Genomic DNA, 56,186 nt, shown 5'->3' with positions numbered 1-56,186 from the left:
ACGCATGAAGCCACGGCCCCGGCGGGCCTTTCTATCCGCACTGTAACAAAGATGTCCATTTGCGTAACCCTGTGCTGCGTGTCGGCCTACATTTCTATTCCCCTGCCTTTTACGACGGCCATGATTACGGCTCTCACAGTAGTATTAAATCTGACAGCCTTTTTGCTCAGGCCACGCCAGACGTTCATCGTCATCTGCGTCTGGATTCTCCTGGGCATTGCCGGTCTGCCCGTCTTTGTCGGCGGTACGGCCGGATTTGGCAAACTATTTGGGCCAACAGGCGGCTTTATCATTGCCTTCGCCCTGGCCTATCCCTTAGTCAGCCTCTTTAAGGGTAGCACGCCGTCCTTCTGGCGCTACAGTCTCGTCTCCATCATCCTGGGCATTCCTGTTACCTACATTGGCGGCATCATTTCCATGGTTCTCGTCTTACACGTGACACTCTGGCAGGCCTGTGTCATGGCTGTTTTCCCCTTTATTCCCGGCGATATTGCCAAGTGCCTCCTGGCTGCCTTCTTGGGCGTAAAGATCAACCATCTGCAACGCTAAGAGGAGGTTTCTATGAAAACGTTTTTTTCGTCTGCGCCGCAGGAGGTATACATCCTCGGTGGTCTGCGCACCCCCTTAGGTGCCAAGAACGGCCAGTTCAAAGACATCCGTCCGGAGCATCTCGGCGCTGCCGTACTACGGGAGCTCTGCCAGCGCTATGAACTGACCAAGCTAGACGGTATTTTCGGCGGCAATGCCACTGGTACGGGTGGCAATCTGACACGTCTCATGGCCCTCTATGCAGGCCTTTCTGCCCCTATGGCATGCACTGTCGATATGCAGTGTGCCTCTGGTGCCGCTGCGATAGATTTCGCCTGGTCCCGCATCCGTGCAGGCCTGGGCGATGTGTATCTCGCCGGCGGCATGGAAAGCGCCTCTCTGCAGCCTGTGCGGCAATATGACCCAAAGGACGACCGCTACAACCGGCTGCCAAATGGCCGGTATGAAACGGCTCAATTTTCACCGGACACATTGTCCCAAAAGGCCATGCTTGAAGGGGCCGAACGAACAGCGCACCTGGCCGGCATCAGCCGGGACGAGCTAGATGCCTGGGCCCTCAGGAGTCATCAAAAGGCAACGGCCGCCCGGAAAGCCGGCAGTCTCAGGGACTGTATTGTCCCCATTGACGGCCAAAGGAACGACGAAAGTATTCACCCTCGTTTAAGCAGCCGCCTTCTGGCCCGCATGCCACGCCTCCTGGGGCCCGGCACAGTGACTACAGCCGGTAATGTCTGTCCCTTGAATGACGGCGCGGCCTTCGTCGTTCTCTGTTCCGGCCGCTTTTTGCAACAATCCGGCTATACACCGGCTGCCAAGCTGCTCTACGTCACAGGTGGCACAGGCGATCCTGGCGAAAGCCCGCGGGCAGCCCAAAAGACGGCAGATATACTGCTACAGGAAACAGGTCTTGCCTACGACGACCTGGATGCTATCGAATTTAACGAAGCCTTTGCTGTCATCGACGTCCTCTTCGCCCGTTCCCAGCCTCAGGTGCTGGACCGCTACAACCGGTTTGGCGGGGCCCTGGCCTACGGCCACCCGTACGGTGCATCCGGTGCGGTTCTCGTGCTGCACGCCTTGCACTCCCTGGCAGCAGTACACGGACGCTACGGCCTCGCAGCCATTGCCGGCGCCGGCGGTACTGGGGAAGCATTACTGCTGGAGGCCTGCCCATGAATTACTACGATCTCCTAGTACAACAGGCTGCCCGGCTGGGCGGCAAGTTGTTTTTACAAATCGATAACCATGCCTATACCTATGCAGGCACACTGGCCGCAACAGATACCTTAGCAGCTGCTCTGCCGGAGCTATCTGGAACGGTTCTCATATCCGGCGCCGGCCTGTGGCAGCAGGCCGTACTCTTTTTTGCCCTGCAAAAGAAAGGCTGCCGTCCCGTTCTTCTCCATCACGAGCTCAGTCACGACGACTGCCTGCACTTAGCCGCGCAGTATCAGCTGCAAGGCCTGGTCACGTGGCACGACAAACTGAGTTGCCAGACTTTTCCGTACACTGAGGCGCATCCTTCTACGGACGATTGCCTTGGCGTACTCAGTTCCGGCTCGACGGGACTGCCTAAGGTCTTGTACCGGACCTGGGCCAGCTGGGCGGATTTCTTCCCTGTACAAAACGAAATTTTTCATATTGGCCGGGAGACCCGCCTTTTTTTACAGGGTAATCTGAGTTTTACAGGCAATTTGAACGTCTGGCTCAGCATCCTTTACGCCGGTGCCACACTCATCGCCTGTGATACCCTGTATAGCAGGACGTGGGTCCGCCTCATGCAGGAGTATGACGTAACGGCCATGTACCTTGTACCGACAAAGTTGCAATTGTTGAGCCGCGTACTCACGGCACCCTTACCGCTTGTGCGCTGTATTTTTACGGGCTCCCAGCTCCTTTCGCAGTCTCTTTACCGCACGCTGCATCACTATTTCCCGCAGGCAGAAATCATTGCCTACTACGGCGCGACGGAGCTTAATTACATTACGTACCGTATTTACGACGGTTCCGCCACAGATCCGCAAAATATGGGCAAGCCCTTTCCCGGCGTCAGTCTCTTTGTCAAAGACGGCTGTATCTACGTGAATTCGCCGTACCATGTGAGCGGCATCAGCGTTCCCTATACGCTGGAAGATACAGGCTGCCTGACAGAAAAGGGGGACTTATTCTTTACGGGACGCAAACAAAGCTGGATCAATAAGGGCGGCTATAAGCTGAGCTGCCTCTATTTGGAACGCAAGTTAAAAACCTTGCCAACAATCCGTGAAGCCGTTGCCCTGCCGCTATCGGATAGACTGCGCGGCCAGAACTGGGCGGCCTGCATCGTAACCACCGCAGCTGCCTCGCAAGCGGCCGTGCGCCAAGCCATACACCACCTATTATCGGTAAAAGAACAGCCGGCAGCCATCCTCTTTCTGGATGCGTTACCCCTTAACGACCGTGGTAAAATAGACCATAATGCCTTAACCGGCTTCGTACAAAAAAGCCTTACATAAGCGAAAAGCCCCTGGGAGCCAGTTATAGTACGCTGCTCCCGGGGGCTTTTTTTCAAGGGTCTACTTATTTTCAATTTTGGCGATATTCTTTAACTCAATGGAAATGGTGCCGTCATCATTGTTAATGAACTGGATATAATCGGTATTATCAAAATATTCCGACGGAAAGGTGATTTCAATGCCCGTGTCCGTCTTAATTTTATGTTTTCTCCCTGTCCGCTGGGCAAATTCCCGCTGTACCGGCACGTCGTCCGGCAGCTTTGCCGCTTCCACTTCCTGAATAAATTCCTGCTGCATAGCCTGATTATCAGCAAAAACGGCGTGCCCCAATTCTTTAGGCGAAAAGGATTCTGACGTTTCTGCATTATCTGCCAGGAATGATTTGGCCCGTGACAGGGCTTCTACACTGCTGCCGCCGTGTTCTTCGGCTACCTTTTCAGTAATCTTGTTGACCATTTTGACAGCCTGGCGACCGGAAATCCGTGCTGTACACTGCAGCAGCCGGTCCGGCAGGATATACAGCTCTTCGCCATTACAGGTCCGCTTCTTGTCTACAAAGCGGATGGACATGTCCGTCAGACGGATCAGGGCATAGGCCTCTGTCTTCTGGCTGGAGCCCGGCAATATAGCGTAATGCTTGATGAGCTTGTTATAGATTTCGCCATCTTCATCCAAAACCTGGTGTGTGTAGGCCGTTTTATGATCGAGAAGGATCAGGGCCAGCGTCCGGGCATCGTCGTCATCCTGAAAGTCGACGACCAAAAAATCGACAGATTCATTTTTGTCACAAGGCGCCAACACATCGTACAGCTTCTTCGCTGCCGTAGCGGCAAAATCTGTAAAGGAAAGATTCCCTTCAATCAGTTGTTGCAGCCACTGCTGCAAGGCGCTGGTCGCATAAAAGATGCCTGTCTGCTGACCGGGATCCTTCATCAGTCCGTTTACGCGTTTATCTACGTATTCATAGACGACATCACTGGAAAAATCCAGTTCTTTCTTCGAAAGAATACACATATTCGTATCAAAATCCAAAATATGGAGTATCGCATTATGAATCATCATGGTCTGAATGTACTTCCTTTCCTCCTCATGGAATTAACGTCTTAGACACGCTGGCTACCAGTGTCTGCAGCCGCTGTATATGGGATTCTTTATTTTTTTTCATGCGTGTCGTCGGTCCGGAAATGCTGACGGCCCCATACGACCGGCCTGTTACGTCCAATAACGGAACAGCATAGCACGTCAGGCCATCTTCGGCCTCTTCATCATCACAAGCATATCCCGCCTGCCGGATCGCATCGAGCACCTGCAGCAAAGCCGCCGCATGCGGCAGTGAATGCTGCGTCAGCTGAGGAAACCCAGCCTGTTTCAGGTACTGGTTTACAGTCTGTTCGGATTGATAGGCAAGAATCGCTTTGCCCGTTGCCGTAAGGTGTGCATACTGCCGGTAGCCCAGAGCCGTTTCCATTTTCAGCTGATTTGTGCCAAGTGCCCGGTCGATAAACATGACATGTACGGCATCATCGAGCATGGCCAGGTGACAGGTTTCGCCACTTTCTTCTGCTAAGTTCTGTAAATGGGGATGGATAACAGACACGAGCTCCATGCGGTTATAGGCGAGCATACCCAGGGAAAACAAGTTTAAACCCAGCCGGTATGACGCGTGATCTGTTTTTGCCAAAAAGCCTTTATTTTCCAAGGTTACGGCAAAACGAAACGCCGTACTGCGGCTAATGGAAAGAAGCCGGGCCATATCGTTAACAGTCAGCTCCTCATAATCAAAAAACAGGTTTAACAGGTTCAATACATTGTCGACGGAGCTTAATATATATTTCTTCTTCTCTATATCATTGATCATCGTCTCACTCCTCACGCACACTATTTTACCATATTTCCCGGATGCCGGCACAGGTGCGTACGTTTCATAGGATTGACTTTTCCCTTGTCAGTTACTATAATGAAGTAAATAGTTCATATACAGATACAATTGTATCTGTATATGAACAAAATCGATTCGTGAAAAGGAGTGAGTATAGCTATGTATGAAATACGCTTACATGGCCGTGGTGGCCAAGGGGTTGTAAAGGCGTCGCAGCTCGTGGTTAAAGCAGCGGTTGCCGGCGGTTTGTATGGGCAATCTATCCCTGCCTTTGGCGTAGAACGCAAGGGCTCGCCTGTGTTCGGTTATTTACGCCTCTCCCATACGCCGATTCGCCGCAAAATGCAGGTCTATGAACCGGATATCTTAGTAATTCTCGATGACACGCTGATTACCAGCACTGGCACGTATGCAGGCTTAAAAGAGGGCGGCATGATCATTATCAATACAAAGAAAAGAGCAGATCAGTTGCACGTCCCCAAAGCTGCCAAAACAATTGTGACTGTCGATGCGACAGGTATTTCTGAAAAATTCCTGGGCAGCAATCGTCCCAATACGGCGATGCTCGGTGCGTTTGTCGCTGCTACGCAGCTCGTAGACGCAGGCAGCCTCTTTTCAGAAATTGAAGCGGCCTTTGGGGCTGCCAACCGCCAGGCAGCAGAAACAGCTGCTGCCTCCCTTGTTATTACGTCAGGTTCGTTTTGAGGAAGGACGATTATCATGAGTGAACGCACCTATGTTACACCAGTCGGCGATACAGGCATGTATATTCTCGATACGGCAGCGTGGCGGGTATACCGTCCTGTAATGGATAAGAGCCGCTGCATACATTGTGGACTTTGTTTTTCCTACTGCCCCGTCAATGCGATTCAGGCTGACGGAAAAGACTACACGATTACCTACGACTACTGCAAGGGTTGTGGTATTTGTGCCCACGAATGTCCCAAAGAAGCCATTTCTATGCAGCTTGAAGGGAGTGTGAAAGCAAATGGCTAAACAAGTTGTCCTAACGGGGAATTATGCAGCCGCCGAAGCAGCTGCCCTGTGCCGTCCGGAAGTCATTGCTGCTTATCCGATTACACCGCAGTCTTCGATTGTCGAACGGTTATCCGAAAAGGTATATAACGGGGAATTAGACGCGGAAATGATTCAGGTAGAATGTGAGCATTCTGCCATGAGTGCCGTTCAGGGCGCCGCTGCCGGCGGTGGCCGCGTATTTACGGCAACGGCAGCACAAGGCCTGGCGTTAATGTATGAACCGTACTTCCGCATGTCTACCCTGCGGCTGCCCATGGTCATGGCCTTGGCTACACGGAAAATGACCTCCCCGGAAACCGTATGGAGCGGCCAGCAGGATGCCATGAGTGTCCGCGAAGCCGGATGGATTCAAATTTTCTGTGAAAGTAATCAGGAAATCGTCGATATGATCATTGAGGCCTATCGTCTGGCTGAAGATCCCCGTATCCGGATTCCGGTCAATGTCTGTTTTGACGGGTTTTACAGTTCCCACCTGACCGAAGGCGTCTGGCTGCCGGATCAGGCAGAAGTAGATGCCTTTTTGCCAGACCCCCGTATGTCCTTACCGGCTCTGCTCAATCCGGACCACCCCCTTTCCCTCGATCCCCTGACAGCCGGCCCGATACTTATGAAATATCGTAAGGATCATCTCGAAGCTATGACCCGCGTACTCCCTGTTTTAGAAGAAATTGATGCAGCCTTTGGCAAGCAGTTTGGCCGCTCATATGGCGGTGGGATTGAGGCGTACCGCACTGACGATGCAGACCTCGTATTAATCACCATTGCCGGTATGTCCGGAACGGCCAAAGACGCAGTCGACCTGGCCCGGGAACACGGTATTCATGCCGGCCTGATCCGCCTGCGCGTAACCCGTCCCTTCCCGGCCCGGCAGATTGCCGCTGCGTTACGCGGCAAAAAAGCGTTTTCTGTCGTCGACCGTTCTGTCTGCTTTGGCTGGAACCAAGGCCCCATGCACATGGAAGTAAAAGCTGCCTTGGCTGACCAATCTGCCCGCTTCAGCCACTTCTCCACGATTGGCGGACTGGGTGGTGCTGACATTTCGCTGGCTGAACTAGGGCAGGTCATCGATAAGCTGGAAGAAGTCAAAGATGAACCTCGCGAATATCCTGTACACTGGCTTTTGAAAGACTAAGGAGTCGTATATTATGAGCTATCTAGATACCCTGAAAAAATCACCTGACCTCGTTTCCCCCGGCATTTCTGCCTGTCAGGGCTGTGGTGCCGAACTCATTTTGCGCCGTGTCCTGCAGGTAGCAGGACCTAATTCTATTTTTGCCATTCCGCCTGGCTGCATGGCCGGAGCCGGCGTCGTTGGCTGGAACTATGCCAACGGCCAAAAAACCCCGGTTCACATTACGCTCTTAGATAATACAGCCGCCTTTTTAAGCGGTTTATCCCGCATATATGGAAAAAAAGGCCGCCCCGACGTCAACCTGGTTGCCCTGGCCGGTGACGGTGCCACAGCCGATTGTGGTTTCCAGAGTTTGTCAGCGGCTGCTGAAAGAGGGGAAAAATGCTCTACCTTTGTTACGACAATGAAGGCTACATGAATACAGGCTACCAGCGCAGCTCTACGACGACACGGGGTTCTAAGACTTCTACGACTCCTGCCGGCACAGTTTTGCAAGGAAAACAGCAGCAGCAAAAATACGTCCCCCTCATCATGGCCATGCACGGTATAGAATATTGTGCCACCGCTTCTCCGAGCCATATGAAGGACTTTATAGAAAAGGTAGAAAAGGGGCTGGCAGCCAGTAAAAAAGGATTTGCCTATATCCATGTATTTTCTCCTTGTCCTACAGGCTGGTCCTTCAACAGCAGTCAAAGCATTGAAATTGCCCGCAAAGCCGTACAAAGCAACCTCTTTCCCCTTTGGGAAATGAGTTCCGGAAAGCTGACCCTCACAGCGAATCCAAAGCCCTTACCCATAGCAGAGTTTGTACAGGGAATCGGCAAATTTAAAGGACTTTCGCCACAGGTCCTGGAAGAAATACAAGTCATGGTCCAACACCGCTATGCGATCTTGCAGAAGCTGGCGGACTAAGACCGGAAAGGACGTGTGTTATGACAACATTCATCTCTGCAGACGAAGCGGTATCCTTGATTCACGATCATGCTACCTTTGCCCATAGCGGCTTTGTCGGCGCCGGTTTGCCTGATTTTCTGCTCAAAGCCCTGCGCGATCATTTTGACCGTACAGGCTCCCCCCAGGGTCTCACCTATATCAAAAGTATCGGTGATAGCGATAAAAAAGGGCGTGGTGCAGACAGGCTGGCTGCAGACGGCCTCATCAGCACGATTATCACGTCGCATACAGGCTTGGAACCGGCCTTATCCCGCTATATTCACGAAGAAAAATGCCTGGCCTATATGATTCCATTAGGCACCTTGCTCAAGCTGTTCCGGGCTCAGGCGGCCCACCAGCCCGGCGTCTGGACGCGTACGGGACTTATGACCTTTATTGATCCCCGCCTGGAAGGTGGTAAGGTCAATTTGCGGACGCAGACAGAGGGTAACGAATTGGTCCGGCTCGTCGAAGTAGACGGCAAGGAATACCTCTACTATCCGTCCCTGCCTATTCAGGTCTGTTTTATCCGTGGTACCTATGCCGATGAAGACGGAAATATCCTCATGGATAAAGAATCCCTCATCGCCGACCAGTTCGAACTGGCTGCAGCGGCCCACGCCTCAAAAGGCATCGTTATCGCCCAGGTAGAGGGCATCGTAGAGCGCCGCTCTTTTGATGCCCGCCGCATTGTCGTACCGCGTATGCTCGTCGATTATGTCGTACAGGCACCACCGGCCTATCACTGTCAGAGCCTGGCGCGGCCGGACTTTTTGCCTGAACTGACCGGTGCCATACGCACGCCCTTAACGGCCCTGCAGCCGCTGCCCCTCGATGCCCGCAAGGTATGTGCCAGCCGGGCCGTACAGGAGCTACAGCCACAAGCCTTGATCAATCTGGGAATCGGTATGCCTCAGGGCGTAGCCGCCGCGGCTGCGGAAAAGGGGTTAGCTGACGGCCTTACCTTTTCTGTAGAATCAGGTGTCCTCGGCGGGGTTCCCCTGACCGGAACCGATATGGGTGCCGCCCTTAACCCAGAAGCCATTTGCAAGACTGCCGATATGCTCGATCTGTATGACGGCGGCTGTCTCGATCTGGCCGTACTGGGTCTGGCTGAAATCGACAGGCTGGGAAATATTAACGTTTCCAAATTTAACGGTCACGTAACCGGTCCGGGAGGCTTTATCGATATTGCCCAAAACACGAAGCGCCTCATTTTTATGGGCACTTTTACAGCCGGTGGCCTGAAAGAAGAAATCAGTCAGGGAAAACTCCACATAGTGCATGAGGGTGCCTATAAGAAATTCAAGCAGACTGTTGAGCAAATCACCTTTTCTGCTGCCTATGCCGTAGAAACCGGTCAGGACGTGTTAATCGTCACCGAGCGGGCGGTCTTCCGGCTTACGGCGGATGGCCTCGTCCTTACGGAAATCGCTCCGGGTATCCGTCTGGAAGAGGATGTACTGGCCCAAATGGATTTCCGTCCGCGCCTAGCAGAACCGCTGCTTACGATGGATACAGCACTCTTTACCTAACAAAAAAGCTGTTCCCTTCTGATTATATTTCGATCAGAAGGGAACAGCTTTTTTTACTTCTTATTCTTTTTCTTCCAATAACGATTCAATACGTTCTACCGCTTCATATACCATGCCGTCACAGTGGCATTTTTTCTCACACCCCTGTTTCTGGTTGATTCGCAATAAATCGGCACATTCCAGGCAGCCCTGGTGGTTGTCGCGGAATGCCTTGTGATAGGCAGCTACAGTGGGACCATCGTCCTTCCCAAGTAAGCCTAAGACCATTAAACCGCCCGTAATGGCACCGCAAGTGCCACCACGTTTCATACCACTGCCAAAATTAGCAGCTACCTTTTGAGACCATTCGCGGCTAAGGCCTGTGGCCTCTGAAAACGCACAGGTCACAGCCTGGGCACAGTTGTAATGAACCGTTTCGTCATTACGCAGTGCTTTGGCCTGCTCAAGGTATTTTCCCATAAAATATATTCACCTTCCTTATATTTCTCACTAATGTTGCACAAATTTAATATATAACATATACAGTGTAAACGTAACCAATGCTGCAATGATAGTTCCAAAAAGCTGTGTCATATGATCACTCCCTTTATGTCATACCATTCCACTGTAACAGCAGGGTCTTTGTTTTTAGGCCTATACGAAACGACGTATCTTAATCGTTATAAATGAGGGCCATGAAAACCAGGTCTTCGTCGCTGTGATTGGCAATGCTGTGTGACTGGCCCGGTTCAATGAGACAGCAGTCCCCGGCAGTTACCTGCGTAACGGAGCCGTCGTTGTCCGTGAATTCGCCTGTACCGGAAAGGATATAGTACGGTTCCGTTTCATGGATGTGCTGGTGGAAGCCCAAATAGGAGCCGGGCGGAAGAATTACCTTGGCATACATGCGGCCATGGCCCATGAGTTCTTCTTTCGATAAAATGTGACAAACCGTGGCAGGACCTTTCCCGCCTGCTAAGCCTTCTACGGCTACTCTGTTTTCTTTGCGAATCATTGGAATCACTCCTTTTTTCTTTTCTTTCAGTTTTATTGTAACACGGAAAAGGTATACTTTCTACCTCTTGCGTGATGCCTATATGTATAGGGGTATAGGTATATAGTTCCTTTTAGACATAGGTCTTTTAGAAATAATGCAGGGTATCATCGATGAGGCTGTTTTCCAAAAGATTTTGGAAATCGGCATAGGTAATGCCTTCGGCCTGGACAGAAAAGAGGTACGTATCGTTCTGCCAGTACGCTGCGTATTCGTTCGTATTCAGACGTGCCGTATAAACGGTCTGGCCGTGGATCGTTTCCTTTTTCCATTCAGCACCATAGACGCCGCTAATATTGCCGTGAGTTCCCTGGTCTTTAGCACGCAGGAGTGTCCGCACGCGTACATTAGCTGTACTGCCCAGCTTCTGGAAGCCCAGATCGGCCAGGTTTTTGGAAATAACAGAAATATAGTTGCAGCTATAGCCCGAATCGCGGGTCAGGTATAACGGCGCAAAGCCTACGACCTGACGGGCCTGGTCATACGTATCATAGGTTATGATGGGGTTGGGCATGCCCGCCCAGGACGTACCCGCATCAGGAGCCGGTGCAGCGGCAAAGGCTGCGCCGGCAAAGATACAAGCAGCAACGGTGGTAAGCAAAGACTGTTTTACCAATTGTTTTTTCATTTTTTTCTCCTTTCTATGCTAAGAGACTGCCTACGAGGCGTACACAGTCGGCGGCATCACTTGAATAGCCGTCGGCGCCGATTTCCGTCGCAAAGCTCGGCGTCACGGCAGCGCCGCCAATGATAATCTTGCCCGTGTAGTGACGTTTGGCCGCTTCGGCAATGACATCCTTCATGTGCATCATGGTCGTCGTCATGAGCGCCGACAAACCGACGATAGCCGCACCGGTGTCGATAGCCTTGTCGATGATCACCTGAGCCGGTACGTCCTTGCCCAGGTCGATGACGTCATAGCCGTAATTGCGCAACATGAGGGCTACGAGGTTCTTGCCTATATCGTGGACGTCGCCTTCGACAGTTGCAACGACGATAGCGGGCAGCTGCTTTTCGTCACCGCTCTTCTTGATTTGTGGTTCCAAATAATGAATGGCTGTTTCCATAGCGTTGGCACTGGCAATGAGCTGGGGCAGGAAATAGACCTGGTCGTTATAGAGCTGGCCTACCTGGGTGATGGCCGGGATGAGGAGGTCGTTGATAACCGCTTCCGGCGCCCTGCCCTTTTCTACTTCCGCCTTAGCGTAGGCCGTAATGAGTTCCTTTTCCCCTTCAAGGACGGCCTGATAGACAGGATTCTGTGGCGTAGTACCGGTCGTGACGGTCGTTGTTTTCTGCGTTTTTTCCGGTTTTTCTGTAGCCGTGCGGGTTTCTTCCTTTTGGGCAAAATACTGCATGCGGTTAATGTATTGCATGTCACTGCCGGGCCGGTTCATGAGCAGGTTAGCCGCAGCGGCAGCGTTCATGAGCAGGTCCTGGCCGGGGTTGGCAATAGCCATGGTCAGGCCGCTAGAAACGGCCATGGCCAGGAAAGTCATGTTGGCATAGATCCGTTCGGGCAGGCCGAAGGAAATATTGGAAAGACCGCACACGGTGGCTACACCCAGCTCGTCGTGGCAATAGTGGAAGGTACTCAGGCAATCGAGGCCCGCCGTAGGCAAGGCACCGACAGCGCCGACAAGGCCGTCGACGAGGATATCTTCTTTGGTAAGTCCTGCTGCCTGTGCTTTGGCCAGGATCTGCCGAAGTACAGCGTGCTTTTCCTCTACGGACTTGGGCAGTCCTGCATCCGACAAGGGCAGGAGAATAAACATGGCGCCATATTTCTTGGCTGCCTGAAGGAGGCGGTCGACTTTAGACGATTCGAGGGAAATGGAATTGATCAGAGCCCGGCCGGGATAGATACGCAGGGCCGCTTCGATAACTTCGGGATAGCTCGAATCGATGCAAAGCGGCAACGAAGAAACGCTGCCAACTTCGTAGATTGCCTTGATCATCATTTCCTTTTCGTCAATGCCGTTAGTCCCCATGTTGATGTCGAGAACGGCAGCACCGTCCTTTTCCTGCTGCCGTGCAAAGGCGCGCACCATAGCCAGGCTGCCACTGCGCAATTCTGCCTGGAGGGCCTTCTTCCCCGTCGGGTTGATGCGTTCGCCAATGACCTGGAAGGGACCGTCTAAAGGAATCGTGACGAGCTTTTGTTCTGACGTGAGAACCCGCTTTTTCGTTGTTCCAATAGGCTGTGGTGTGAGCCTACGGACCGTGTCGCTAAGGGCCCGGATATGTTCCACAGTCGTACCACAACAGCCACCGACAATGCGGGCACCGGCAGCGATGAGGAGTTCTGCGTCCCGGGCAAATTCTTCTGGCGTCGTGCGATAGACGGTCTGGCCGTTTTCTACTTCCGGCAGCCCTGCGTTTGGCTTAGCAATGATCGGCACGGTGGCATATTCATACATGGCTTTAACTGCCTCCACCATGTCGGCCGGACCGGTCGAGCAGTTCATGCCAATCGCGTCGGCACCCATTTCCTGCAGGACCACGACGGCCACTTCCGGCGGCGTGCCGTAAAGGGTGTGCCCGTCGGCTTCAAAGGTCAGCGTTACCATAATAGGCAGATCGCACGTTTCGCGAATCGCCAGGAGAGCCGCCCGCGTTTCCTGCAAGCTCATCATCGTTTCTACGACAAAGACATCGACACCGGCTTCCCATAAGACGCGGGCCTGTTCCTTGTAGACGCCGACTAATTCTTCAAAGGTCAGGTCGCCCATAGGATAAAGCTGCTGGCCCGTCATGGTCATATCACCGGCCACGTAGGCATGATCGCCGGCGGCTTCTTTTGCGAGCTGTACGAGACGCGTGTTGATTTCTGTCAGTCTGTCCGCCAGGCCATATTCGGCCAGCTTAATGCGGTTCCCAGTAAAAGTCGGTGCGTAGACAATCTGTGAGCCGGCTGCTACAAACTGGCGCTGTAACGTGAGAATCGCGTCAGGATGTTCCATAATCCATAATTCCGGGCACACACCTACAGGCATGCCTGCCTTTTGTAAATTCGTACCGGTTGCACCGTCTAAGACGACGATACCGCTCTTGATAAGCTGTTTAAATTCCTCTCTCGTCATATTGCTCCCCCTGCCGGGCCGGCAGCCAGTGTGCCAGCCATTGTTATATTGGTAGTTCTTATTATATCTGCTCTATGTCTAAAATTCCATATAGCGGATATACCGTTCTTGAAATTTCTCATCGTTACCCAAGATGATTTCTTCCGCCTCATGGGCCAGGCTTTTCATGCGCACCAGGGCCTCGTCTTCAACGAGGCTCCGTATGGCTCCGGCCAGGGCTGTATTGCCGGCCGCACAGGCTTTTTCTGCCCAAACCTGCGGAATGAGACCGATAGCCGCTGCTTTGGCTGCGTTCAGATAACAGCCGAAACCGCCGGCCAGGTATACCGTTTCTACAGCCTCTGCCGGCGTACCGGACGACGCGAGCAGCGTTTCTATGCCGGCCCGGATGGCTCCTTTTGCCATTTGTATTTCCCGTATATCCGCCTGTGTGAGGGCGATCGTCTCTCCTGCTGGAGTCACAGCCAAGGGAAAACCTGTAGCAAAATACGCTTCCTGTAACGTGCCATGCCGGTCGACAAGCCCTGCTTCGACCAGGGCTGCCATGGCTTCAATAATCCCTGTGCCACACAGTCCTTGGGCAGGCGCACCGTCAATTGTTTCTACGACTGGCTGCTTACCGGCCAGCTGCACATGGCTGATGGCACCGGCAACGCTGCTCATGCCCCAGCGCAGATGACCGCCTTCAAGGGCCGGCCCGGCAGCAGTAGAAGCCGTAAGCAGCCGGCCGGCCCGGCCTAAGGCCATTTCACCATTGGTGCCCAAGTCGAGGAAGAATGTCAACGCGTTTGTGCGATCCAGGTCCTGAGCGACGAGGCCGGCGGCGATGTCGGCGCCGACGTAAGTGCTAAGGCCCGGCAAGAGCGAGAGCGTACAGGTCGCCGTACAGGCCGGCTGCGCCCCCAGAAGGTCTGCTGCGGCGTAAGTCTCTCCGCCTAAGGAAACAGGCCGGAAGGGCCAGCTGCCGAGGCCCGCACAGGACCAGCCCATGAAGAGGTGCTCCATCGTCGTATTGCCGGCCAGAGTGATTTTTTCTACGGCGCCACAGGCGGCCGGGTATTTCTCCAAAAGCTCCCTCAGGAGGGCCTGCACACCATCGCGGCTGAGCCGTTGCAATGCGGCACCGTGGCCTTCATTGGCGGCCTGGATGCGGCTCACCACATCGGCACCAAAGCGACGCTGGCCGTTGCTGCAGGCCGCCGTGGCGACGATGATTCCTGTCTCTAAGGAGACGAGGGCCGCAGCCAAGGTGGTCGAGCCCATATCGATAGCTACGCCATAGGGGCCTCGGACTGCTGCCGTCACGGCAACAGCCTCTGCCCCTGCGGTCTGCATGACTTCCTTAGCAACAGACGGTACAAAGACCGTGACCGGCGCCTCGGCCCAAGCTGTACAGGCCAGACGCCAACCGGAAGCGAGTTCTGCCGCCGTAAATAGTTGCCCATCGGCGTCCGTCACGGCCAGCTGCCCCTGGCAGAGCCGCACGCGGCAGCGGCCGCACAGACCTTTGCCGCCGCACAGGGCATTCACAGCCAGTCCCTGTGCCATGAGGCTGTCCAGGAGCGGTCCGGGCGGACAGATGACGCGTTGTCCGTCCTCTGCTGCAACGTCCGAATGACGCTGGGGGCACCCCGTCTTAGGACACTGCCGGCAATCATGGTCTGCATGCCATTGTGACGGGTCAGAGCTGACGGCAAAGATCAGGCAGAGCGTTTTTTCCGGAATCAGCATGGCCTCCGGCGTAATAGAAAGGCCCAGGGTCCGCTTGGCATCGAGCAGTTCCCAGGCTGTGCGCTGTACAGCCAGAGGTACGTCGACACCGGCTTCGTGGCGTGCCGCTATACCGCACTGCTGTTCCTGACAAAAGGCGCGCAAAACAGGCTGCAGCTCTTTTTCAAAGGCAAAGAGACACTGATCAGCCAAGGCGCCCAGTAAGAGGGCCGCCGCCGTGTCACCGCTTTCACTAAGCTGCGTCTGCCTGCGGCACACAGCAGCCCCTAGTGTAAGCAGTACAAAAATGCAGGGTCTGCCGTCTTGCTCTGCCAGGGTAAAGGCTGCCTTAGGCCGTACGAGGCGCCGCAAAGGAGGCACAAGTTCCCGGCAGGCAGCCGCTGTCTTTTCCCAGCCCGGCGTACCTCGATGACAGCCCAACGCGCGCAGCACGGCTTCTATATCTGGTGCAACAGGCTTGCCGTTAATAATTCGTATGTCCATGGAATGGCCCCCTTTGCCTCTTTTTGGCGTCTATAATATATCTATCATATACTGAAACAAGCACCGAGACAAGACTATATCTATCGCCTGCAGCGATGGCAAAAGGGCCCCGCGTTATCCGTAAGGAATAACACGGGGCCCTTGCTGCAGGGTTTTATGTATAAACGGTTAGTTTTCTTTTTTATCTGCTCCTGCCGTAACGGTTTCCGGTGCCTTAGCAGCCGGTGTTTCTTCCGTCTTTGCCGCAGCCTGAACGGTTGTATCGGCAGGCTGTTCATCCTTATTTACTTCTTCCTTGAATTCGCGCATGCTCGTTCCCAAGGCCTTGCCCAAGCCGGCTACTTTCTTACCGCCGAAGAGAACCAGTACGATGACTAAAATCAGGATTAATTCCTGTGCTCCCAAATGCATGATCTATTCCTCCTTTTGCCGTTTCCTCTAGTATACTCCTTAGAGCAAAGCGGCTGTCAAGCAGAAAGACTATTCTTTACACGCTTTATACAGGCAGGAGACCTAAGAGCCCCAGAGCCAGACCGGCCACACCGGAACCGACGAGGACCGTAATGACGCCGACCTTGCGGCGCAGGCAGAAGACAGAACCTGCCAGGATAAAGACGGCTGCCAGGCTGTACGTGCTCCAGTCCGTCGGGATATCGTCGACATTCCAGATAGCGAGCCAAATGAAGCTCAGGCTGGCCGCACAGATTAGGGAAACGACGGCCGGACGCAGGCCATTGAGGGCACCGCGGATGGGGCCGATGTTGCCGTATTTAAGGAATACATAGGCCAAGATAATGCCCAAGAAGAACGACGGCGTCACAAAGCCCACTGTCGCAGCAATAGCCCCGCCAACACCGGCAATTTTCGTTCCCACAAAGGTTGCCGCGTTGATGCCGATTGGGCCCGGTGTCATCTGAGAAATAGTAAAGATATTAACGAATTCACTCATGCTCAGCCAATGATACGTATCGACGACACTGGCCTGAATGAGCGGCATGGAGGCATAACCGCCACCGACGCAGAAGGCGCCGACCTTGCAAAATTCCCAAAAGAGAAGTAAGTAAATCATCGTAGTCCGCCTCCTTAGTTATACTTGGCTGCTCTCATGAAGAAGAGGCCAATAATTCCATCGATGAGGATAAGATACATGATGTTCAGGTCAAAGACGACGCTGCCGATGAAGGTAGCGATAATGATGAGGGCCGGCAAAAGCTGTTTCCGCTTGCACTGCTTGACCAGCATGTCGATGCCCACGTTGACGATAAGGGCCGTAGCGCCGCATTGCATGCCCCGCAGGATCATCTTGATGATGGTGCTCTGGATGAAGAAATCGTAGCAGTAGGCAATGATGCTCAGCGTAATGAGCGGCGGCAGAACTGTCGCCAAGAGGGCGGTCAGGGTTCCTAAGATACCGGCCATGCGGTAGCCCAGGATAATGGCGCTGTTACAGGCGACGACACCAGGCATGGCCTGGGCGATGGCTACCATATCGAGCGTATCCTTATCGGTAATCCAATGGTATTCATCTACATACTTAGCTTTCAAAAGCGGAATAATGACGTAGCCCCCGCCGACAGTAAATGCGCTGATAATAAATGTCGATTTAAATAAGATCCAGAAAAAGTGCGCATCCCGCTGTGGATGTTCGAGGACAAATTCTTCTTCACTCATCGTGAAAGACCTCCTTTAATATACTTACCCTTATCATACCACACATAACACATTATTTTGTAATACTCTTTTGCACATGACGACAAGCCAGATAGGCACAGCGGCCGACGAGAATGCCAAGGATGGCGCCGGCCAGGACATCGCTGGGAAAATGCATGAACAGATACAGGCGGGAAAAGGCCACCAAAAGGGCTACGCCATAGGCCACCTGGCCGAGGCGGTGATTCCAGCCGTAAATAGCAGTGGCACCGCTAAAGAAGAAAAAGGAATGTCCCGACGGGAAGGAATAGCTGTGCAGCGACGGCAGCGGCATGAGGAGCGGCGCATCGGACAAGAGGAAGCACGGCCGCGTACGCATAACCACATGCTTCAAAGCACCATCGCCGATAAGGACAGCCGCGCCTACGGCGACGATCACGGTCACGACGAGCCAGCGGCTCCGCTTTTGCCAAAGGCCGGTAATGCCAACAGCCAGCCATAACCACAGGCAATTGATGAGTGTCGTCAGGGAGACGATAAAGCGGTTCATCACCGTGCTGCCTACACTTTGATGCAGCCAATACAACGTACTAATATCCAAATGTGTCAACCAATCCATACAAGCCTTCCTCTCACTTTCTTTTCTGTTTCTATAGGCATTATAGCAGGAAATATGATATATTAAAAATATCTGTTAAATCTAGTTACCATATATTTTGAATATATTTTGAGAGGTGTTTTAACATGGATTTACGACAACTCAGATATATCATTGCTATTGCCGAAGAGGGCCAGATCACAGCGGCGGCCAAATGGCTCCATATGGCCCAGCCGCCCTTAAGCCAGCAGGTAAAAGCGTTAGAAGAGGAACTGGGTACGGCCCTTTTTAAACGGGGGCACCGCCACATCGAATTGACTGAAGCAGGCCAGCTCCTTTATACGCGGGCCCGGCAAATACTGGATCTGTCCGACGCGACAGAGCGGGAAATTGCGGACTTGCAGCATGGCCTGCGGGGTACCCTGAAGGTCGGCACCGTATCGAGTTCCGGCAGTATCATCCTCAGCTCGGCTATGCAGGATTTCCATAAAAGCCATGGAGAAATCCATTTTGAAATACATGATGGCAATACCTTTACCATTATCGATATGCTCCAAAAAGGGGTAATCGAACTGGGTCTCGTGCGCACGCCCTTTAAACACGAATTATTTCATTGTAAGATGCTCGCACAGGAGCCCATGATCGCTGCCCTGACCGGCGACCTGGATTGGTGCCCTGACCGAGATACCATTTCCTTTTCCGAACTGGCCGGCAGACCCCTTATCATTTATCGCCGCTTTGCCCAGCTCCTGAGTGATACCTGTGCCGTCTATAATTTTACGCCTACTTTATTTTGTCAAAACGACGATGCCCGCACGACCATTCTTTGGGCCAACGCCGGTCTGGGTATTGCCATTACACCGGCGTCAGCGTTCCAGCTGGCGGCGCACGACCGGCTGCATTACAAAATCATCGATGAGCCCCGCTTATATACGAGTATTGCCGTCATTTGGATGAAAAACCGCTATCTTTCCAGCCTGGCCGAAACATTTATTAAAGAACTCAAATTATGAGTATTCAGGTATTGATTTATGTGCAGGAATCATCTATAATAAGCGTATAAATAACAAATAATTGTAATCCATTAATATTTCATTTCAGTTGATATGCAAGGGGTGGTATATATGGAATCGTTAATCAAGGCCTATGCGGCACGCCGCACGAACTATACCTTAGGCAAAAACGTATCCCTTTCCCAGGAAGAAATTATTGAAAAGGTCCAGGCTGTCGTCAAGGAAATTCCTTCAGCCTTTAATATGCAGTCCGGGCGGATTATCCTCGCCTTTGGCGCCAAACACGATGCTATCTGGCAGATTACCAAAGAAACGCTGCGCAAGGTAGTACCGGCTGAAGCCTTTGCCAAGACTGAAGCCAAAATTGATTCCTTCGCTGCTGCTTATGGTACGGTCCTCTATTACGATGATACGGCTGTGGTCAAAGCCATGCAGGAACAAAATCCCTTGTATGCAGCCAATTTCCCCATTTGGGCCCAGCAGGGCAACGGCATGATCCAGTTTGCCTTATGGACGCTCTTTGCCGATTTAGGCTTAGGCGCTAACCTGCAGCACTATAATCCTCTCATTGATGAAGCCTTGCAAAAAGAATTTTCCGTTCCCGATACGTGGCAATTGATCGGACAGATGCCCTTTGGACAACCACAGGCCTATCCGGATCCCGTCAAAAAATTGCCCATCGAAGAACGTGTAAAAATATATCAGTAAGTAAGGAAGACCCTATTATATTGTTCTTTTTATTACGGAGGTGTTTTTACAATGAATACGCAGATTCAGGAATCCTATAATTTATATATTAACGGCCAGTGGGTACCCGCCAGTGACGGCAAGACCTTCAAAGCCTATAACCCGGCTAACGGCGACGTCCTTTCTACCTGTGCCGAAGCGACGAAAGAAGACGTCGATACAGCAGTTGCAGCAGCCCACGAAGCATTGCGCACGTGGCGTCTCGTCGAACCCATAGAACGGCAGAAAATTCTGCTCAAAATCGCCGACATTATCGATGAAAACAAAGAACATCTGGCCATGATTGAAACGCTGGATAATGGCAAACCGATCCGCGAAACGCTGAACGTCGATATTCCGGCTGCTGCCGATCATTTCCGGTACTTCGCTGGTGCCATCCGTACACAGGAAGGCCGGGCAGTCATGCTCGACAACAACACCATGAGCATCGTGCTCCACGAACCGATCGGCGTTGTCGGCCAGATTGTTCCCTGGAACTTCCCGTTCCTCATGGCCGCCTGGAAATTAGCTCCGGTCCTGGCTGCCGGTTGCACGACCGTCATCAAACCGTCGAGCAGCACGTCCCTGAGTGTCCTTGAATTGATGCGCCTCATTGGCGACGTCGTTCCGGCTGGTGTAATCAACGTCATTACCGGCAAAGGCTCCAAATCGGGCCAGTATCTCCTCGATCATCCGGATCTGCAAAAGCTCGCCTTTACGGGTTCAACAGAAGTCGGCCGTGGCGTATACAAGGCTGCAATGGATAAATTGATCCCGGCCACACTGGAATTAGGCGGCAAATCGGCGAACATCTTCTTTGAAGATGCCAAATGGGATATGGCTATGGACGGTGCCCAGCTGGGTATCCTCTTCAACCAGGGCCAGGTATGCTGCGCCGGTTCCCGTATTTTTGTACAGGAAAGCATTTACGATAAATTCGTCAATGAACTGGCTGCCCGCTTCCAGCGCGTCAAGGTAGGCCTGCCTTGGGATCCGGAAACACAGATGGGCTCCCAGATCAACGAAGCTCAGGTCAAAAAGATTCTGGACTACGTAGAAATTGGCAAGCAGGAAGGCGCCCGCCTCGTTTGCGGTGGTGAACGGGCTACGGAAAACGGTCTGGACAAAGGCTGCTTCATTAAACCGACCATCTTTGCTGACGTGAAGAACGACATGCGCATTGCCCAGGAAGAAATTTTCGGGCCTGTTGTCTGCATCATCCCCTTCAAAGACGAAGCAGATGTCATCGCTATGGCGAACGACAGCGAATACGGTCTTGGCGGCGGCGTCTGGACCCGTGATATCAACCGTGCGATCCGCGTATGCCGGGCTATTGAAACAGGCCGTATGTGGGTCAATACGTACAACAGCATTCCTGCCGGTGCACCGTTCGGCGGCTACAAGCTCTCCGGTATCGGCCGTGAAACGGATAAGATCATCCTCGAACACTACACACAGACCAAGAATATTATGATCAATCTTTCCGAAAAGCCATCGGGCTTATATGAAAGCTAACACCACTCTCTCTTCCTTATAAAAATCCCGTCCCGAACAGTTCACCTCACTGTCTGGGACGGGATTTTGATTTTCCGTTTAAAACGATACCGGTTTAGGTTCCCGGTTGTGATAGGTGCGATACAGCATGACGCTGGCACTTAGTAAAAACGCAGCCGCTACAAAGAATACGGAACGCATGCCCCACCACGTCGCTACTATACCGCCTAAGAGCGGACCGGCAATGGAGCCGAGCTGTTGGGCCGTAAAAAGGAGCCCATAAATCCGTCCTTTAAAGTTAGACGGCGTATGCTGGGCCATAATGGCGTTGAGGGACGGATTGATACCGGAAAAGAAAAGGCCGCTTATAAACTGCGTCGCTGCAAACAGCGTCAGCGTACACGGCAGGCCTTGTACCATCATCCAGCAGCCCGTCAAAACTAAAGACCACATAAGGGTACGGATAAATCCTCTCCGCTGGCCAATGCGTCCCCAAACGGGAGCTGCAAAGGCGCCGGAAATACCGGCCAGAGAAAAGATCAGGCCCGTAACGAAGGTCAGATTTGGCAAATCCCCTGCTAATGATGTAATATACGTAGAAAGGATAGGCTGCAAAATAAATATGACCATCTGAATTAAAGCGCCGCATAAGAGCATATTGCGAATGAGCGGTACCCGTAAAACCGTGAATTGGGAAAGAATCCCGCCGCTGTCTGTCTGATGTACCGTGCCTCTATCCGGATCCGGCGGTTCTTTGATAAAGAAAATGAACATGAGTCCATTTAAAAACAGAAGTCCTGCTGCAATAAAAAAGGAATAGCGCATGCCGAAGAGCTCAGCCAGTGTACCCCCGATGAGAGGGCCTACTACGCTGCCGGCAGTCATGACGCCCTGCATGGTGCCCAGACAAAAGCCAAGCTTTTCCTTCGGTGCGTACAAGGTCATAATGGCCAAATCCATAGGCCATAACCCATAGGCAAAGCCCTGGAGAAGACGCATGAGTACGAGCTGTTCCGGTGACGTGACGAGACCGCCACAAAAATAACTGAGGGACAAAAAGAGACACGAGCGGATGGCCATGGGCCGCTTGCCCCGCGAGTCGGCCAGTTTTCCCCAAACCGGTGCCATAATCGTACTGACGACGAAGGTCGCCGAAAAGACCAGGCCGGACCAGACGTGCACATCAGCAGCACTGACACCTAATTCATCGGTCAAATAAAGCGGTAAAAATGGAATAAGCATGGTGTAACTAAAAGACATAAAGACGATATTACAAACCAGTATACCAAGCACCAGTTTCCAGTTCACAAAATCCCCCCTCTTACTTCTCAAATCATACGCTATTAGTATACCTGTTTTTCATGATAAAAGAAAATAAAAAAGGAGATTCCCCATGAAAGAAATAACTATTTTAGGCAGTACCGGTTCCATCGGTACGCAAGCCTTAGAAGTCATCGCAACCAATCCGGATACCCTGCACGTACGCGTTCTTGCCGCACGGCACAATGCAGAGCTCATGGCCCAACAAATACGTCGTTTTCAGCCGGATTTTGCCGTCCTGACGGATAAAGAGGCAGCCCATAAGCTGCAGCAGCAACTGGGAACAGCCTGTGACATATTGAGTGGCGAAGAAGGCCTCATAGCAGCCGCTACGTATGGCCCTGTCGATACCGTCCTCGGCGCCATCGTCGGCTATGCAGGCCTGCAGCCCGTTCTGGCCGCGATCCAGGCCGGTAAAGACATCGCCCTGGCCAATAAAGAAACACTCGTTGCTGCCGGCCACCTGATCATGGAAGCCGCTACAGACAAGGGCGTACACATTCTCCCTGTAGACAGCGAGCACAGTGCCATTTTCCAGTCCTTGCGCGGCGGCAGCCACAGTGAAGTGAGCAAACTGATTCTCACTGCATCAGGCGGACCCTTTCGCGGCTACACGAAGGAACAACTACGTCACGTAACACGCGAGCAGTGTCTGAAACACCCGAACTGGAACATGGGGCCTAAGGTAACCATCGACAGCGCTACGCTGGCCAATAAAGGCCTGGAAGTCATGGAGGCCCACTGGCTCTTCGACATGCCCTATGAACAGATCGAAGTCGTCATTCATCCCCAGAGCATCGTCCATTCTCTGGTAGCCTTCTGTGACGGTGCCGTCATAGCCCAATTAGGCCTGCCTGACATGCGCCTGCCCATTCAATACGCTTTGTCCTGGCCACAACGTTACCACTGCTCGTTTGGCCAGCTCGATTTGGTACAGGCCCGTGCGCTGACCTTTGAGGCTCCCGATACAGAAGCCTTTCCGGCCCTGAAACTCGCCATTGACTGCGGTAAAGCAGGCGGTACCTACCCGTGCGCCTTTAACGCCGGCAATGAAGCCTGCGTCCAGGCCTTTTTGCAAGGAATCATCGGCTATAGCGATATTCCCGTTCTCCTAGCCCGCATCATAGAAGAACACCAAAGCATCAGTTCTCCCAGTCTGGACGAAATTATGACTACGGACCGGGACGTACGAAAAAGAGCCTCCCAATTATGGAAGGCCCTTTAACCGATTCCGAATCGCCGTATGATCAGCCAATATTAGCTTTACACATGTCTTCTTCGGCCATCATTTCCTGTTCATTTGCAATACGAGTTGTTTCTTTGCACATCTTAGAAATGCTTTTCAAAATGACTTTGCTATGATTGTAGAAATATTTACCTGCTGGCGTTAATACAAAGGTCCGGTTTTTACGGACGATCAAGGCAACTCCCAGGCAACGTTCAAGTGCCTGTATTTGCTGGGAAATTGCAGATTGAGAAATATTACACTCATAAGATGCTTTGGTAAAACTGTGTTGATCCACAACTGTCACATAGTATTTCATCTGTCTGTAAAGCATAGTTACCCCTCCTGTAGGTATAGAATTTTCCCTTATCATATACCGCTCTCGTATGGTTCAATCCGTTATCTTTCCTTCCCCAAAAAATAGCGGTCTCATCCATAGGTCCCACAATGATGCGTGTATATGCGGCATGTCAGAGAGCACTGACAGTGCCGGGTAATAAAAACAGAAACGCATGCCATGAACAGGTTTGGCAATTCATCTGTTTAATTTATTATATCATATAAGGTTTGATTTATAAATATTTTTTCTGATTAATATAATATAAATTATTGATACTTTTAGCTAATAAGAATATACTATATTTTATATTTTTTATTCAGCACTAAAAGCAGGAAATATGCTATATTAATCCATATTTTCTCTTTGTTTTTTTGATACAATGAATAATCATTACAGTATATCTGCGGAACCTTACAGAAATTTTACAATTATAGACGGAATTAGTCTGATATTTATTTTTTATGTTATAATTTATTTATTTTTACAATGTGACCGTGAACGTGATAATTCCATTTTTATAGGCCACGCTGATCGATCCTTTTAGGAGCTGGACCAGTTCTTCTGCCATAGAAAGGCCGATACCATAGCCGGCCTGATCACTATTGTGGGACTCATCACCACGATAAAAGCGTTCAAAGAAACGGGTGTAGTCTACATCCTTGCCGGCAGCATATTGGTTGGAAACAGTAAGGACGGCACCTTTACCCAGTTTTTTCCCGCTCAGCGTCACCTGTACGGTACCCTGGTCATCACAGTACTTGACGGCATTATCCAAAAGGATACTGACAATTTCATAGAGACATTTCTGATCGGCAGTCACGTGAATTCCCGGGCGTATTTTGGCAGTCAGTGTTTTTTCCTGATCCTTGGCCAGGGCGTCAAAGGCCTGGACGGCCGTCTGCACCTGCTGGGACACGTCTAAATCGACCAGGGTGATATCGGCCAGAGAGCGTTCCCCCATTTTAGAGAGCATGATCAGGTCATTAATAAGCTGTGACTGCCGCCGCACTTGCTTTAAAATATTATCCGTCCACTGGCTCTTGCCGTTCAGCATTTCAATAGCTTCCGTATTAGCCGATATGATTGCAATAGGTGTTTTTAATTCATGACCGGCATTGGTAATAAACCGTTTCTGGTTTTCCATATTGCGCACAAAGGGCCGCATAGCGACACTCGACAAGGCTGCTACGATGAGCACATATAAGATGATGACAATCAGGCCAAACCAAAAGGAATAGCGCAGCATATGATTAATGGATAGAATATTTTTTGTACAGTCCAGTACAATCAGAAGACGCGAGCCGTCGGGCAGGTCCTTGCGCAAATAGGCATAAATGGCCTTGTCCTTATTTAAAAAGCCCGATGCAGAACTGAGCGCTGCTGTCTTATCGGCATAGGCTACGGCTTCGGCTATGGTAAAAGCGGCGGTATGGCTGATATCTACTTTTTCTACGTCGCGCTGGGGTCCCCAGAGAACAGAAAAATAGCGTACCTGATATAAAAAATCAGGTGTACTGGTAATCCAGTCATCGCCGTTGAGTATTTTATTGACAGCGGACCAATCGTCAGCATCCCGCTGAATTTTACGGCTGTCCGGCAAGGTACCGCCATTATCGGCAATCGCCGTAATAATACCTTCGATTTCTGACGTTTCGTGTATATAAACAGTGGCATTGAGGAGTGCCAGGGCACCGACGACGATCAAAATGACCGCCAGCGTACCGGCCAGGATAAATTTGCGATGCAGCTTGCTAATCATATTCATGGCCTTACCTCCTTACCAGACGGAACGTACCACCTTCCTCGCCATCAATCGAAATATCGGCATCAATGGCCAGCAGCTTTTCCCGCAAATAGGATACGTAAATCCAGACGATTTTACCGTCTTCTTCCTCTTCCTGCCAAATGCGGCTGAGAATTTCTTCGGTCGTAAATTCTTTTTCTTCATTGAGCATAAAGAGCTGCATGAGTTTCGTTTCCTTAGCAGACAGGCGCACGGAATTCGTACAGCGCAATTCCTGTTCTTCTATGTTGAGAGCGACAGAACCACTCTGTAGCTTTTGTGGTGTAAATGACGTAGAGCGGCGGGTCATAGCACGGATGCGGGCCAGGAGTTCGGCCATAGCAAAAGGTTTGGTAAGATAATCATCGGCACCGGCATCGAGGCCCGTGATGCGGTCAGACACTTCTGCCTTGGCCGTCAGCATGATTACCGGCGTTACGTCACCGCTTTCCCTGATTTGCTGCAACGCCTGGACGCCGTCCAATTTGGGCATCATAATATCGAAAATCATACAGTCATACGTATTATGCGCCGCCATTTCGACAGCTGCTTCGCCGTCGTAGACGGGATCTACGTCATAGCCGGAATGAGTTAAAATGGCAACCAGAGCCGCCGACATGTCCCGTTCATCTTCAGCAAGTAACAGTCTCATCTTATTCTTCCTCCTTGATCAAATTGCGAATGGTCTGCATGGACAAATCACACGATGCCAGTTCGTCGGCACAGCGCTTCAATTCACGGCTGATCATTTCCGGATTTTTAATGTTTTTCTTGTATTTCATTTCATGTTCGAGACTGGCCCAGGAATCCATGGCCAGCGTGCGCAGCTGGATTTCTACGAAATACGTTCCCGGCAGCTGCCCCAGCACATCTTCATAGGGCACCGTGACTGCCAGGATCATATGATAACTGCGATAGCCATTAGGCTTGGCATGGCGGACGTAATCCTTCTCTTCTACGACGCGGCAAGCCGGCAACTTCCGTATATACTCGATGTTCGTATAAATATCATCGATAAAACGGCAGACAATGCGAAAGCCAATGGCATCATGAAGATCATACAGGGCCGAACGTGGCGTCTGGGGCAAATTTCGTTTGTCGCACTTACTGCGCATACTCTGGTCGGCCTTGATACGAAAGAGCAGATGCTCATAAATCATAGAGCCGCTTCTTGCTTTTTCTTTTTCACTATAGGCACGGATTTCAGCCGCCATGTGATTCATGATTTGTGGTAAATAGGCGCTGTATTTACCGTATATATCATTACTCATATCAGTACACCTTCTTCTTACCGGCACATACTATTCCTGTTTGCATAGTATAATGTCATATTGTAACAAAATTTCCGGATCATTACCATGACGATACGGTTACAGTTTTACAACAATTTTTCTGCACCCGGAACCTGTACCTTCTCCTTCTATTATACACAAAAATGCACAAAAAAAAGCAGGGGCTGATAGTATCAGATCCCCCGCTTATACCCTCTGTTACGCTCTGCTTTTCTTTCCTCCCGGTGCTTTTTCTGCCTCCTGGCCCTGATTGATTTGGCGTTTTGCATAGACGGCAATAGCCGTGACAATCAAGCCTGCAACAACATATAAAGCCGACGTGGATATATCATGATACTGAACCCAGAAATAGCCGGCGCCAAAAAACCAAAACGCTGCAATAACACAAACGGCGTAAAAGCGAATCATATGAATTCCTCCAGCATAGACGCATTCTGCCTCGAGCAGAAAAGTATTTAACAGTACTATGATACCATAAATTGACTGACAACGGAAGATGCGGAGGAAAAACAAGTCTCCCTGCTTGAAGCCGCTTCTTAAACGACAGAAAACCTCTCACCCGAAGGCAAGAGGTTTTCTGTCGTTATGATTAAAGCAGGTTGACGATAAAGCTAAAAGACATTAATGCGCCAACAGCAACTACTAATTTTGCATTCGTCCCCATGAGTATTTCCCCCTTACTTAAAAAAATAATGTATTTTATAAAAGCAAACAAATAAACGATGTAAATGATGCAGATAAGAACGAAGCCGCCTGAGGCCCTGCCGTACGCTTCCGGCCTGTCCTCCAAGTGCTTTTATTTCTTTATCTGAACCTATAGTAACGCTGTTAAACAGCAATTTCAAGTGGTATTTCTCTTCTGCTATGGCACCATCACGCCATACGTTTTTGCTTGTCCCGTCCAGGACCACAGACCTGTTACCGTTTCTTTTCTACACTTTATAATTTTAATTTTAAACTTAAAAAAAAGTTCTTAAAATTAAAATTGTAAAATAATTATAAATTACTAAAAATCATTTTTCTACTAATAGACCGTAAGATTTTAGTTGCTTTCTAGTTGTAAAAGAGTCGCAAAAAAAGTAAAATAGGAACTATAGAAAAACGTTTATCGTAAAGGAGGTGTTTCCGGTCATGTATGACACACACGTACATACCATACCGCCTGCTGGGAAAACGGTTGACGACTATATGCGCATGATAAAAATTAATCCCTACGCGCTGCAACATATTCCTAACCCAACAGAAGAGATGAAGCTGGCAGCCTTACGCGAGAATGGTCTGGTGCTAGAATTTATTAAGGACCCTACACGGGAAATGCAGCTCACAGCTTTGCAGAATACAGCTAAAGCCATCCGCTTCATCCTCCACCCATCAGACGAATTCCTGAGACGGGCTGTACGCAAAAGCTGGACCAATTTGGCATACATTGATACACCGCCGGAATGGCTGATCCGCGACGCCCTGGCGCAGTCAGGCTGGGCCATTCAGTATGCCGAAAACCCCAGTGAAGAACTGCAGCTCCTGGCAGTCCGTAACACGTACGACGCCATTAAATATATAAAGAAGCCAACACCGCGTGTCCAGGCAGAAGCGGCGGCTATTAACTATATGTCCCTGCGTTACGTGGCAGAGCCTACGTTTGAAGCGCAATGCATTGCCATCCAAAAGGACGAACAAGCAATCCGCCTCTTTATGAATGCCGATAAAAAGACGCTCTTACACTTCTTAAAGCTCAATATTCTCGTGATCCGGTACTTGCCGCGTAATAAGCTCGTCAGTCCGGAAGAACTGACTGACGTCTTGAAGGATACCCTATCTAAAGACGATGTATCCGAAAAATACGTGCGTGATTTCATTACGTGCAACCGCATTGAAACAGAATATGGCTGGACACAAATAGACAAACTTTATTTCGTCTATCACTATGGCAGCCGTAAAGCCAAACGCATTACAGTCGACGAAAAGTTGAAAATTCAGTAGGTATACAGCCTGCTATAATACATTAATAATATATGGGCCTATAAATGGCCACTTATGTTCAATTGCTTTTTATTTTACTAAGCCTGCATGACAGGCCTTGAGACAGGATGGAAAATAGATGAACTACAATGATACGTTACAAAGTGTAAAACTGGTATTAGAAGCCCAGGCAGTTCCCTTATTGATTGGTGAAACCGGTATCGGCAAAACAGCCCTGGCTGCCGAGCTTGCCGATGAAAACGACTGGTGTCTTATCAATATTGACGGGAATATTTTGAAAGAAGGGGAAATCGGCGGCCTGCCGACAGTCGAAAACCGCACGACGGTCTATGCCATTCATCACAAGCTGCGGGAAATTGACGAAGCGCTCAGCCAGGGCCGGACGGTTCTGCTCTTTATCGATGAAATCAACCGCTGTGAACATGCTGTACAGCAGGAATTGATGAACCTCATTTTGAACCACGAAATCAACGGCTACCACCTGCATGACAGCGTGCGCATTATTGCCGCTATGAATCCGACAGATACGTATGATTATCAGACCGTAGAAATGGACAATGCCCAAAAGAACCGCTTCGTCTGGCTCTACATGGAACCGGACTATATGCAGTGGCTCGACTGGGCCGCTGCTGCCGGTGTCGATCAAAAAGTTATGGAATTCATTTCTACCTTCCCTGATTATTTATCTCAGAAAAACGAAGACGATATCGATGCGACGCCGCGCAGCTATGAACGTATTTCTGATATTTACCGCGTTTACGCCAAGCACCCTGAACGATATCCGAAGAACGTCTTTTACAATGTCATTGCCGGTAACGTAGGCAAAGTCATTGCCGAAGAATTTGTCAATTTTGTTCATTCCGATGCGGCTCCCTTAGTGACCTACAACGAAGTCTACAGTGGCTCTGAACTGAGCCAGGACGTCATCAAGAAGATCGAAGCCGAATCCCACACGCGTCTCTATTTGGCCGCCAAAAATATTCTGCGCCAGCTCGACGCCAAGCTGGAAGCGCACGAATGCGATCCCCAGCCGGCGATCGACCGTCTCGTCTTGTTCCTCAAATACTATCCGGCCGATTTAATGATTGGCGTCATGAAGGATGTCCGCAACAATACGAAAGTAGTAAAAAAATATGCCCTAGAAAATGACAACTTTATTGACGCGTATTTTAAAACGTATGAAGCAATCAGGTGATAGCCTTGAAAAATGCATTGCAGGCCGAGTCCATTCTTCTCGGCCAAAAATTAAATATCTGGGCAGACAATCACATGCGCCTGGAAGAAAAAGAACAGCGTGCTGCCACCTTGCCTGATGATTTTGTAAAAGAGTTTTTTGCCTTTGTCAGTAAGGTAAGCCTGCAGCTCGTCGATGCGAAGGATAATTTTTACGGCTACTTCTTTTTCCAGATGGGAAAAGAAATCCGCCTCAACATCGGCTCTGCTACAGCCGTGACCTTTAAGGATGCTAAGTACGTCATGTACTTCAATCCGTTTATCTTTCTGCCGCTTACGATAGAGCAGATGGAAAACTGCATTCGTCATGAAATCCTGCACATCGTCTTCCAGCATCTGCAGCGGGCCCGGGATCTGCGCGATCATTACAGCAAACTCGCCCTCAATCTGGCCATGGATATCGTCGTCAACACGTACCTGCACCCCTTGCCCGATGACGCGGCAACATTAGACTGGGTGAATCTGCAATATCACCTCTATCTGACACCCTTCGGCACGCTGGAAAATTATGTCGATGAAATTGAAACGGCTTTGAAAAACAGGGAAAAGACGACTACCGTTACGGATGACGATAATACGGCCCAGACAGACATCCTGACCAAATTTGATCCCTTGCGGACCCACGACGTCTGGAATGAAGCGGACACCATTGATGCCCAGCTCTTAGGACGGTTCACAGAAAAGTATGTGGACAGTGCCAATCACGGTCAGGTTTCCGATCATCTGGCCAACGCCATTGCTGCTATCAAAGACAGCAATCGTACCCTGCCATGGCACTTCTATTTAAAGAAATTAGCCGGCACCGTGGCCAGCGGCAATAAGAAGACAACGGCCCGGCGCAACCGCCGTCAGCCGGACCGCCTGGATCTGCGTGGTGAACTGCGCAATTACAAGGCTAAGATTTACATTGCTCTCGATATTAGCGGCAGCATCAGCGATGACGAGTTCAAGCAGGCCATGGAAGAAGTCTTTCAAATCGTACGGGAATACAAGACCGAGATTACAGTCATCCAGTGTGATGACCAAATCCGTAAAGTCTATAAAGTCCGTACGATTAAAGACCTCATGGCCCGGCCAGCCGGACGTGGCGGCACGAGCTATTCACCGGTTATCGAGTATGCCAACGAACACAAGATCGATTTACTGCTCTATTTTACAGACGGCAAAGGCGAAGAGGTACTGCGCACTAAACCATCGGGCTATAAGATTCTTTGGCTCATCGGCGGTAATGGTGATTCCTTATCGTTAAAAGAACCGTGCGGCCTTGTGAAGTACCTGAAACCCATGCTGGAAGAAACGCCGGCATCAGAATTCTTCTTCGTAGAAAAAGGCGGTTATTCTATGAATAACCAAGAGGACATTAGTTTGATATTTTAAATTCACTTCATCTATACTATTCGTGAAAATTATCTCATGTCATTCCATTTTGATTTATGAAGGATTATGTGAGTGTATTTGCAAACTCGTTCGCAAATACACTCAAAATGACCTAAAATTCTACTATTTATGCATGGGAAGAAATCAGGAGCTACTAATATGCGTATTCGATATAGGAAATATACATTTTTGACTTGCAAATAGTTCTGAAAAAATATACTATATACACATAGAGATTGTGAAATTTAGAACTCAGATATTTTCAGATCTACCAGCTGACCTGGTATGGGTTCCAAATTTTTTCTCCCTACGCAGACAAATAGTGATTTACTTAGCAGATATCTACATCTACTAGAAATATACTATTTAAATTATTTTATGTTATTCAGAAAGGGTGGTTTTACAAATGGAAAAAGTAGTTATCGTAAGTGCAGCTCGTACTCCTATCGGCAGCTTCAACGGCCAGTTCAAGGACTTAACGGCTGTAGAACTCGGCTGTGTAGCTGTTAAAGCAGCAATTGAACGTGCTAAAGTTCCTGTTGACCAGATCGACGAAGTTATCATGGGTCATGTACTGACAGCAGGCTGCGGTGAAAATACAACTCGCCAGGTAGCTCTCCACTCCGGCATTCCTCAGGAAGTACCTGCTTTTACGATCAACAAGCTTTGTGGTTCCGGCCTCCGTGCTGTATCCCTGGCAGCTCAGCAGATCGAACTCGGTGATGCTGACATCGTTGTAACAGGCGGTATGGAATCCATGTCCAACGCTCCGTATGTAATCGCTAAAGCTCGTCGCGGCTATCGTATGGGCAACGGCGTTCTCGAAGATACCATGCTTCGTGACGGCCTCGTTTGCACAGAAAACGGCTACCACATGGGCGTAACGGCTGAAAACATTGCTTCCCGTTTCGGCGTATCCCGTGAAGATCAGGACCTTTGCGCTTACAACAGCCAGATGCGCGCTGCTAAAGCTCAGAAGGAAGGCAAATTCGACGCTCAGATCGTTCCTGTAACGATTCATAACCGCAAAAAAGGCGATATCGTTATCTCCACTGACGAACATATCCGTCCGGACACGACGCTTGAAGGTCTCGCTAAATTAAAACCGGCCTTCACAAAAGACGGCACAGTTACAGCTGGTAATGCTTCCGGCCTGAACGATGCTGCTTGCGCACTCGTTCTCATGAGCGAATCCAAAGCTAAAGAATTGGGCATCAAACCGATTGCTAAGATCCTCAACTGGGCTTCCGCTGGTGTTGAACCTGCTATCATGGGTACTGGTCCTATCCCGGCTTGCCACAAACTGTTCGACAAGACTGGCCTCAAGATGGAAGACTTCCAGCTCGTCGAATTGAACGAAGCATTCGCAGCTCAGGCTGTATATTGCTGCCGTGAACTCCATGCTGACATGGAAAAAACGAATATCTACGGTTCCGGTATCTCCCTCGGTCATCCCGTTGGCTGCTCCGGCGCTCGTATCCTGACAACACTGCTTTATGCTCTTGCTGAACCGGAACGCAAAAACGGTTCCCGTCTCGGCCTTGCTGCCCTTTGCATCGGCGGTGGCCAGGGCACAGCAGTTGCTATTAAAATGTGTGACTAATTCCTAACTAGATGGTCTTAAAAAAGACAGCCATGTATTTGGCTGTCTTTTTTATTACAGAAACATAATAAAAGACTACACTTTTTCCGTTTTTCAATAAATAAACTTTATTCATCTATTTTATTTTTTTATCAAAAAAATATTTCATTTTAACCCTAAAAGTGCTAAAATGAATTAGCTTAAATTAAGGCTGATTCTATTATTTTAAAAGACACGTCCATTTTTACATTGTGTCTGGCCTAAGAAAGAAGGACTGATAATGAAAACTTCCCGTCGTAAAATGTCTATGGTTCAGCTGACGTTTGTCACTGCAGCCAATATGCTCGGTGCCGGCATTATAATGTTGCCGACCAAGCTGGCCGAGGTTGGTACGATTTCTATTATTTCTTGGATTATTACTTCTCTTGGCTCGCTGGCACTGGCTCTCACCTTTGCCAGGTGTGGCATGTTCTCTACCAAGCCGGGTGGCATGGGAGGATATGCTGAGTATCGGTTTGGACGCTTTGGACATTTTATGACGAGCTACTCCTACTCCGTATCGATCGTTATTGCAAATGTGGCTATTGCCATTTCCGCCGTAGGCTACGGTGCCGGATTCTTCGGTGTCGACCTCACGCCGGTGCAAACGTGTCTATATACTATCGCTCTCCTTTGGCTCGCTGCAGTACTCAACTTCAGCGGCTCTCGCTACTCCGGCAAGCTCAGTACGATTACGATCTGGGGTGCCATCATTCCCGTTTTGGGCATTTCCCTTATCGGCTGGTTTTGGTTTGATCCCCAGCTCTGGATTTCCTCGTGGAATCCCAACAGCTTTGGCTTCAGCGATGCCGTAGGCAATTCTATTGCCCTGACGCTCTGGTCTTTCCTAGGGCTCGAATCGGCAGCTGTCAACATGGATGCCGTAGAAAACCCGCAGCGTTCCGTTCCCATTGCAACCTTTGTCAGCACCCTGGCGGTGGCCTTTATCTACGTGGCTTCAACCAATGCCATTGCCGGCATTGTGCCTAATGCAGATATTCTCAGCTCCAGCGCCCCGTTCGGTCTGGCCTTTGCTACGATGATGGGTTCTACAGCCGGTAAGGTCGTCATGGGTCTCATGGTCTTCTCCTGCGCAGGCTCGCTCCTTTCGTGGCAGTTCACCTTAGCCCGTGTTTTTAAAACCAGCGCCCAGCGTGGTCTCTTCCCGAAGGTTTTTGCCAAGGTTACCGAATCGGATGTACCCTTGAAGGGCATCATCGTCATTCTCATCATCCAGACTCTGTTATCCTTTATGACCATCAGCCCGACCTTGTCGGAACAGTTCGAAAACCTGGCCAATCTGGCCGTCGTTACCAACGTCATCCCCTACATTCTCTGCTCGGCAGCCTTGAAATCCATTTTGGATCAGGAAGGTATCGATGGCAGTGTCTGTAACCGGAATACGTCGTATTTCCTCGCCGGCGTATCGATTATCTATTGTTTTTATGCCATGACGACACTGGATCTGCCCACGTTCCTCGGTGGCTGCAGTGCCCTGCTCATCGGCTGGATGACCTATGTCGTCCGCTTCAACATTATGAAACAGACCTTTATTCAGGAACAACGCGTAAAAAGCTAAGCGATACAACCAGTCATAACGGAACGGCACCTAATGAATGTATGCTTCCATTAGGTGCCGTTCTTTTGTATCCGTGTATTATAAATTTCCCCTACGTGCCTCTCTGTGCCGATTTATCTATACGCCCTAGGAAAGATTACTCTATTTGTGCTACAGGCCGTCAGCAGGTCTCCAGGGCGCAAAAAAACGCTGTTTTCCATGAAGGGGAAACAGCGTTTTGCACGACTATAGATACTTTTTATTAGACGGCACGAGGAATACGAGATTACTGCAGGCTACAGCTACGCAAAGAGCCAATGCTTCTGCCACAAGGGGAATGAGATAGACCAAATAACTCCCCTGGAAAATAGGCGTAATGCCTACGGCAAAGCTGATATAGGGAGAAGACGGCACGTGCAGTCCCACCCAGACGAGGAGCATGATCAGCAGCCGTACCAGCTGCCAGGCCCGTTCTGCCGACGAGCTGTACCGGTTCTTACGGGGATAAAAATATAAGACCAGCGTGCCGATGACAAAGATAAGCATGAGGAAATAACAAAGTCCCATGAGGACGAAAATTCCCGGACCGAAAAGGCTAAGCTGATCGAACTCATTCATAGAATGAAAAAAGGTAGTGCCAAAGAAGACACAAGGAATTGGCAGAGCATAGAGACAGGGATCCAAAAATTCGGAATAGGCGTGCTTGCGGCGGTTATCTTTCCACCAGTCAAAGCCCCGTGCCAGCAGGCTCTGCAAAATCAAGGTCGCCAGCATCCACAAAAAATAGGCTGCCACGCGGCTGTAATAGTTCTGCCATAGGACTGACGAATTGAGCAGATCCAAAAAGCTGAGAGAAAAGAGGAGCCCCGTCAATGAGGCGTACAGCTGCATAGCTGTTGTCGCATAGGCTGAAGTCCCCTGTTTTTTTATCTGTCTGTGCCGCAGCCATAGAGGCAACAAAAACGAGCCCAGAGCGAAGATCAAAAAGGAAAGAGTGACAAAGAATACCCGGTCTGACGCAAAGGCCCCAAAGGGTACCGGAATCAGGCAGACGGCCAGCCAGCCAATAGACAGGGCCCGCTGACGCCATGCTTCTCTATTCATAGGCCCCTCCCTTCTGTCTTGCCCATGAGCCGCGTTTGCACGTAGGCGCCGGCCATAGTAAGACAAAGTTCAATATACATGAGAATGATAAAAACGATGTCCCTGCCGAAGGTCGGCCAATTCCAAAAGGATGAATGCTTCCATACAGGCCCCATGAACTTGCTGAAAACAATGCCGGCAAGTGCCAGAAGAATCCAGACGCACACATAACTCGTGCGCGTAATCACTTCACTGCGCGGGCCAAAGGAAGCCTCCCGGCTGCCCAGATAGGCCAAAGGAATGACAAAAGAAAGAACGATATAAGAAATCAGCGCGACAGCCGCACTGGAACCGCTATGGATCGTATACGAACCGATGGGAATGGGAATAATGAAAAAACTCATAAAAACGCATTGACGGATAAGATCACGCCACAAGCTCATGGTATCTGCCTCCTGTACTCGTAGTCTTTTGGGCTACATCTTCTTTAGTATATCAAATTATAGAAGCCTTGGGTAGCCTTGCGTTACAGCGGGGAGACTGCACGATAGGCGCATCCATGGTATAATAAACATGATATATTTGCTTTGACGAAAGGAAAGACATATGACCATACAAACAGAACCTCTTTTTTCATTCCTGACCCAAGCCGTTTCTCCTTATCACGCCGTACGGGCCGGCAAGGACGTATTGCGCCGCCATGGTTATGAAGAACTGCCGTGGACACAGGCCTGGCGCCTGCACCAGGAAGGCACCTATTTTGTGTCCCTCTATGGCTCGGCTCTCATGGCTTTTCATGTCGGCAAGAATGTACGCAGCCATGTGCGTCTGGCCGCTGCCCATACAGATTTTCCCTGCTTGCGCATAAAGCCTCAGGCCGTTGCCAAACAACGCGTCTACAGCCGCCTGAACGTGGAAGTTTACGGCGGTATGAACCGCAGCACCTGGCTGGACCGTCCTTTATCCTTGGCCGGCAAGATCGTCCTGCGTGGCAGTGATGCCTTTCAGCCCCGCACCCAATACGTGAACCTGAAGCGGCCCTTGCTGACCATTCCCAGCCTGGCCATTCATATGGAACCAAAGACTAACGACGGACTCGTCCTCAATCCACAAAAGGACATGCTGCCCCTCTTTTCCTGTGACGGTACAGAACTGGCGGAAGAATCTCTCCTCTCCTATTTGGCGGATGCCTTACAAGTCGACAGCGACGCCATATTGGCCTACGAGCTGACGGCTTATCCCGTAGAACCGCCTTGCTATTTAGGTGCTCACGACGAACTCATTTCCGCATCGCGTTTGGACAACATGACCTCCGTTCTGGCCTGCCTGGACGGCCTCGTAACGGCTAAAGAGGCCGACGGCCTCTCCCTCATTGCCCTCTTCGATAATGAAGAAGTAGGCAGCCGGACCAAACAGGGTGCCTTATCGGCAGCATTGCCCAACATCCTGCAGCGCATCTATGCCGCCCTGAGTCTTACGCAAAACGACTATCTGACAGATCTCAGCCGGGCCTTCCTGCTCTCTGTAGACGTAGCCCACGCCCTCCATCCCAATGCGCCGGAAAAAAACGATATTACGAATTTCCCTGTCTTAAACGGCGGCGTCGTCCTGAAAACGGCTGCCAGCCAGAGCTACGTTGGCGATGCCGAATCAATTGCCATCATCCGCGCGCTCTGTGAAACGAATGACATTCCCTGGCAGTATTACGTCAACTGCTCGGATATCCGCGGCGGCTCTACCCTAGGCTCTCTCGTCTCAGCTAACCTGGCTATCCGCGCCATGGATATCGGCGTGCCCCTCTTGGCCATGCATTCGGCGCGGGAACTCATGGGAACCAGGGACCAGGATGCCCTGACGCAGCTTCTCACAGCCTTTTTTGCAGGCTGAGTCATTGTTTGACAGCCCTTCATTTTCTCTATAGAAAGGTATTCATATGAAAACATTTCAAACCCTGGGTGTTACGCCCTTTATTTCCGATTTATTGCATAAACAGGGCATTGACGAGCCTACAGAAATTCAGGCCCAGTCTATCCCGGCGCTCTTTAAAGGCCGCGACGTTTTGGCCCAGGCCCAGACCGGTACAGGCAAAACCCTGGCCTTTCTCTTGCCGGCACTGCAACAGATCCGTACGGATCTCTCACGGGAACAGGTACTCATCGTCGCACCGACGCGGGAACTGGCCAAGCAGATTGCCGACGTAGCAGAAACACTGGCTCCGGCCCTCTCTGTAGACGTACTCAGTCTGATTGGCGGTAAAACCATTGAAAATCAGCTGCAAAAGCTGCATCGCCATCCGCATATTATCATCGGTACACCGGGCCGCTTATTAGACCATTGCAACCGGAATTCCCTCGATTTATCCAACGTCAAACGGGTTATCGTCGACGAAGCAGACCAAATGCTTCAGGCTGGATTCCTGGAAGACATTGATATGCTCATTTCCATGACGCCGAAGAGCCGGCAGCTCCTCTTCTTCTCGGCTACGATCCCCGACAAGATTCGTAATCTGGCCAAGAAACACATGACCAATCCCTTAGTACTCAACGTGCGTGAAGGCGAAACGATTGCCTTGGAGACGATTGAACAGCGTATTTATATGGTCAGTGAAGAACACAAGCTAGATCTCCTTTGCCGGATGCTGACGGACATGAATTCTTACTTAGCCATCGTCTTTTGCAATACGAAGGAACGCACGTCTATCCTGGCCAGCGATCTCATCGCCCGGGGCTTCAATATTGGCGAGCTCCACGGCGATATGAGCCAGGGCCGGCGTACGCAGGTACTACGCGATTTTGCCAAGGCGAAAACGCAAATCCTCGTAGCCACGGATATTGCCGCCCGCGGCATCGATATTGAAGGAATCACGCACGTCTTCAGCTATGACGTGCCTCACGACGTCGATTATTATATTCATCGTATTGGCCGTACAGGCCGTGCCGGCAGCGAAGGTCTGGCCATCATGTTCGCTACGGCCGCTGATGAAACGTGGGTACGCCGCATTGAACACAACATTCAGGCGACGATTACCAAGTACGCTGCCAACGGCCAAGTGCGCGTAAAAGCCGCGAATACAGCGCCTAAACGCAAAAAGGTATTCAAGGATAAATTACCAGCCAGCACGTATCAGGCCACGAAGAGCAAGCGCCATAAAACACTTCATAAAGGTGGCGACAACCGGCGTCGCCGCAAGTAACCGGATACAACAAAACAACCCCCGTTACCAGCATAGGCTGATAACGGGGGTTGTTTATATTACGTCAGATCAAAGTCTGCCAATATCTTTGAGGAGCTGCTGGCATTTAGCGCGAACTTCCGGCGAAGCTTCTACCAAAGGCAGGCGGAGCGGGCCGGCCGGGAAACCGAGCATGTTGACCATGGTCTTGATGGGTACAGGGCTGACCGTACAGAAAATCCCCTTCATAAAGGGCAGATATTTCTGGTGCATAGCTGCAGCCTTTTTAACGTCACCGTCTTTATGAGCCTGAATCATTTCGCTCATTTCTTTGCAGATCACGTGGGACGCGACGGAGACAACACCTTCACCGCCGACAGCAACGATCGGCAGGGTCAGGTTATCATCGCCACTGTACAGGTGGAAGCCTGCCGGGGCGTTAGCTGCCACATAACCGGCATAATCCAGGTCGCCGCTGGCATCCTTCAGGCCGATGATGTTCGGGAAGTCATGGGCTAAACGGCACAGGGTCGGCGCTTCGATTTTGCCGCCTGTACGGCCCGGTACGTTATAAATGAAGATCGGCAATTTCGTCGACTTGGCAATAGCTGCAAAGTGTGCATAGCAGCCGTCCTGGTTCGGCTTATTATAGTACGGCACGATGCACAAGAGGGCATCGACGCCAAGGCCTTCGGTCCGTTTGATCAAATCGATGGTCTGCGCTGTGTTATTAGTACCTACGTTAGCCATGACGAGGGTTTTATCCTTCAAAGCATCGGCGGCAATTTTGAAGAGCTTCAGCTTTTCGTCTTCCGTCATGACGGCACCTTCACCGGTCGTCGCGGCAACGAGAATGCCCGAACCTTGGGCTGTATATTTTTCTGCCAATTCCCGGAAGGCTTCATAATTGACGGAGCCATCTTCATGGAACGGGGTAATCATGGCTGTGATTACATTTGGAAAGGTTAACATAGTAAATCAACTCCCGTAACAATGCGTATTAGATCATATCATGAGCCAGCATGTATTCAGCAATCTGCAACGCGTTCAATGCTGCCCCTTTACGAATCTGGTCACCGGAAACCCAAAGATTAATGGCTTTCGGGTTATAAATATCTTTACGGATACGGCCTACATATACATCATATTTTTCCGATGTATAGAGCGGCATAGGATAGTCCATTTCAGCAGGATTATCCTGTACCTGTGCCCCTGGGAAGGCCTGAATAGCCTTGCGTACGTCTTCTACGCTCAGTTCATCGGCCGTTTCCACCATGATGGATTCGGCGTGGCTGCGGAAGACCGGTACACGGACCGTCGTCGGCGTAATGGCAATGCTGGCATCGTGAAGCATCTTATGTGTTTCATTTACCATTTTCATTTCTTCTTTTGTATAATCATTTTCCATGAACTTATCGATCTGCGGAATCAGGTTGAAGGCAATCGGATAATGTTTGGGCAGGGATTTGCTCGGCAGGATATGTGGCTGCATTTCTCTGCCATTGAGATAATCCACCGTTTCTTCCCGCAATTCATCGAGACCTTCTTTGCCCGCACCGGATACGGCCTGGTACGTGCTGACGACGATTTTCTTGATAGGAGAAAGGTCGTGAATAGGCTTTAAGGCCATGAGCATGATGATGGTCGAGCAGTTCGGGTTGGCAATGATATTTTTATGCCACGAAATGTCTTCCGGATTGACTTCCGGCACGACGAGCGGCACTTCCGGATCCATCCGGAAGGTACTGGAATTATCGATGACGACACAGCCTCGTTTTGCTGCTTCCGGCCCCAGTTCCTTACTAATGGAGCCACCGGCAAATAAACCGATGTCTACGCCGTCAAAGGATTCCGGTTTCGCTTCTTCAATTGTATATTCCTGTCCGTTAACAGTCATTTTTTTGCCAGCAGACCGGGCGGACGCCAGTAATTTTAACGTACTGTACGGAAAATTCCGTTCTTCAATCAAGCGGATAAATTCCTGTCCTACAGCGCCTGTGGCACCTAAAATAGCTACTACCGGTTTCTTTGTCATATTAAAATTCCCCCTATAACCCCGGTTCCCTCGTTTAGATTATAAGAAATTTTCCAGACCAAAGGTCAGGCCCGGATAGGAACCGACTTTCTTTACAGCCAGGATAACGCCCGGCATAAACGACTTGCGGTCGATGGAATCGTGACGGATCGTCAGGTATTCGCCATAGCCACCAAAGAGTACCTGCTGATGGGCTACATAGCCGGGCAGGCGCACACTGTGAATGGTAATGCCGTCAACCTTGGCACCACGGGCACCGTCGAGACTTTCGTGGGTCTTATCTGGTGCCGGTTCGATACCGGCTTCCTTGCGGGCTGCCGCAATCTGGTTCGCCGTCATGATAGCCGTACCGGACGGAGCATCTAGCTTGTTATTGTGATGCATTTCAATGATTTCTACATCCGGCAGATACTTGGCCACTTCTGTAGAAATTTTCATCATCAGTACAGCACCGAGGCCAAAGTTGGGCGCAATGAAAATGCTGGTTTTCTTGGCTTCAGCCAGTTTACCCAGTTCCGTCCGCTGTTCTGCCGTCAGGCCTGTCGTGCCGACAACCATATTTACACCATGTTCAATGACCGTTTTCGCATTTTCGAAAATGGCTTTAGGCGACGTGAAATCGACGACGACGTCCGGTTTTAAATCATCCAGGGCCTGGCCCAAGCCTGCGCGGATAGGCATGCCTAACGTGCCAAGTCCGGCAAATACGCCTGCATCTTCGCCAACGTGCGAAATACTGACGCCACCGACCAGTTCCAATTCTTTATCATCATACACGGCTTTTACTACCTGGCTACCCATACGGCCGTCTGCCCCATTTACGAGTACCTTCAGCATATTATCACACTCCTTGCCGGCAGATTCTGATGCCACACGGCAACAGTGATGTCCGCCTTACTATAAAATAAATGAATAGCTGTATCTCTCATCGGCGCTGCGAATTCATAGTATCAGTGCAACAGATACATAAAGACTATCCCTTTACATTATGCTAATTATAAATATAGCACACATTGACACGCTTTACCAATTATTTTTACCTTTTTCGTTGCAGTTTTCATGCAGGAAAAGCATCATCTTATCAGCATTTCTGATCGTTGCCCCGTACTTGCTCTACTAACTGCCGGGCAGCCTCTAAACTGGCCTCACTCGTATCATCACCGGCAAACATACGGGCAATTTCCCGGACGTGCTCTGCTTCGGTAAGGCAACGGACCCGGGTCAGCGTACGGCCTTCCTTTTCTTCCTTATAAATGAAATCGTGATGATCGGCAATGGCCGCCGTCTGTGGCAGATGGGTAATGCAGAAGACCTGGCCGCGGTGTCTTAATTTGCGTATTTCTGCAGCTACCTGAAGACCAGTCTGACCGCTTATACCCACGTCTATTTCGTCGAAAATAACCGTGCGGCCATTATTTTGATTGGGATTCGTCGTCTTCAAGGCTAAGGCAATACGGGACACTTCCCCGCCGGAGGCGATTCTCGCTAAGGGCTGCATCGCTTCGCCTGTATTAGCGGAAAAATACAGCTCAATATTGGCTGCCCCGTCCGCTGTAATAGCCTGCATCGGTTCGATATGAAAACAAATGCGGCTGTTGATGAGGCCTAGCCGTTGCAGCGTGTCTTCCATGCGCTGGCGGAAGTCCGTATCCGCAGCCTGGCGCAGTGACAACAGCTCATCGGCCTTGCGGCGCAACGCTTTTTCCTTTTTCTGAATGGCTGCTTCGAGTTCGGCCAGCGTACTTTCCGACTCGGCCAAACGGCCATACTCATGCTTGGCCTTTTTGAGAAAAGCAAAAATTTCTTCAATAGTAAAACCATACTTACGTTTCAGCTTTTCAATGGCAGCCAGGCGGGACTGCATTTTGTCTAAGGCCTTTTCATCGAAATGGAAGGAATCGGCATAGCGGGCAATCTGATCATGCACATCTTCCAGCTCGTACGACAGGGTTTCTGCCCGTTTTGCCAATTCCACAAAGGCCGGTTCATAGGCAGAGGCCTTTTCAAGACTGCGATGGACCGCATCGATCTGTTCCGTCAGACCTTTCTGCCGCTCGCCGCCTTCAAAGGCAAACAAGGCCGTCCGCAGCGTATCCTTAATGTGTTCGGCATGGGAACTCTTGTTGATTTGTTCTTCCAGTTCCTCATCTTCCTTTTCTTTTAGCTGGGCCCCTTCAATTTCCTTGATCTGAAAATCATAAATGCTTAAGAGGCGGGCCTTTTCCTGTTCGTCCTTTTGCAGGTGTCTGGCTTCCCGGCAAAGCCTGGCCCAATCCTTGTAGAGATCATCGTATTCTTCCCGTGCCTGTTTTAGGGCCGGTGTGAGGCCATCGAGGATCTGCACGTGATAGGCCGGGTCAAAAATCAGCTGGTTATCAAACTGGCCGTGAATATCCAGCAAATAGGCGGCAATACGACGCACGACCGTTACCGGTACGAGCGTGCCATTGACCAGAATGGAGCCACGGCCGTTACGATGAAAGCGGCGGGAAATAATAAGCTGTCCGTCTTCCCATTCAATGTGATTTTCTTGTAAGAGCTTGGACAGGTCACCCTTTTTATCCAAAAAAAAGAACGCTCCCTCAACGAGGAATACGTCTGTACCGTGCCGGACGAACGACGCGGAGGCCCGTTTGCCACTCAGCATACCGATGGCGTCCAAGAGAATGGATTTCCCGGCGCCGGTTTCCCCGGTGAGGATCGTCACGCCATCGGCAAAGCTAAGGTGCAAATCTTCAATGAGAGCAAAATTGTGTATATGCAGCGACTGCAGCATACGGCATCAGTCCTTCATTAAAGAAACGATAATTTTAGTAATTTTCGGTACACTATCGGGATTATTGGTAATGATCAGAATCGTATCGTCGCCGGCAATGGTGCCAATTACGTTTTCCCATTTAGCCAAATCAATGGCCGATGCCACCATCGATGCCGAACCGGGCATGGTGCGGACAACGATCTGGTTCAGGCACGAATCGACGCGGACGATCGAATCTTGGAACAGGCGGGCTACACGGTTTTTGGACATGAGCATGCTTTGTTCCTGGCTCAGAGCATAGCGGTAGTGGCCATCGCTCGTCGGTACCTTGACCAGCATGAGTTCTTTAATATCACGAGAAACCGTAGCCTGAGTAACTTCAATACCTTCTTCCTGTAAGGCCTTGGCCAGTTCTTCCTGTGTTTCAATCGGACGGGACTGCACAATTTCTTTGATTTTCGTATAGCGGAATCTCTTCATAATTACCCTCTTTTCTGTATCATATATAAAATCGGCGGAAAATGTATCTGGTTAAGAGGCTGCCAGGAGGATACATCAAACTCCTTCTGGGGCAACTTCTGTAAAAACGAACGGACAGCCTCAGCCTCGGCAGCACCTGTTTCTGTGCCGGGGTACGCTGCTATCATAATTATACCCATTTTCGCAATTTTATGCAAGCCTATTTTTATTGCTTTTATGGTAATTTCACCTTTTGTGCAAAGAGAATGATCACCTGACGGCAAATAGCCCAAATTAAAGAGGATAATATCCGCTGTTTCCTGCAGCTCTTCCAGGAGCTTATCGTGCGATCCCTGCTGCAGCTTGATCTGAGGGGACCACAGATTTTCTGCGGCCAGCCGTTTTCGCGTCGCTTCAATAGCCTGTGCCTGCAGATCAAACGCATAGAGCGTCGCTTGTGGCGACATATGGCCGGCCAAAAAGGCTGTATCATGTCCGTTGCCACAGGTCATATCTACGAGTACGCGTGCTGTCGGAATGTATGGCTGTAACAAGGCATGTCCTACATATACGGCATTTTTTAAAGGATACTGTTCCATTAGCCCTTCCCCATTAATTTTGTAAAAAGATTCTTATAAAAATAATTTTTATTAAAGCGGATAATCTTTAGCACTTTATCCGATTCATGAATATGAATGACCATATTCTTAGTAAATTCCTGGTCCATCATACCATCTACAGAAATACGGATGCTGTTGCGGCTGTTAGCAACGGAAAGGCTGACCGTATCGGTATTGCTCAAAACCAGGGGCACCTTGAGAAGCAAATGAGGACAAATAGGGGTAACCATGAGACAGTGCACATCCGGTGAAATGATGGGGCCGCCGGCAGAAAAGGTATAGCCTGTAGAGCCCGTCGGGGTGGAGATAATCATGCCATCGCTGGGATACTGCTGAATAAAATGACCGTTAATACTCATATCGATACGGATCATTTTGCCTACATTGCCATGGCCGATGACCACATCATTCAGTGCTTCCGACAAGACCTGGACAGAGCCATCTTCATAGGCCAGTTCGGAGTGAAGCATCATGCGCTTTTCCAAGAAATAGCGGCCTTCCAGGATATCACAAAAGCGTTGTTCCAGATTCCGTATTTCAACTTCGTACAAAAAGCCCAGGGAACCGAGATTGACTCCGCAAATGGGGATATCCGCTGCCGCAAACTGGCTGGCTAATTTTAAAATCGTACCATCTCCGCCTAAGACAAGAGCCACATCAATGGTATTCAGGAGCGGCAGATGGGGCAGCAAATGAGATGCTTCTACGTGGTGATAAAAGTCTTGTGTACTCTGTGCGACATAGGCAGGAAGATAATAATTTTGCCCATATTTTTCGCAGAGATCTATTAATTTCTTTACAATCTGCGTACTCTCTTTTTTTACTAGATTAGGAAAAATACCGATCCTCACGTTATCACCTACATTTTATGCGATATGTCTACTATTTCGTCTATGATTTCATCGGTTATGTCATTGTGACATAGTTCATCTTTACGGCTGAAGAGCAGGTATTCAATGTTGCCATCTGCCCCTTTAATCGGAGAAAAGGTCAGCTGTAGCGGCGATAAGCCGCAGGCAGCAATACCATCTGTAACGTGGCGGATTACCTGGCGGTGTACATCTCTGTCCCGCACGATACCGCCATTGCCAACGTGTTCCCGGCCTGCTTCGAATTGCGGTTTAATGAGCGTCACCATAGAACCGCCTGCCTTTAAGAGAGGTGCTACGGCGGGCATGATTTTTAAAAGCGAGATGAAGGACACGTCGATCGAAATGAAGTCGACAGGTTCGCCAATATCTTCCGGTGTCACGTTGCGGATATTGGTCCGTTCCATATTGACTACCCGTTCATCTGTACGCAGTTTCCACGCCAGCTGGCCATACCCTACGTCGACAGCGAAGACCTTAGCCGCCCCGTTTTGTAAGGCACAATCAGTAAACCCCCCTGTCGAGGCACCGATATCCATCATCGTGACGCCTTCTAACTGCAGGGGAAATTCCTGCATGGCTTTTTCTAATTTCAGACCGCCCCGGCCTACGTAAGGAATGGGATTGCCCTTGACGAGAATGTCGATATCGGCCGGCAGCTTCGTACCGGCTTTGTCACACCGCTGGCCATCGACAAATACGAGGCCCGCCATAATCGTAGCCTTCGCCTTTTCCCGGCTTTCTGAAAGGCCCCGTTCTACGAGAAGGACATCGAGTCGTTCTTTATGCTGCATATCATCCCCTCCTTATTGTACGCGCGTCAGCATAGAAAGGACGAGGTCGCGCAAAAGCCAGGCCCGGTCGCCCAGGGGTTCGATAGCCGCAGCAGCCGCCTGCGCTGCTTCGTCTGCCAGGCGCTGCGCTTCCGGAAGGGAAAAGAGTGTCACATACGTAGCCTTATCATTGCGTTCATCGCTGCCAATGGGTTTGCCCAGCGTCTTTTCATCACCTGTAAAATCAAGGATGTCATCTGTAATCTGGAAGGTCAGGCCCATATGGACGGCGTAATCCGATAGCATTTGCTGTTCTTCTGCCGTGGCATCACCTAAGATAGCCGCCAGCTCAATGGCTGCCTTAAAAATAATGCCTGTCTTGGCATGATGCAATAGCTTTAAGCCGGATAACCCAATAGATGCGTGCCCTTCGCAGGCTAAATCGTAAGCCTGGCCGCCTACCATGCCGGCCGGGCCGGCAGCTTTGGCGAATACAGCGATACAACGGTTGAGTTTGGCTGCATCCAGGTGCTTCTGACGGGCCATGAGTTCAAAGGCGAAGGTCAGCAGCCCGTCGCCTGCGAGGGTAGCCAGCCCGGCACCATAGACAACATGATTGGTTGGTTTGCCCCGGCGCAGATCATCATTATCCATACAGGGCAGATCGTCGTGAATCAGGGAATACGTGTGTACACATTCGAGAGCACAGGCCAGATCCAGATAGGGCTGTGCGTCTTTCCCCAGGACCTCCAGCACGGCCAGAAAAAGGATCGGACGCAGCCGCTTGCCGCCAGCCAGAAGGCTGTAATTCATGGCTTCGTATAAGCTCGCAAATTCCGGCGTTTCCGGCTGGAGCAATTCTCTCAGGCGCTGATCAATATACGTCTTTTTTTCCTGCATGTATTCTTTGAAATTCATAAATCCAAGGTCCCTTCTTCCGTTGTACCGGAAAGCGTATGTTCCGCCTGCACATCGGCCAAAGCCTGTGCCCGTTGTCTGGCATATTCCAGCGCGCTTTCACAGGCCTGCGATAATTTAATAGCCTTTTCAAACAAATCGAGCGATTCCTGCAGCGTCAGATCCGGCGCTTCCAAAGCCTGGACCATTTCTTCCAGTTTCGCATAATTCGTTTCGAAATTCTTTAATTTAGTGTTGCTTCCTGCCATGTGTGGTCACCTCTTTTACCTCAGTTGTTATGGTACCTTCCGTCACGTGAATGCGCAGGGGTTTATCTACCTGCAGGGCTGACAGTGCCGTAAGGATCGTACCCTCCTGCTCGAGCTGGCCATAGCCCTTGCGTACGAGCTCAGCAGGGTTCATGGCCTTCAGGGAAGCGGTCAGTGCCGCCACCTGTCCGCTCTGGCGGGTAAGGGTCAGATCAAACTGCTGCTTTGCCAGACTGACGAGATGGTCTACAGCCGCCCTTTTCAGCTGTAAAAATTCATCGTACCGCCGCGGCTGCAGCTGGGCTTTCGTCCGCGCCACGTCCCGTTCCCACCGTTCTAAGCGCAGGACAACCGATTGGTAGGCCCGGTCGGCTAAATCGGCTACTTCCATTTGGATTTCCGCAAAATCGGGAAAGGCCAGTTCTGCCGCGTGGGTAGGCGTTGCCGCCCGTACATCAGCAGCGTAGTCAGCCAGGGTCGTATCCGTTTCATGGCCAATGGCTGTAATAACCGGCACCTTCGCCGCATAAATAGCCTTGACTACGTCGGGGCTGTTAAAACACCACAAATCTTCCATAGAGCCGCCGCCCCGTGCCAAAATCAGTACATCCAGAGACGTATCTGCTCCGGCCTTTTTCAGCGCCACGGCAATGGTCTTTTCAGCGCCCTTCCCCTGGACGGGAATGGGCAGCAGACGAATTTCCACATAGGGATTCCGCTCGGCTGCAATCTTATGAATATCATGGAGAACAGCACCCGTGGCCGACGTAAGGACGCCGACAGTCCAGGGGAAGCGGGGAATAGGCTGCTTATGCTCCGGTGCAAAATAACCTTCTTCATAGAGCTTCGCCTTGATTTGTTCGTACTGCTGCTGCAAGCTGCCCATACCCTGGGCAAAGAGCTTTTCTATAATAAAAGAAACGGTACCGCCTTTTTCATATACATTGACAGCACCGATAACGATAACATGATCGCCTTCGCGTACAGTATCCATGGACCGGCCCACACGGCTGCGGAACAAAATGGCCCGGATAGAGCACTGCTCATCATGTAAATTCATATAATAATGGCCATTCGACGCACGCTTCAGGCCAATAATGTTGCCTTCCATAGCTACGCTTTGCAGGCGATAATCCTGCATGAGGTCGTCCTTGATACGCCGTACGACCTCAGTAACAGACGCGTATTTCATGTTCATACGCTTTTCTTCCTTTCCTGCCAGGCCGCCCAAAAAGCAGCGCCTGACGCATTGTCGGCACTAAATCCGTCTTCTGCCAGGAGCAATTCTACGTCATGACGGTGGCAATAGGCAGTTAGTTTTTGACGCAAAAAGCCGTTGCTCATGACTCCGCCGGCAGCGGCCAACTGCTGCATGGCGCTAGCGCCGCATTGATCAAGAAGGATTTCCAGCCCGCGCCATACCGTCGCCAGGGTCCAGGCACTGCAGCGTGCCGGATCCACATCACCTTGGGCAATGGAACGCTGGGCCTGTGATTCGGGACCGGAAAAACTGAGTTCCCCGTCACGGCAAAAGACGTGGCTGCCCTTGACGTGTTCCGTGCACTGACGGGCCAACGTTTCCAGGTGTACGCCTGCCGGAAAGGGCAGGCCCAGGGCAACGCCTACGCGGTCGATAAACTGGCCGGCACTGATATCACTGGTGCCGCCTACACGGGTAATCGCCAGACCGTCCGCATCAGGAACAGCCCGGACCAGATCGGTCGTACCACCAGAAAGATGGAGGCCATAAAAAGGCCGGTCCGGAATGGTATTGCGGCTGCGCAGGACCGCCAGGAGATGGTTTTCCTGATGACTGATCGTATAGAGGGGCACAGCCAGTACAGCTGCCAAAGAACGGGCACAGCCCAAACCGGCCAAAAAGGCCGGCATATAGCTGTCTTCCCGGCGCCGTGGCTGACTCGTGACGGCAATGGCCCGGATCGTATGGCCTGCCAAACGCGGCGCCAGCCGTTCCATAAGAAGAGGCATGTTGCGCGTATGCTGGTAGACCATATTTGACTGGGACAAGCCCCGGCCACCGGCAGAAACAGAAAGGATAATCCGTTCATCGCCGACGATGCGTCCGTCAGCCGTGACGGCACATACAGACGTAGTGTAACAGCTCGTATCCAATCCCAGGTACAGATCCATCAGGCTCGTTCCTTCGTATAAGCGCCCAGAATCCCATTGACGAAACGGGCAGACTGATCATCACTATATTCCCGAGCCAGCACGATAGCTTCATTGATGACAATAGAAGCCGCCAGCCCTGCTTCCTTCGGATAGATAAGTTCGCACAGGGCCAGGCGCATGATGTTCTTGTTCGCCCGGTTAATCTGGGATAAATCCCATTTTTTTGACAAGGACTGAATAATCGCGTCAAATTCAGCCACATGGGCTGTCGTAGTGGTCACCAAGTATTCGCAGTATTCGTTTTCAGCAGCTAAGACTACTTCGTCGTCTGTTTCATCTTCCGCTGCGCCGCTGCGCAAAATTTCATTTTCTGCGTATTGTATATCGTTTTCTTCGTGGAACTCCCGGGAAAAGAGAATTTCCAAGGCCCGCTGCCGGGCTCTATGCCGGGTTCCTTTTGTATGTTTGCTCACAAAAGCCTCCTATTTTTCCTTTAAAACAAGATCTTCAATCGTTACCTGGACGGCCAGGGATTCCGGTTCGCCCATAGTTTCTAAGGCAGTACTTACATGCTGCTGTACCGTAAGGGCCAGTTGTTCCAGATTATCACCAAAATAACCGGCAATATGGACTTCTACTGCCAAGGCTTCGCCGGCACGGCGTACGACGATGCCGCGGCCCCGCGTGCCTGCCACGCCGGGAATCTCCCGCAAAGCCATCGTTACCAATTGTTCATATACCGTGTTGGGGACAATATACTCTACCTGTTCTTCCATTTCCGTCATGGCCGCGCCTCCTCTGCTCCGTCTGCCGGAAACGTGATGCCTGTAACCATGACATTCACTGCACTCACTGTACACCCGGTCAGCCGTTCTACCGCTTCCTTGACTGCTTTTTGCACTTGCAGGGCTATGTCGGGAATGCGGCAGCCACCGGAGACAATGAGACGCACTGTAATTTCTGCTTCATTCCCTGCCAGTACCGTATCGGAACCGCGGCTCAGGCTGCCCCGGCCCAGGCGCTGTGCCGCCGCTTCGGCCAGATTCGCCTCCAGACCGCAGACGTGCCGTATAGATAGGGCTGTTTGGGAGGCAATAGCTGAGATGGCTTTATCTGTAATATGTATACTGCCCAGGGCATTTTGCTTTGTCGTTTCCATGACAGCTCCCTTATTGATAAAAAAGGAGCCGGCGCAAGAAGCATTCTACTTCTTACGACAGCCCCTTGCAAGTTAACTGACCTTATGCTCTGCCAATATAGTTTCCTGTACGGGTATCGATTTGGAGAACTTCGCCTTCGTTGATGAAGAGCGGCACTTTTACGACATAGCCAGTTTCCAGTGTAGCCGGTTTGCTGCCACCTGTTGCTGTATCGCCACGTACGCCCGGGTCCGTTTCTACTACTTTGAGTTCTACGGCAGCCGGCAAATCGATGCCGATAACCTTGCCTTTAAAGAGCATAACCGATACGGTCATGTCTTCTTTCAGGAAGTTAACAGCTGTGCCAAGGCTTTCCTTGTTCAATTCGATCTGTTCGTACGTTTCGTTATCCATGAAACAGTACATGCCTTCATTTTCATAGAGGTACTGCATCTGACGGCGGTCTACATGACCTTCCTGTACTTTTTCGCCAGCATTCCACGTACGTTCAACTACCGAACCCGTTTCCAGGTTTTTAATTTTAGCACGAACAAAAGCGGCGCCTTTGCCCGGTTTTACATGCTGAAATTCGACAACCTGCCATACCTGGCCATCAATTTCAATCGTTACACCTGGTCTGAAATCATTACTCGTAATCATCTTTTAACTCCTCCTATAACAGCTCCATTAATTCTTTGGGTGTTTTAGTCAAAATTTCACAGCCATCAGCTGTAACGGCAACGGAATCCTCTATGCGGACGCCATATTTGCCTTCTATGTACAGCCCCGGTTCTACCGTGACTATCATATTCTCTGCAAGGACACCGGAACTACACGGTGCCAAAACGGGTTCTTCGTGAATTTCCAGGCCTGTGCCATGCCCCAGGGCATGTGTGAAATACTGGGCCCGATCATGTTTGGCAAAGAAATCCCGTACAAGTCCATCAATATCCTTTTTCAGCGCGCCTGCCCGTACGGCAGCAACGCCTAACTGCTGGGCTTCCAAAATCATCTGATAAAACGCTTTCTGTTCATCGCTGGCTTTCCCAACGACGACCGTCCTGGTAATATCGGAATGATACCCCTCCCATACGGCGCCGAAATCAAAGGTCACGAAGTCGCCTTTTTCAATGACCTTGGGACTGGCCGTACCGTGGGGCATGGAAGACCGGACACCGGAAGCGACAATCGTCGTAAACGATTTTTCTTCAGATCCGGCTAAGAGCATATTGCTTTCCAGGCGTGCGCCCAGTTCCTTTTCTGTCACACCGGGCCTGATAAAAGGCAGCAATTCAGCAAAGGCTTTGTCAGCAATAGCACTGGCTTTACGCGTAGCCGCCAATTCATAAGGTTCCTTTACGGCCCGCAGGACGTTCAGGTTTAACCCGGTAAAACGGCATGACGTTTGCGACGCAATCTGTTCATAGGCAAAATGCGTCAGAAAATTGCTTTCGTACAACACGTGCTGTACGCCTGCATCATTCAGCGTCTGCGCCATACACGCTGTCAGCCGGCCTTGGTGGTTAGAAATGGTATACCAGCTTCCGGACTGACTGCCTGCCTGTTCCGTATAACGCGAATCTGTCCAGAGGACAGCCACTTTACTCGTCACAACCAAGGCGCCTTCGCCACCGGTAAAACCGCTAAAATAGCGGAGGTTTTCAGGTTGCATCACGATTATTCCGTCTGCCTGCTGTGCCTGCAAAAACGTACGCAAACGGACGAGTCTTTCTCCAATCATGTTCATCACCTAATTTTTTATTTTACAACTTATCATATCATATATAGTACCCCTTGAAAAGGAAAAAACTGCCGTTTTTTCTCAAATACCCGTCATAGGTGCACAAAAATGCCTTTCTTACGGGTCAGGCTGTATAAAAACGGCTTCTTTTTCCCTTTCCGTCAGGCGGCGCCATTGGCCAGGTGTCAGGCTGGGATCCAATACCAGGGCACCGATGGACAATCGTTCCAGGGCTTCTACGGTAAGGCCCACGGCAGCGCACATGCGCTTGACCTGATGGAATTTCCCTTCCTGTACCGTGATTGTAAGCTCTTGCGCACCACTGGGAACCGCCCGGGCAGGCAGGCAGACGAGGCCATCGTCGAGCACCAACGAGCTCTGAAAACGGGCATCCACATCAGCCGGAATCGTGCCGCTTACAGTCGCCTTATATACCTTGTTTACATGTTTTTTCGGGGCTGTTATGCGGTGGGCCCAGTCGCCGTTATTCGTGAGCAGCAAGAGACCTGTCGTATCCTTATCGAGACGTCCTACAGGAAAGAGGCCGGCACCGGAAAATTCCTGCGGCAGGAGATCAAGAACCGTCCGTGCCATACGGTCTGTCGTCGCCGAAAGGATGCCAGCCGGCTTGTAAAGCATGACATAGGAGAACTCTTCATACAGCACGCGTTCCCCCCGGACGGTGACGACGTCCTGCTGCGGGTCTATTTTGGCACTGCTGTCTTTAACGACACAATCGGCAACACGAACGACACCGCTACGGCACAATTCTTTAATTTCCCGGCGCGTGCCATAGCCGCTGTGGCCCAGCATTTTGTCCAGGCGCATAGTTCCTTTCATAGCTCCTCCTACATGACCGTATGCTGGCTGCCTACCCATTGGGGCTCGTAGCCTGGCATACCTTCTAAATGCTGGGTACAATTCATGAGCGTCATGACGCTGCGATTGCCATAGTATTCAATAATCGTAAAGGCTGTATTATACTGCTGGAAGCACCAGAGTTTGCGAAAATCCAGCTCTAAGAGGCCAAAAAGAAGGCAACGGATGGCCGCACCATGAGAAACGATGAGGACCGAATCACCCTCTGTATGTTGTGCCAGAATTTCCTTTGTCTTCCTCGTAATGCGATCGCGAACTTCCAAAAAGGATTCACCACCGCGGGCTCTCAGTTTTCCTTCTGAGGCATAAAAGGCCTCGATTTCACCGGGCCAGCGTTTTGTAATTTGATCGTATGTATGCCGCTCCCAAACGCCAAAACTAATTTCCTGTAGTTCCGCATAGGTTTGTACCGTCAGCCCATGCGGTGCTGCAATAATTTCTGCCGTTTTTTTCGCCCGCGATAAGGGGCTGGCATAGATACCATCAAAATGGACCGGTTTCATAAAGGTACTGAGACGCCGGGCCTGTTCTAGTCCAGTTTCATTTAAAGGGATATCCGACGATCCCTGGAACCATTGCTGGGCATTTCCTTCCGTTTCACCATGACGAACCAAATATAATTTGATCATACATTACTTCCTTTCTTATAGGATACCGTGCAGGCTGGCACTCATTCCTAAGAGCACTAATTCCGTGAGCTCTGTGACAGCCCCATAGGTATCGCCTGTAACGCCGCCTAAATGGCGTGTAATATACGTGTTAGCTGCCAGACTGGTCAGCATGGCAGCCCCTAAGAGGATGAGATAATACCAGGTGCCGGCAAGGACAGGCACTAAGGCTGCCAAGAAACCCCAGAATAGCGTATGGGCCGGGGCATAGCGGGCAAAGGCTTTGCCCAGCCCTTCTTCGCGGGCATAGGGAAATTCGAGAACACTGATGAGGGTCCCGTAGCGGGCGGCCGCAGGTACGCCTAAAAGAACCACATACGCTAAGGGGCCGTTTACATTAGCGAGAAAGCAAATCTTCAGTATCGCCAGGAGAAAAAAGGCCATGACGCCATTCGCCCCGACACGGCTGTCTTTTAGTATTTCCAGCATGCGTTCACGGCTGCGCCCGGAAAAAAGTCCGTCCGCTGTATCCATAAAGCCATCGGCATGGAGGCCGCCCGTAAGCAAAAACCAGGCAGCTACGATACAAACAGCGAGATAGAGACCGGAAAAGGCAAAGGAAAAGAACCACCAAAGCAGGCAGAGAATGGCGCCAATGACCGTGCCAACTAAGGGAAAATAACACAGGGAACCGCCAAAGGCTTCATTCGTCCACACCGTTTGCTTGGCCAGGTGGATCCGTGACAGAAATTGCAGGGCAATGAGGAAGCGTGTCATGAATGGTCCTCCACCGGCGGCAGATGTACACTCTTGGCTTTTATTTCCGTCGTAATACCGCAGATGCTGACATACACTTCATCGGCGGCCGCTGCCGTTTGCTGATTCAGCAGGCCGAGCAGATCCCGGTACTGCCGGCTCAGAGGTTCCATAGGCACGATGCCCGAGCCCACTTCATCGGTTACGATCACAATGGTCTTTTCACCACTCTGCCTGAGCGTACGCAAAACCAACGCCCATTCATGTTCGGCTTCTGCAATACTGTCTGCAAAAGGCTGCGCTGTACGCTGCAGCAAAAAATTAGATACATAGAGAGTCAGACAATCGATAAGCAAGGCATCGGCATGTGCCAAAATATGATCCAGCTGTCCCAAGAGGCCTGACGGCACTTCAAAGGTCTGCCACGCTGCAGGCCGCCGTGCCTGATGCCGGTCAATGCGGGCTTTCATTTCTGCATCCAACGCCCGGGCTGTCGCTATGTAGGCATGCCGGCCGGGACAGGCAGCCAGGTACCGTTCGGCAAACTCACTTTTCCCGCTGCGGGAACCACCGGTAGCTAAAACTAGATGCGCCATACTGTTCTCCTTTCAAGACAAGATTAGGGATATTATACCACAAGAAAAGGTACTGCCAAAATAAAAACAGGGGCTGTGAAATAACACAGACCCAAATAACAAAGGAGGTCCACCGACTCTTTCGAGTCAGCGGACCTCCTTTTGTGGTAAAATTTACATAACCAATGAAAAATTCAACTACTAATTATTCTAAACCAAAACAGGCAATTTTGCCACTATATATTTCAGATTTTCTGGATATTTGCGATCCGGTGTTGGTTTTCAACAGATTCATGGAGGGAATCAACTTGGAGAAGTA

At 50.6% G+C, this 56,186-nt stretch carries 61 protein-coding genes (2 of these 61 only partly in view); 21 read left to right on the top strand and 40 right to left on the bottom strand.

Translation table 11 applies throughout. The features are described from left to right. Window positions 1-8, top strand: partial view of a hypothetical protein gene (locus H8J70_RS07240; RefSeq protein ID WP_186503195.1) — the 3' end only. Its footprint begins 556 nt before the window's first position; only the last 8 of its 564 coding nucleotides appear in the window; its start codon lies off the left edge, out of view; its stop codon occupies window positions 6-8. Beyond that, window positions 1-549 carry the 3' portion of a biotin transporter BioY gene (locus tag H8J70_RS07235; RefSeq protein WP_186503194.1) on the top strand. It extends 3 nt beyond the left edge of the window, so only the last 549 of its 552 coding nucleotides appear in the window; its start codon lies beyond the left edge, outside the window; it ends in the stop codon at window positions 547-549. The genes H8J70_RS07240 and H8J70_RS07235 overlap by 11 nt, the downstream gene beginning before the upstream one ends. A 12-nt stretch (window positions 550-561) precedes the next feature. Then, window positions 562-1,725: a thiolase family protein gene (locus tag H8J70_RS07230; RefSeq protein WP_186503193.1), complete on the top strand. Its 1,164-nt coding sequence runs from the start codon at window positions 562-564 to the stop codon at window positions 1,723-1,725. After that, a complete protein-coding gene (locus H8J70_RS07225) occupies window positions 1,722-3,044 on the top strand; it encodes an AMP-binding protein (RefSeq protein ID WP_186503192.1) in 1,323 nt (440 codons plus the stop codon). Before H8J70_RS07230 ends, H8J70_RS07225 begins: the two co-directional genes overlap by 4 nt. 60 nt (window positions 3,045-3,104) lie before the next feature. Here the strand turns inward: H8J70_RS07225 and H8J70_RS07220 are convergent, their stop codons facing one another. Next, the gene (locus tag H8J70_RS07220; RefSeq protein WP_186503191.1) at window positions 3,105-4,106 is read right to left on the bottom strand and encodes a nucleoid-associated protein; all 1,002 of its coding nucleotides are present in this window, start codon (window positions 4,104-4,106) and stop codon (window positions 3,105-3,107) included. Window positions 4,107-4,131: 25 nt separating this feature from the next. Beyond that, a complete protein-coding gene (locus H8J70_RS07215; protein ID WP_186503190.1) occupies window positions 4,132-4,902 on the bottom strand; it encodes an IclR family transcriptional regulator in 771 nt (256 codons plus the stop codon). A gap of 180 nt (window positions 4,903-5,082) precedes the next feature. On the opposite strand from H8J70_RS07215, the gene H8J70_RS07210 reads away from it, so the two are divergent. The 6 genes from H8J70_RS07210 to H8J70_RS07190 are packed head-to-tail and all read left to right on the top strand — an operon-like array spanning window position 5,083 to window position 9,561. Beyond that, on the top strand, window positions 5,083-5,628 hold the full coding sequence (locus H8J70_RS07210; RefSeq protein ID WP_186503189.1) for a 2-oxoacid:acceptor oxidoreductase family protein: 546 nt from the start codon (window positions 5,083-5,085) through the stop codon (window positions 5,626-5,628). 15 nt (window positions 5,629-5,643) lie between these two features. Further along, window positions 5,644-5,919 carry a 4Fe-4S binding protein gene (locus tag H8J70_RS07205; RefSeq protein ID WP_186503188.1) on the top strand — a complete coding sequence of 92 codons (276 nt, stop codon included), beginning with the start codon at window positions 5,644-5,646 and terminating at the stop codon, window positions 5,917-5,919. Further along, window positions 5,912-7,093 carry a phenylglyoxylate dehydrogenase gene (locus tag H8J70_RS07200; protein WP_186503187.1) on the top strand — a complete coding sequence of 394 codons (1,182 nt, stop codon included), beginning with the start codon at window positions 5,912-5,914 and terminating at the stop codon, window positions 7,091-7,093. The genes H8J70_RS07205 and H8J70_RS07200 overlap by 8 nt, the downstream gene beginning before the upstream one ends. 13 nt (window positions 7,094-7,106) lie before the next feature. Further along, complete coding sequence (locus H8J70_RS12490) at window positions 7,107-7,511, top strand: thiamine pyrophosphate-dependent enzyme (RefSeq protein ID WP_222433622.1); 405 nt, start codon at window positions 7,107-7,109, stop codon at window positions 7,509-7,511. After that, window positions 7,475-8,005: a thiamine pyrophosphate-dependent enzyme gene (locus H8J70_RS12485; protein WP_222433621.1), complete on the top strand. Its 531-nt coding sequence runs from the start codon at window positions 7,475-7,477 to the stop codon at window positions 8,003-8,005. The genes H8J70_RS12490 and H8J70_RS12485 overlap by 37 nt, the downstream gene beginning before the upstream one ends. Window positions 8,006-8,025: 20 nt before the next feature. Then, window positions 8,026-9,561: an acyl CoA:acetate/3-ketoacid CoA transferase gene (locus H8J70_RS07190; protein ID WP_186503186.1), complete on the top strand. Its 1,536-nt coding sequence runs from the start codon at window positions 8,026-8,028 to the stop codon at window positions 9,559-9,561. 60 nt (window positions 9,562-9,621) lie between these two features. Here H8J70_RS07190 and H8J70_RS07185 read toward each other — a convergent pair whose 3' ends face one another. The 9 genes from H8J70_RS07185 to H8J70_RS07145 form a co-directional block, all read right to left on the bottom strand. Next, entirely contained in the window at window positions 9,622-10,020 is a 399-nt protein-coding gene (locus H8J70_RS07185; RefSeq protein WP_186503185.1) for a C-GCAxxG-C-C family protein, read from the bottom strand. A gap of 193 nt (window positions 10,021-10,213) precedes the next feature. Next, window positions 10,214-10,555: a cupin domain-containing protein gene (locus H8J70_RS07180; RefSeq protein WP_186503184.1), complete on the bottom strand. Its 342-nt coding sequence runs from the start codon at window positions 10,553-10,555 to the stop codon at window positions 10,214-10,216. A 127-nt stretch (window positions 10,556-10,682) separates the two neighbouring features. Continuing rightward, window positions 10,683-11,222, bottom strand: coding sequence for a hypothetical protein (locus tag H8J70_RS07175; protein WP_186503183.1), 540 nt, complete (start codon window positions 11,220-11,222; stop codon window positions 10,683-10,685). A 13-nt stretch (window positions 11,223-11,235) separates the two neighbouring features. Continuing rightward, window positions 11,236-13,677, bottom strand: a complete 2,442-nt coding sequence (locus tag H8J70_RS07170) for a homocysteine S-methyltransferase family protein (RefSeq protein ID WP_186503182.1) — start codon at window positions 13,675-13,677, stop codon at window positions 11,236-11,238. 78 nt (window positions 13,678-13,755) lie between these two features. Then, complete coding sequence (locus H8J70_RS07165; RefSeq protein WP_186503181.1) at window positions 13,756-15,891, bottom strand: ASKHA domain-containing protein; 2,136 nt, start codon at window positions 15,889-15,891, stop codon at window positions 13,756-13,758. 168 nt (window positions 15,892-16,059) lie between these two features. Continuing rightward, window positions 16,060-16,302, bottom strand: coding sequence for a twin-arginine translocase TatA/TatE family subunit (gene tatA, locus H8J70_RS07160; RefSeq protein WP_186503180.1), 243 nt, complete (start codon window positions 16,300-16,302; stop codon window positions 16,060-16,062). An 85-nt stretch (window positions 16,303-16,387) separates the two neighbouring features. Continuing rightward, entirely contained in the window at window positions 16,388-16,960 is a 573-nt protein-coding gene (locus H8J70_RS07155) for a chromate transporter (RefSeq protein WP_186503179.1), read from the bottom strand. Between the two features lie 14 nt (window positions 16,961-16,974). Beyond that, on the bottom strand, window positions 16,975-17,562 hold the full coding sequence (locus tag H8J70_RS07150; protein ID WP_186503178.1) for a chromate transporter: 588 nt from the start codon (window positions 17,560-17,562) through the stop codon (window positions 16,975-16,977). 52 nt (window positions 17,563-17,614) lie between these two features. After that, window positions 17,615-18,160, bottom strand: a complete 546-nt coding sequence (locus H8J70_RS07145; RefSeq protein ID WP_186503177.1) for a phosphatase PAP2 family protein — start codon at window positions 18,158-18,160, stop codon at window positions 17,615-17,617. Window positions 18,161-18,285: 125 nt separating this feature from the next. Between H8J70_RS07145 and H8J70_RS07140 the strand changes: the two genes are divergently transcribed. The 3 genes from H8J70_RS07140 (at window position 18,286) to H8J70_RS07130 (ending at window position 21,393) form a co-directional block, all read left to right on the top strand. Then, window positions 18,286-19,152 carry a LysR family transcriptional regulator gene (locus tag H8J70_RS07140; RefSeq protein ID WP_186503176.1) on the top strand — a complete coding sequence of 289 codons (867 nt, stop codon included), beginning with the start codon at window positions 18,286-18,288 and terminating at the stop codon, window positions 19,150-19,152. Between the two features lie 111 nt (window positions 19,153-19,263). After that, the gene (locus H8J70_RS07135; RefSeq protein WP_186503175.1) at window positions 19,264-19,860 is read left to right on the top strand and encodes a nitroreductase family protein; all 597 of its coding nucleotides are present in this window, start codon (window positions 19,264-19,266) and stop codon (window positions 19,858-19,860) included. A 51-nt stretch (window positions 19,861-19,911) separates the two neighbouring features. Beyond that, window positions 19,912-21,393 carry an aldehyde dehydrogenase family protein gene (locus H8J70_RS07130; protein ID WP_186503174.1) on the top strand — a complete coding sequence of 494 codons (1,482 nt, stop codon included), beginning with the start codon at window positions 19,912-19,914 and terminating at the stop codon, window positions 21,391-21,393. A gap of 78 nt (window positions 21,394-21,471) precedes the next feature. Here the strand turns inward: H8J70_RS07130 and H8J70_RS07125 are convergent, their stop codons facing one another. Beyond that, window positions 21,472-22,680 carry an MFS transporter gene (locus H8J70_RS07125; RefSeq protein WP_186503173.1) on the bottom strand — a complete coding sequence of 403 codons (1,209 nt, stop codon included), beginning with the start codon at window positions 22,678-22,680 and terminating at the stop codon, window positions 21,472-21,474. 85 nt (window positions 22,681-22,765) lie between these two features. Between H8J70_RS07125 and H8J70_RS07120 the strand changes: the two genes are divergently transcribed. Beyond that, a complete protein-coding gene (locus H8J70_RS07120; RefSeq protein ID WP_186503172.1) occupies window positions 22,766-23,917 on the top strand; it encodes a 1-deoxy-D-xylulose-5-phosphate reductoisomerase in 1,152 nt (383 codons plus the stop codon). Window positions 23,918-23,939: 22 nt separating this feature from the next. Here H8J70_RS07120 and H8J70_RS07115 read toward each other — a convergent pair whose 3' ends face one another. From H8J70_RS07115 to H8J70_RS07095, 5 genes are all read right to left on the bottom strand, one after another. Then, on the bottom strand, window positions 23,940-24,251 hold the full coding sequence (locus H8J70_RS07115) for a LysR family transcriptional regulator (protein WP_186503171.1): 312 nt from the start codon (window positions 24,249-24,251) through the stop codon (window positions 23,940-23,942). 487 nt (window positions 24,252-24,738) lie between these two features. Then, entirely contained in the window at window positions 24,739-26,022 is a 1,284-nt protein-coding gene (locus H8J70_RS07110) for a sensor histidine kinase (protein ID WP_186503170.1), read from the bottom strand. 4 nt (window positions 26,023-26,026) lie between these two features. Continuing rightward, a complete protein-coding gene (locus tag H8J70_RS07105; RefSeq protein WP_186503169.1) occupies window positions 26,027-26,692 on the bottom strand; it encodes a response regulator transcription factor in 666 nt (221 codons plus the stop codon). A 1-nt stretch (window position 26,693) separates the two neighbouring features. Further along, complete coding sequence (locus H8J70_RS07100; protein ID WP_186503168.1) at window positions 26,694-27,311, bottom strand: GTP pyrophosphokinase; 618 nt, start codon at window positions 27,309-27,311, stop codon at window positions 26,694-26,696. A 219-nt stretch (window positions 27,312-27,530) separates the two neighbouring features. Beyond that, on the bottom strand, window positions 27,531-27,740 hold the full coding sequence (locus H8J70_RS07095) for a hypothetical protein (RefSeq protein ID WP_186503167.1): 210 nt from the start codon (window positions 27,738-27,740) through the stop codon (window positions 27,531-27,533). A 723-nt stretch (window positions 27,741-28,463) separates the two neighbouring features. On the opposite strand from H8J70_RS07095, the gene H8J70_RS07090 reads away from it, so the two are divergent. The 5 genes from H8J70_RS07090 to potE all read left to right on the top strand — a co-directional run bounded on the left by H8J70_RS07090 (window position 28,464) and on the right by potE (window position 35,122). Beyond that, window positions 28,464-29,312, top strand: coding sequence for a hypothetical protein (locus H8J70_RS07090; protein ID WP_222433619.1), 849 nt, complete (start codon window positions 28,464-28,466; stop codon window positions 29,310-29,312). A 118-nt stretch (window positions 29,313-29,430) separates the two neighbouring features. Then, window positions 29,431-30,507 (top strand): ATP-binding protein, encoded by a 1,077-nt coding sequence (locus tag H8J70_RS07085; protein WP_186503166.1) that lies wholly within the window; start codon window positions 29,431-29,433, stop codon window positions 30,505-30,507. A 5-nt stretch (window positions 30,508-30,512) separates the two neighbouring features. After that, entirely contained in the window at window positions 30,513-31,922 is a 1,410-nt protein-coding gene (locus H8J70_RS07080; RefSeq protein ID WP_186503165.1) for a vWA domain-containing protein, read from the top strand. A gap of 406 nt (window positions 31,923-32,328) precedes the next feature. Then, window positions 32,329-33,525 carry an acetyl-CoA C-acetyltransferase gene (locus H8J70_RS07075; protein WP_186503164.1) on the top strand — a complete coding sequence of 399 codons (1,197 nt, stop codon included), beginning with the start codon at window positions 32,329-32,331 and terminating at the stop codon, window positions 33,523-33,525. Between the two features lie 259 nt (window positions 33,526-33,784). Further along, window positions 33,785-35,122, top strand: coding sequence for a putrescine-ornithine antiporter (potE, locus tag H8J70_RS07070; protein ID WP_186503163.1), 1,338 nt, complete (start codon window positions 33,785-33,787; stop codon window positions 35,120-35,122). 225 nt (window positions 35,123-35,347) lie between these two features. Here the strand turns inward: potE and H8J70_RS07065 are convergent, their stop codons facing one another. Both H8J70_RS07065 and H8J70_RS07060 read right to left on the bottom strand, forming a co-directional pair. Next, window positions 35,348-36,205 (bottom strand): hypothetical protein, encoded by an 858-nt coding sequence (locus H8J70_RS07065; protein ID WP_186503162.1) that lies wholly within the window; start codon window positions 36,203-36,205, stop codon window positions 35,348-35,350. Further along, a complete protein-coding gene (locus H8J70_RS07060) occupies window positions 36,202-36,627 on the bottom strand; it encodes a hypothetical protein (RefSeq protein ID WP_186503161.1) in 426 nt (141 codons plus the stop codon). The genes H8J70_RS07065 and H8J70_RS07060 overlap by 4 nt, the downstream gene beginning before the upstream one ends. A 163-nt stretch (window positions 36,628-36,790) precedes the next feature. Here H8J70_RS07060 and H8J70_RS07055 point away from each other — a divergent pair, with 163 nt between their 5' ends. Both H8J70_RS07055 and H8J70_RS07050 read left to right on the top strand, forming a co-directional pair. Further along, window positions 36,791-38,071: a M18 family aminopeptidase gene (locus H8J70_RS07055; RefSeq protein ID WP_186503160.1), complete on the top strand. Its 1,281-nt coding sequence runs from the start codon at window positions 36,791-36,793 to the stop codon at window positions 38,069-38,071. A gap of 46 nt (window positions 38,072-38,117) precedes the next feature. Then, window positions 38,118-39,377, top strand: coding sequence for a DEAD/DEAH box helicase (locus tag H8J70_RS07050; protein WP_186503159.1), 1,260 nt, complete (start codon window positions 38,118-38,120; stop codon window positions 39,375-39,377). Between the two features lie 69 nt (window positions 39,378-39,446). Here H8J70_RS07050 and dapA read toward each other — a convergent pair whose 3' ends face one another. The 21 genes from dapA to cobU all read right to left on the bottom strand — a co-directional run bounded on the left by dapA (window position 39,447) and on the right by cobU (window position 55,888). Next, window positions 39,447-40,328, bottom strand: coding sequence for a 4-hydroxy-tetrahydrodipicolinate synthase (gene dapA, locus H8J70_RS07045; RefSeq protein ID WP_186503158.1), 882 nt, complete (start codon window positions 40,326-40,328; stop codon window positions 39,447-39,449). Between the two features lie 28 nt (window positions 40,329-40,356). Beyond that, the gene (locus H8J70_RS07040; RefSeq protein WP_186503157.1) at window positions 40,357-41,391 is read right to left on the bottom strand and encodes an aspartate-semialdehyde dehydrogenase; all 1,035 of its coding nucleotides are present in this window, start codon (window positions 41,389-41,391) and stop codon (window positions 40,357-40,359) included. Between the two features lie 39 nt (window positions 41,392-41,430). Continuing rightward, a complete protein-coding gene (dapB, locus tag H8J70_RS07035) occupies window positions 41,431-42,228 on the bottom strand; it encodes a 4-hydroxy-tetrahydrodipicolinate reductase (RefSeq protein ID WP_186503156.1) in 798 nt (265 codons plus the stop codon). 244 nt (window positions 42,229-42,472) lie between these two features. After that, window positions 42,473-44,167 (bottom strand): DNA repair protein RecN, encoded by a 1,695-nt coding sequence (recN, locus tag H8J70_RS07030; protein WP_186503155.1) that lies wholly within the window; start codon window positions 44,165-44,167, stop codon window positions 42,473-42,475. 6 nt (window positions 44,168-44,173) lie between these two features. Beyond that, window positions 44,174-44,629, bottom strand: coding sequence for an arginine repressor (gene argR, locus H8J70_RS07025; RefSeq protein WP_186503154.1), 456 nt, complete (start codon window positions 44,627-44,629; stop codon window positions 44,174-44,176). A gap of 2 nt (window positions 44,630-44,631) precedes the next feature. Further along, window positions 44,632-45,207 (bottom strand): tRNA 5-(aminomethyl)-2-thiouridylate-methyltransferase MnmM, encoded by a 576-nt coding sequence (gene mnmM / locus H8J70_RS07020; protein ID WP_186503153.1) that lies wholly within the window; start codon window positions 45,205-45,207, stop codon window positions 44,632-44,634. Then, window positions 45,207-45,920, bottom strand: a complete 714-nt coding sequence (locus H8J70_RS07015) for an NAD(+)/NADH kinase (protein ID WP_222433618.1) — start codon at window positions 45,918-45,920, stop codon at window positions 45,207-45,209. The genes mnmM and H8J70_RS07015 overlap by 1 nt, the downstream gene beginning before the upstream one ends. Before the next feature lie 167 nt (window positions 45,921-46,087). Next, window positions 46,088-46,891 (bottom strand): TlyA family RNA methyltransferase, encoded by an 804-nt coding sequence (locus H8J70_RS07010; protein WP_186503151.1) that lies wholly within the window; start codon window positions 46,889-46,891, stop codon window positions 46,088-46,090. Window positions 46,892-46,903: 12 nt separating this feature from the next. After that, window positions 46,904-47,788: a polyprenyl synthetase family protein gene (locus H8J70_RS07005; RefSeq protein ID WP_186503150.1), complete on the bottom strand. Its 885-nt coding sequence runs from the start codon at window positions 47,786-47,788 to the stop codon at window positions 46,904-46,906. Continuing rightward, window positions 47,785-48,036: an exodeoxyribonuclease VII small subunit gene (xseB, locus tag H8J70_RS07000; protein WP_186503149.1), complete on the bottom strand. Its 252-nt coding sequence runs from the start codon at window positions 48,034-48,036 to the stop codon at window positions 47,785-47,787. The genes H8J70_RS07005 and xseB overlap by 4 nt, the downstream gene beginning before the upstream one ends. Continuing rightward, window positions 48,017-49,234, bottom strand: a complete 1,218-nt coding sequence (xseA, locus tag H8J70_RS06995; protein ID WP_246415299.1) for an exodeoxyribonuclease VII large subunit — start codon at window positions 49,232-49,234, stop codon at window positions 48,017-48,019. The genes xseB and xseA overlap by 20 nt, the downstream gene beginning before the upstream one ends. Next, window positions 49,231-50,187, bottom strand: coding sequence for a tRNA (adenosine(37)-N6)-threonylcarbamoyltransferase complex transferase subunit TsaD (locus H8J70_RS06990; protein WP_186503148.1), 957 nt, complete (start codon window positions 50,185-50,187; stop codon window positions 49,231-49,233). Before H8J70_RS06990 ends, xseA begins: the two co-directional genes overlap by 4 nt. Continuing rightward, window positions 50,187-50,642 (bottom strand): transcription antitermination factor NusB, encoded by a 456-nt coding sequence (gene nusB / locus H8J70_RS06985; protein ID WP_186503147.1) that lies wholly within the window; start codon window positions 50,640-50,642, stop codon window positions 50,187-50,189. Before nusB ends, H8J70_RS06990 begins: the two co-directional genes overlap by 1 nt. Window positions 50,643-50,651: 9 nt before the next feature. After that, window positions 50,652-50,954 carry an Asp23/Gls24 family envelope stress response protein gene (locus tag H8J70_RS06980; protein ID WP_186503146.1) on the bottom strand — a complete coding sequence of 101 codons (303 nt, stop codon included), beginning with the start codon at window positions 50,952-50,954 and terminating at the stop codon, window positions 50,652-50,654. Continuing rightward, window positions 50,951-51,328 (bottom strand): Asp23/Gls24 family envelope stress response protein, encoded by a 378-nt coding sequence (locus H8J70_RS06975; protein ID WP_186503145.1) that lies wholly within the window; start codon window positions 51,326-51,328, stop codon window positions 50,951-50,953. Before H8J70_RS06975 ends, H8J70_RS06980 begins: the two co-directional genes overlap by 4 nt. 82 nt (window positions 51,329-51,410) lie before the next feature. After that, window positions 51,411-51,968 (bottom strand): elongation factor P, encoded by a 558-nt coding sequence (gene efp, locus H8J70_RS06970; protein WP_186503144.1) that lies wholly within the window; start codon window positions 51,966-51,968, stop codon window positions 51,411-51,413. 13 nt (window positions 51,969-51,981) lie between these two features. Further along, entirely contained in the window at window positions 51,982-53,049 is a 1,068-nt protein-coding gene (locus H8J70_RS06965) for a M24 family metallopeptidase (RefSeq protein ID WP_186503143.1), read from the bottom strand. Between the two features lie 117 nt (window positions 53,050-53,166). Further along, the gene (locus tag H8J70_RS06960) at window positions 53,167-53,889 is read right to left on the bottom strand and encodes a pseudouridine synthase (protein ID WP_186503142.1); all 723 of its coding nucleotides are present in this window, start codon (window positions 53,887-53,889) and stop codon (window positions 53,167-53,169) included. An 8-nt stretch (window positions 53,890-53,897) separates the two neighbouring features. Next, entirely contained in the window at window positions 53,898-54,557 is a 660-nt protein-coding gene (locus tag H8J70_RS06955; protein WP_186503141.1) for a histidine phosphatase family protein, read from the bottom strand. Between the two features lie 15 nt (window positions 54,558-54,572). Then, on the bottom strand, window positions 54,573-55,313 hold the full coding sequence (gene cobS / locus H8J70_RS06950) for an adenosylcobinamide-GDP ribazoletransferase (RefSeq protein WP_186503140.1): 741 nt from the start codon (window positions 55,311-55,313) through the stop codon (window positions 54,573-54,575). Next, the gene (cobU, locus tag H8J70_RS06945; RefSeq protein WP_186503139.1) at window positions 55,310-55,888 is read right to left on the bottom strand and encodes a bifunctional adenosylcobinamide kinase/adenosylcobinamide-phosphate guanylyltransferase; all 579 of its coding nucleotides are present in this window, start codon (window positions 55,886-55,888) and stop codon (window positions 55,310-55,312) included. The genes cobS and cobU overlap by 4 nt, the downstream gene beginning before the upstream one ends. Window positions 55,889-56,186 lie beyond the last annotated feature (298 nt).

The sequence above is a fragment of the Megasphaera hominis genome, from assembly GCF_014269395.1.
GTDB lineage: Bacteria > Bacillota > Negativicutes > Veillonellales > Megasphaeraceae > Megasphaera > Megasphaera hominis.
The sequence above is the reverse complement of the archived record's forward strand: the minus strand, read 5'-3'. Positions and strand labels throughout refer to the sequence as shown.

Bases quoted from the DNA above. Each gene is read 5' to 3' on its own strand.
- H8J70_RS07055 (WP_186503160.1), top strand. From the start codon at position 36,791: ATGACCATACAAACAGAACCTCTTTTTTCATTCCTGACCCAAGCCGTT.
- cobU (WP_186503139.1), bottom strand. From the start codon at position 55,888: ATGGCGCATCTAGTTTTAGCTACCGGTGGTTCCCGCAGCGGGAAAAGT.
- tatA (WP_186503180.1), bottom strand. From the start codon at position 16,302: ATGCATTTGGGAGCACAGGAATTAATCCTGATTTTAGTCATCGTACTG.
- cobS (WP_186503140.1), bottom strand. From the start codon at position 55,313: ATGACACGCTTCCTCATTGCCCTGCAATTTCTGTCACGGATCCACCTG.
- dapA (WP_186503158.1), bottom strand. From the start codon at position 40,328: ATGTTAACCTTTCCAAATGTAATCACAGCCATGATTACCCCGTTCCAT.
- H8J70_RS07085 (WP_186503166.1), top strand. From the start codon at position 29,431: ATGAACTACAATGATACGTTACAAAGTGTAAAACTGGTATTAGAAGCC.
- H8J70_RS07005 (WP_186503150.1), bottom strand. From the start codon at position 47,788: ATGAATTTCAAAGAATACATGCAGGAAAAAAAGACGTATATTGATCAG.
- H8J70_RS07090 (WP_222433619.1), top strand. From the start codon at position 28,464: ATGTATGACACACACGTACATACCATACCGCCTGCTGGGAAAACGGTT.
- H8J70_RS07155 (WP_186503179.1), bottom strand. From the start codon at position 16,960: ATGATTTACTTACTTCTCTTTTGGGAATTTTGCAAGGTCGGCGCCTTC.
- H8J70_RS07170 (WP_186503182.1), bottom strand. From the start codon at position 13,677: ATGACGAGAGAGGAATTTAAACAGCTTATCAAGAGCGGTATCGTCGTC.
- H8J70_RS07165 (WP_186503181.1), bottom strand. From the start codon at position 15,891: ATGGACATACGAATTATTAACGGCAAGCCTGTTGCACCAGATATAGAA.
- H8J70_RS07220 (WP_186503191.1), bottom strand. From the start codon at position 4,106: ATGATGATTCATAATGCGATACTCCATATTTTGGATTTTGATACGAAT.
- H8J70_RS06975 (WP_186503145.1), bottom strand. From the start codon at position 51,328: ATGGAAACGACAAAGCAAAATGCCCTGGGCAGTATACATATTACAGAT.
- H8J70_RS07150 (WP_186503178.1), bottom strand. From the start codon at position 17,562: ATGAGTGAAGAAGAATTTGTCCTCGAACATCCACAGCGGGATGCGCAC.
- H8J70_RS07105 (WP_186503169.1), bottom strand. From the start codon at position 26,692: ATGAGACTGTTACTTGCTGAAGATGAACGGGACATGTCGGCGGCTCTG.
- H8J70_RS07110 (WP_186503170.1), bottom strand. From the start codon at position 26,022: ATGAATATGATTAGCAAGCTGCATCGCAAATTTATCCTGGCCGGTACG.
- H8J70_RS07065 (WP_186503162.1), bottom strand. From the start codon at position 36,205: ATGAATAGAGAAGCATGGCGTCAGCGGGCCCTGTCTATTGGCTGGCTG.
- H8J70_RS07205 (WP_186503188.1), top strand. From the start codon at position 5,644: ATGAGTGAACGCACCTATGTTACACCAGTCGGCGATACAGGCATGTAT.
- H8J70_RS07200 (WP_186503187.1), top strand. From the start codon at position 5,912: ATGGCTAAACAAGTTGTCCTAACGGGGAATTATGCAGCCGCCGAAGCA.
- H8J70_RS07145 (WP_186503177.1), bottom strand. From the start codon at position 18,160: ATGGATTGGTTGACACATTTGGATATTAGTACGTTGTATTGGCTGCAT.
- H8J70_RS06965 (WP_186503143.1), bottom strand. From the start codon at position 53,049: ATGATTGGAGAAAGACTCGTCCGTTTGCGTACGTTTTTGCAGGCACAG.
- H8J70_RS07100 (WP_186503168.1), bottom strand. From the start codon at position 27,311: ATGAGTAATGATATATACGGTAAATACAGCGCCTATTTACCACAAATC.
- H8J70_RS07060 (WP_186503161.1), bottom strand. From the start codon at position 36,627: ATGAGCTTGTGGCGTGATCTTATCCGTCAATGCGTTTTTATGAGTTTT.
- H8J70_RS07130 (WP_186503174.1), top strand. From the start codon at position 19,912: ATGAATACGCAGATTCAGGAATCCTATAATTTATATATTAACGGCCAG.
- H8J70_RS07190 (WP_186503186.1), top strand. From the start codon at position 8,026: ATGACAACATTCATCTCTGCAGACGAAGCGGTATCCTTGATTCACGAT.
- H8J70_RS07225 (WP_186503192.1), top strand. From the start codon at position 1,722: ATGAATTACTACGATCTCCTAGTACAACAGGCTGCCCGGCTGGGCGGC.
- H8J70_RS12485 (WP_222433621.1), top strand. From the start codon at position 7,475: ATGCTCTACCTTTGTTACGACAATGAAGGCTACATGAATACAGGCTAC.
- H8J70_RS06980 (WP_186503146.1), bottom strand. From the start codon at position 50,954: ATGACGGAAATGGAAGAACAGGTAGAGTATATTGTCCCCAACACGGTA.
- H8J70_RS06955 (WP_186503141.1), bottom strand. From the start codon at position 54,557: ATGATCAAATTATATTTGGTTCGTCATGGTGAAACGGAAGGAAATGCC.
- H8J70_RS07095 (WP_186503167.1), bottom strand. From the start codon at position 27,740: ATGATTCGCTTTTACGCCGTTTGTGTTATTGCAGCGTTTTGGTTTTTT.
- recN (WP_186503155.1), bottom strand. From the start codon at position 44,167: ATGCTGCAGTCGCTGCATATACACAATTTTGCTCTCATTGAAGATTTG.
- potE (WP_186503163.1), top strand. From the start codon at position 33,785: ATGAAAACTTCCCGTCGTAAAATGTCTATGGTTCAGCTGACGTTTGTC.
- H8J70_RS07140 (WP_186503176.1), top strand. From the start codon at position 18,286: ATGGATTTACGACAACTCAGATATATCATTGCTATTGCCGAAGAGGGC.
- H8J70_RS07115 (WP_186503171.1), bottom strand. From the start codon at position 24,251: ATGCTTTACAGACAGATGAAATACTATGTGACAGTTGTGGATCAACAC.
- H8J70_RS07210 (WP_186503189.1), top strand. From the start codon at position 5,083: ATGTATGAAATACGCTTACATGGCCGTGGTGGCCAAGGGGTTGTAAAG.
- efp (WP_186503144.1), bottom strand. From the start codon at position 51,968: ATGATTACGAGTAATGATTTCAGACCAGGTGTAACGATTGAAATTGAT.
- H8J70_RS06960 (WP_186503142.1), bottom strand. From the start codon at position 53,889: ATGAAAGGAACTATGCGCCTGGACAAAATGCTGGGCCACAGCGGCTAT.
- H8J70_RS07010 (WP_186503151.1), bottom strand. From the start codon at position 46,891: ATGCAGCATAAAGAACGACTCGATGTCCTTCTCGTAGAACGGGGCCTT.
- H8J70_RS07230 (WP_186503193.1), top strand. From the start codon at position 562: ATGAAAACGTTTTTTTCGTCTGCGCCGCAGGAGGTATACATCCTCGGT.
- H8J70_RS07075 (WP_186503164.1), top strand. From the start codon at position 32,329: ATGGAAAAAGTAGTTATCGTAAGTGCAGCTCGTACTCCTATCGGCAGC.
- H8J70_RS07135 (WP_186503175.1), top strand. From the start codon at position 19,264: ATGGAATCGTTAATCAAGGCCTATGCGGCACGCCGCACGAACTATACC.
- mnmM (WP_186503153.1), bottom strand. From the start codon at position 45,207: ATGGAACAGTATCCTTTAAAAAATGCCGTATATGTAGGACATGCCTTG.
- xseB (WP_186503149.1), bottom strand. From the start codon at position 48,036: ATGGCAGGAAGCAACACTAAATTAAAGAATTTCGAAACGAATTATGCG.
- H8J70_RS07120 (WP_186503172.1), top strand. From the start codon at position 22,766: ATGAAAGAAATAACTATTTTAGGCAGTACCGGTTCCATCGGTACGCAA.
- xseA (WP_246415299.1), bottom strand. From the start codon at position 49,234: ATGAACATGAAATACGCGTCTGTTACTGAGGTCGTACGGCGTATCAAG.
- H8J70_RS07175 (WP_186503183.1), bottom strand. From the start codon at position 11,222: ATGAAAAAACAATTGGTAAAACAGTCTTTGCTTACCACCGTTGCTGCT.
- argR (WP_186503154.1), bottom strand. From the start codon at position 44,629: ATGAAGAGATTCCGCTATACGAAAATCAAAGAAATTGTGCAGTCCCGT.
- H8J70_RS07050 (WP_186503159.1), top strand. From the start codon at position 38,118: ATGAAAACATTTCAAACCCTGGGTGTTACGCCCTTTATTTCCGATTTA.
- dapB (WP_186503156.1), bottom strand. From the start codon at position 42,228: ATGCTGAAGGTACTCGTAAATGGGGCAGACGGCCGTATGGGTAGCCAG.
- H8J70_RS07040 (WP_186503157.1), bottom strand. From the start codon at position 41,391: ATGACAAAGAAACCGGTAGTAGCTATTTTAGGTGCCACAGGCGCTGTA.
- H8J70_RS07180 (WP_186503184.1), bottom strand. From the start codon at position 10,555: ATGATTCGCAAAGAAAACAGAGTAGCCGTAGAAGGCTTAGCAGGCGGG.
- H8J70_RS07185 (WP_186503185.1), bottom strand. From the start codon at position 10,020: ATGGGAAAATACCTTGAGCAGGCCAAAGCACTGCGTAATGACGAAACG.
- H8J70_RS07215 (WP_186503190.1), bottom strand. From the start codon at position 4,902: ATGATCAATGATATAGAGAAGAAGAAATATATATTAAGCTCCGTCGAC.
- H8J70_RS12490 (WP_222433622.1), top strand. From the start codon at position 7,107: ATGAGCTATCTAGATACCCTGAAAAAATCACCTGACCTCGTTTCCCCC.
- H8J70_RS06990 (WP_186503148.1), bottom strand. From the start codon at position 50,187: ATGGATCTGTACCTGGGATTGGATACGAGCTGTTACACTACGTCTGTA.